The organism is Sphingobium tyrosinilyticum, from assembly GCF_042654265.1.
Taxonomy (GTDB): Bacteria; Pseudomonadota; Alphaproteobacteria; order Sphingomonadales; family Sphingomonadaceae; genus Sphingobium; species Sphingobium tyrosinilyticum.
Map to the genome: position 1 here is coordinate 1 of NZ_JBHSFZ010000048.1, position 41,624 is coordinate 41,624.

The window sequence follows — 41,624 nt, forward strand, 5'->3', positions numbered from 1 at the left end:
GAGATCGTCTCATCATCCATATTCATCTGTCCCGTCCTCCTTCCGGAGGGGGCCAGTTTTCAGTGACGCGAGGGGGTCAGTTTTGCATGTCGCCTAACAGCGGGACGTTGCGGATCGTCGCGACAATGCCGCGCGACACGGCCTGGCGAGCGCGCGGACCGCCGGCCGGGCTATGACCAGCACTATTTCCTCGCCCCTGATTATGACGGCACCACGGCGACGCAGCCGACTGGTGCAAGGAGCCCCGCACTCATCCGCCGCCTGGACCAAAATCAAGCTGCTTGCCGCTCACCCTTGGCCCGCGCGCAACACCTGCCCGCATCCGCTTTCATGCTGGCACGAGCATGCCTCTGTCCCCGGTCCGCCGCACAGACCCCATCTCACGACCGCCTAGTCCTCGCCAAGGACCGGGTCGGGAGCCACTAATCCCATAGCGTCTGCCCAGTCAGCGAGTGCGCTCGATCCGGCTTCAATGAGATCGCGCACCGCGCCAGGAGGCCAGGTCTAGGTCTCGCGACCTCACAGAACCCTCTGGATTGAACCCTCTGGATTCCCAATCTGACTGATTCCTGATTCAAGGCTTCTCTTTGCGGGGAGCGGCAGTGGCGCGTGGTGATCTGACAGACGCGTTCGCGAACTCACGGAAATTGTCAGTCATGAATGTAGCACCGAATGCGAGCGCGTGGGCGGCGATGAACATGTCGTTCCCCGATCAGCGTGCCCTGGCGCTCGAGGAGGCGCGGAGCGCGCCATAGGGGCGATCCGCATCTCTGCGCCGAGGGGCAAGACGGGAAGTCGCTCGAGAATGCCCTCCAGCTGCCTGGTGAGGCGCTCAGACCCGGCGCTCCGCACCACCGGTGACCATGATACTCGTGGCGACCCCATCGTCCGGCAAGACGGTGATGCGCGCGCCGATCACGCCGCCTGAATGCCGGACGAGAGCCGACAGGATGTGGTGTCGAGAGATACAGGATCAGAAGTCGACGGGGTCTGGCAGCATATCGCCGCTGGCGCCCAAATCGTCCTTAATCAGCTCGAGGGTAGCGAGATAAGCAGCCAGCGACAGCACCGGGCCAGGCCCGATAATGAGCCGATCACCCTCCTTGCGGATGATCGCATCCTCGCCCGGCAGCTCGAACGCACGCAGGACGCGGATTGCTTGGCTGCGGCCATTCTTGAACAATTTGACGCGGCGCTGGGGGTTCATGGTACCGCCTTGGCCTATGCTTCTAGCATAAGCCGCGGGTGGGACGAGGCCGGGTCGCTCTTTCATGCGTGTAGATAGGCCGCAGGCCAATTCCATTCTCATTCGAGCTTCCGCATCAGCCGACCGACCGCCCCCTGCTCGGCGGAGAGGTTGCGGTTGTAGGCGAGCGGCATGCGCGGGCTTTTCCAGCGCAGTGCGTCCATGATCCCGGCCAGCTCCTCGCCGCTGACGAACAGATCCTGGTTGAGCCCGACCCGCGTCGAATGGGCGCTGATCCCCTGGAGCAGGTGCGCGAGGTCCTCCGCCGTCAGATCCGGCAGCGCGCCGCGCGCAAACGCGCGGCGGATGATTGCGCGGTAGAGCGGCCCGATCGAGCCGGGATGCAGCGCCGCCGTCCCCACATCATAGTCCACCCGCGCCGGCTGTGCCGGAATGCCGTCGCTCCGGCGCCAGGCCCATCTGCCGTCCGCGTCCATCCGCCCGACCGGCTCCCCTGGGACAGCGGGGCGCGCGCGGATCCGGCGCACCTGCACGCGGCGGAACAGCGGCCCCGCCGCAATCCCCGCCGCCTCCAACCAGGCGGTGACCGCACGCACGCTGCGCGGGCTCAGGAACGCGGTTGCCCCCTCCCCTTCCGGGTCGCTTTTGGTCCGCGGGATGCCGAGCAGCCGCGCCTCGGGGTCGGTCGCCTCCTCGATATGCTCGACCTGGATCGCCACCAGCTCGGAGGCGCGCAGCCCGCTATCATAGGCGGTGGAGAGCAGCGCCCGATCGCGCAACTCGGGCAGGGTGTCGCCGCAGCTGTCGAGCAAGGCCCGGATGTTGAGCCCGCGCGGCGCGTCGGCGGCGACGTCGCGGACCGGCCCCTTGAAGCGCAGCGGCCGCGCCTGGGCTTGCGCGCTGCCCTGCGCCCGTTTGATCGCGCGCAGCGTGAGCTTGACCAGTTCGGCCTGGGTCGGATCCTTGAGGTCGAGCAGCTGGTGGATCTTGGCGATCGAGGCCTTGTAGCGGGCGAGCGAGGCGGGTTTCGCCCCCTGCCCGGCGCGCGCGTCAAGATAGTCGGCCACCACTTGCGGCGTCGCCGGCAGCGCGATCCGGCCGGTGCGCCGGCACCAGAGGTCAAACGCCTCGAGATCGGAGCGGAGCGCGCGCAGGCTGTGCGGCGAGCTGGCCGCTTCAAAGGCGGCAAACAAAGTGTCGTCGAGACGGATGCGATCGCCGGCGCGCATCTGCGTCACGGCCCAGGCGAGATCGGTCAAGGCCATCACGGTGGGAAGGCTCGTGTCGGCCCACTCCCCTGCCCTTTTCTGTCCTTGCTGATCCGTTTTGTGATCCACGACGCGCCGGGCTCCTCCGCCGGCCCCTTGTAGCCTATTTCCCCTTTTCGCGTCAAATCCGCTTCTGTGATAACTGCACTTATCACGGGTGCTTGGGAGCAGTGCTCATAGCTGACTTTCTATACGGCCATTTATGTTTAATTTTGGTCCTCGCACGCCAGCAATTAAAGCTTCCTTTGCGTCCGGATCAGCGGCATAAAGCAGACCCTATGGCCCCCTCCCCTGCCGCGCCCGACCTGCTCACCGCTTATGCCACCGCCCAGGCCGCGCTCGTTCGGATCGAGGAACGCGGCAAGCTCAGCCCGGTCCGCGGCCCCTGGCGCACGCGGACTGCGCTGGCTGAGCGCCAGGCGCTCGCCGCCGCCGATGCGGTCGACTGGTCCGTAGACAATGTGACGATCGATGCGCGCGGCCGGCTGGTACCCAGCGCCTATGACCTCACCCATTGGAAACAGGCAATCGGCGCGCCCATCACGCTCGCCACCTTGGCGCAGGATCCCGCCGCGCTGCTCGCCTGGCTCGGGGCCGATCAGCCCCGGGCGTACGACGCCTGGGCCGCGCCGCTCGAGCGCGATCCGGACGCGCGTCTCGCCGCGGTCGCGCGCTGGCAGCAAGCGTGCCGCGCCCTCCCCCCTGCCCCGCCCCTGCTCCACGCCGCGCGTCTGGCGGCGCTGTGGCGTCAGCACGCGCCGCTGGGCAAGGGCGACCGTGTCGCCAGCCTGCTGATCGGCGATCGCTGGGGCGCGGGCCGCTGGCGGGGCTCGCAGGGCGGGCTGACCGCGCTCGGGCTGCAGCATGGCGGGGCGGCCTGGACAATCGCGCAGGGCGCCGCGCTCGACCGGCTCTGGCTTGAGGCGATTGCCGCGGGCGCCGCCGCGCATTGCGAAAGCGAGACCCGCCTGCGCAGCTATGCCCAGCGCGCGGGCCCGGTGTTCGACCGCCGCCGCCGCTTGGGGCGCTTGAAGGAGGTGATCTGGTTGGCGATGGCGCGTCCGTTCGTGACCAGTGCGCAGGTCGCGCACGCGCTGGGGCTGACCTCGGCCGGCGCGATCAAGCTGCTGACGATTGCGGTCGATGAAGGGCTGCTGCTCGAACGCACGGGCCAGGCAAGCTATCGCTCCTACGCGATCCCCGTCACCGCCCCCTCCCCTCCTTCCCGCCGTGGCCGGCTGGATCCGTTTGCGCCGGATTTTTGGGCGCGCGAGGGAGAAATGGAGCCCCGCTCAGAGCCTCTCTGAGCGGCAAATGCCCCATTGGGCAAGGCACAGGTATCTGGAGCCGCTAAAAGCGCTGTACGGGCTTCTGAGGGGATTTTTGGGGTATTTCACGGTTTGTTCCCGGCGCCAGACGTCGCGACTATCATGTTCGGCTGGGACGGCGCGGAACGGGCGCTGCCCAGCCCATCTGTAATGGGAAATAGAGCCGGCTTCGTCTTTCATACACCTTGACCCTTCCCGTGGACTCTCGAGAGTCCGCTTGAGCAGCCAATGAGGTGCAGAAATCTTTATCACCCCCAATGCTGATCAAGTACGGCGCGGATCGCCTGATCGACATCTTCACGCGTCGCACCCTGCTTATTGAGAAGTGTGAGCTGAATCCCCTTCCGATTTACGCCTTCGATCCTCAGGACTGGCTTTCCTTCGCTATTGGAAATCGTTGCAGCACTCGACTTCTTCGGCGAACCTGACTTCTTGGGGGGGTCGGCCGCGAGCGACAAAGCCTTGATAACCTCAAGGACGGGCATCGCCTGACCCTCTGCCTTCTGAATCTCCGCCAAGCGCATCGCCTCGCAGATTGCGCGTGTACGGCGGTCTTCGGGCTTCAGTAGTCCTTTAAGTGCGATTGCGTTGCGAATGCCGAGATCTTGCGGATTGACGAACGCTTGTGTCAGTTCTGAAGGCAAACGGGCGAGATCGAGGTAGCGGGTGAGCCAGCTCTCCGAGACTTTCAAGCGTTCGGCCATCGTCTTTTGTCGGCCCTCGTAGTAAGCGTCCAGGGCTCGTAAATAGTCCCTTGCCCTCTCGAGATCGGACAGATCGTCTCTCGCACGGTTTTCGATGTCTGCTAGGCGGAAAGCCTCTTCATCTCCAATCTCGCGCACGTCGACAAGAAATTTGAAATCCGGGTAGTTGTGGGAACGAAGCCAGCTTATCGACCAGTGCCTGCGTGCGCCGCAGATCACTTCAAAGTCAAAGTCGGGATCTCCGCTGACTCGCCTTACAATCGCCGGCATTTCTTGGCGGCCCTGAGCCTTAATGCTCTCAATGAGGTCCGCGCAGCGTTCTTCGTTCAGAAGACCGTAGTCTCGGTTATGGCCTGCCCACATTCGACAACGTGCCGGATCGACCAGTTCATGGGTTCTGTTAACAATTGCACCAGATGCGAGGTCGGCCAAACGGTTTGACCGCCCCGTCAGAACGTTGGAGGCAATGGCCGATCGTCGCGGTTGTGCTGAATCGGTGGAGAGATCGATGCCTGCAGCGAGATCCGCCGCAAAGCCGCTATTCTTCCTACTCATATGGACCTCCCCTCACCCAAATTGCACGCGTGCAATTCATGCGCATCGCGCGAAAGCGCAAGCATGTAGTTTACCCATTTCACGCTAATGCAGCCTTCCGAAGGGCTGGCTGGTGGCTCGGCCACATTGAGCGAATGTCCACCTCGATTTCAGCGTTTACGCCATCCAGATATCCTAGGCAGCGATTACGAACCGCCGAGCTCGTCGCGGGCCCATCAAGTTCGTAAACCGTCATAAGTCGAGCTGTCGCGTTATCTATTTCAGCTGAATCCTTGAGGGGCGTGCGGACCATTGCATGCCCAAAAAGAGTCCTCATCAGGTTCAGCAGCTCCTTCTGCATCGACTTGTTCTCGTCAACTTTCGAGGCCACGAAACGCAGGAAGCGCAGCTCTGGCGCGAGACCGCGTTCAGCGAGTTGCTCAATCGTTTCGTCCAGCATGGAAAGGAAGGCAGCAGTCGAAGAGAAGTCCATTACCGTGGGAGGCACGGGGACAACTAGCGCATTGGCGGCCCGGAGAACCGATAAGGAAATGGCCCCAAGTGCCGGCGGCGGATCCATCACGATAACGTCAAAACGATCGGAGATGCTGTCGATGCCTTCCTTTAGACGATCCAACAGCGCGTCACTGCCGCGCGCCATCCGCGCAGCCAACTCATATTCCGAATTAAAGAGACGGAGATTTGCCGGAATCAATTCGAGCCCATCGAAGTGGGTCTTGCGAAGCGCATAGTCTAGCGACGTACGCTCTCCCTCTCTTAAAAAGGGATAAAGCGTTTCGCTTTCATCGAGGTCGAGATCAGGCACATAGCCGAAAAGTGTGGTTGCAGACGCCTGACTATCGCAATCGATCAAGGCCACGCGATACCCTTTTATCGCGAGGTTCTGAGCGAGGTGAACCGCGACAGTTGACTTGCCAACGCCACCCTTGAAATTCTGAACTGCAATCACACAGCAAGGATCTTCCGGCCGCCTATACGGCCTGGTCCCGAACACACCGCGCATGTCATTGAGCTGAGCTAGGGTGTAGCGCTCGCGGCGGTTATTGTCATTCCTTGCTGGCTCAGGAAGCCGGCCATCTTTCTCGGCGTCGCGAATGGCAGCGGCCGTTCGGCCCACAAGTTCAGCAGCCTTACTGATCGTGAAGGTAGGCTCACGCCGATCGTCGGCCCGGGCGCTCTTTGCCGAATCACGGAGCTTTTCGAGCACCGCAGATGTTCGGTTGGCCAGTGCGGTCACCGAGACCAACTGCTCGGCCTCTTCTATCTCAAGTCCGTTAGACATTTGCCCACCTTTCGAAACTGGGCCTAGACTACACGTACTTGCGCTTTTCGGTCAATAAACTCTTCTATTGCGAAAGCTGGGGCGGCTCGCCCAAGTTTGGGGCTTTAAAAACGTACATCCTGACTCGGTGGGGGAGCAAACAATTGCACGCGTGCAATTTCGAGCTAAGGGCGGCCCCTGCGGTTAACCCAGCCTTCGCAAAATCCCTTCCAAGCGGCCATTAATTTGGCTCCCTGAAGTTTCTCAAGCCGCGCTCCTAGGTGGTCGCGAAATCCGCTCGCAATGATATCGACATCCCAGCCGCCACCGTGCTGGCGCGCGATTGTCAGCAGGTCATCATGACCGAACCGCAGGCTACCTTGTGGAAAAGCCTTTTCCGGCTTTTTCGTCGGCGAACCTTTTGCCGGCCCAGGTATGACACCCTGTCCTTCGATCACTGTCTCAACGGTTCCATCCCGTCGAGGCTTGCGGCCTCTAGAATGCCGGTCAAGCTCGTCGACCGTTTCAATGACTTCCGGCGCACCCTTCGGCTCGAAACGGAATTCCACTTCTATGACCGCCCTCCCCTGCCGAATCTCGCGCCATTCCACGCGGAAGTGAGCAAGCTGATCGATTTCTGCCTTCGCCTTTTCCAGCACTTTGCGTCGCAGCTGCGCGAAGTCCGTATACACGTCCGGGGGAATCCCTAGCGCTGCCCGCAGCGCGGGCATATCGCCTTTCCAGGTGGCCTGGCGCCGATGGAGACGTAATGCTCCCAGTTCGTAGAGCTTCAAAGCATAGTTGGACCGAAATCCAAGGACCGCTTGCCGATTGAGAACTGCGTATGTTTCCGACGCCTGGATCAGTTTGCGCGCATCAGGCGTAAACTCCCATTCAATCCAGCCTGCTTCGCCGCCATCTTCCTCCGTTTCTTCGCGAGACCTAGAGATAAGCGAGAACAGCAGGGTCGCTTTCTTGCCTCGCCATGATCGGTCATCAACTGCAAACAGCGTCCGATGCAACTCTTGCAGCATGTCCGTGATACGTTCGTTGCCCTTGTGACCCCGACGAATGTCCGCCTTACGCATCCGGTGGGGCTTGTCTTCCCAAGCATCCCCTCCGGCAGTCAGGATCATCAATGCTAGCAATCGTGAAGCAGTTAAGCTGAGGGATTCACCCTTCACGAATTTTACTTCGATGATGCTGCCAGGCTTTGCAAACTCGTCACCGCCCTTTGCCTTCAGTGCTGCGGCAACTCGCATGGCTCGTCCAGGCGCCTGATCTGACATTCCACTATCGGTTGCTGGGACATCGCTTGGTTGGTTAGCGCTCGTGTCCATGCAATAATGCTCTCGGCGAATCTGCGGGAGGCTTGTTGCTGCCTGACCTGACCCCGCACGTCAAGTCAGGTCAGGATGGACGGGTAGGCATGCCACCACCCCCAAGAGGTCAGGATCGAAGAATGACTGTTGGTGACTGAGAACCAATAAAGCTCGCGAGTCGCACAATGTGCGAGCCGAAGCTCCCTTAAAACGTCAATTGGCCATGGGTGAGATGAACATGGATCGACTTTCGTGGTGCTCTAAGCCGATTTACCTTCTCCCCCAACAAGTCAGGTCAACCCCATGTGGTCAGGAAACAGCCCCCTTCGGGTCAGGTTAAAGCCCCCAAGAAGTCAGGAATGATCCCCCATCCGGTCAGGAAGACTGGCATAAACAACTGAAATAGCGGTAGTTTTGCAGATTGAATCTGAATCACTTGAATCAGGAATCCTCCACTGCTGCGCAGCGGCGTTTTTATATGATTCGGTCGGCAAGACGGCCGTGGAAAAAAATCCGGTAGTTCATGTCACGCAAGGCTTCGAGAACCTTCTTCAAACCTTTAATGATCTCGTCATCCTTGAACTGCGCTGCGGGGTACCGCATTTCCGTGCCATAAGGCACGCCCAATATCTGCCGACGCTGGCGCTGCTTATCGACAGCAGCCGGTGTGACTGATAGGAATTCGGCGACCTGGGCGCGATCATACATGCCGCCGGCCTGCGCTGCCAAATCGGCGCGGAACCGTGTCGTGGCGGCTTGGGCGGCCTGAACAGCGGCGAGTCGCTCGGGTGGGGCAGGGGGTATATCGCGCGCCGCAATGACAAGCGCCTGGCTAAAGATCGGACGCACCAATGATGTCGGCAAGCGTATCCGGACTCGCCGATCCAACAGCCTGTTCGATGGCTTTTGTCAGCTTCTCGAGAGCCAATTGCTTTAGGCGTCGCTAGATGGATTACGTCCCCGTTGCCCTGAAGAAGAAGCTGCCGCTCGCGTGATCTGTCCTTTCTGTCCTTGATATAGCATGTTGAGACAACCGAGCTTGATTGGCCTAGATATGACGTGGGTCACGGTCCACCCCAAGGGCCAAGCTGGGCAGTTGTCCATGCCAGCGACCTTCAAATAAACCCCAGTGCGTCATTGCCGCGCGGGATAGCACATCGCCGGTTGGCGCGTGGGCGCCAGGTCAATCAGGACTGTGACAATGCCCGGGCTTGAATGCCCAGAAGATGAGTTGCCTCGCAACGGGTTAAGCCGGTTGAGCCTCTGTTGCTCGACCAGAAAATTCCTGTTTCATGGGAATGGGCCGCAGTGTCGCCTATGAGATCAAGAGAATAACCACCCCAGGGGGTTACGGCTTCCACGGTGTGGACCCTCCGTTTTTTCTCTTGATCCCGTCAACCCCGCTGCCTGGTCACCCCCATCAGGAATTAGCCTGATCGAGTGGAGGTTAAACCAATGCAGAACATCGCTGAATTTCGCATCATCGGCCGCATCGGAAAGATTGCGGAGCTCGACAAGGTCACTAGACTCTCTGTCGCCGCGAACTACAACCGGCAAGATAATAGCGAGTGGATCACCGACACCCACTGGAATGAGGTAACGCTCTTCGGTCGGCTGATCGAACGCGCCGCCAAGGCTGAAAAGGGTGACATGGTTCACATCGCTGGTCGGGTCCGTCAAAATTCCTATGACGCTCCCGAAGGCAAGCGCTACACCGTCGAACTCATCGCCGATGGCTTCGCCATCCTGGCCAAGGCGAGCGACGCCGAACTGGCCAGCAGCTAGAAAGCGTGGGGCCGCGTGGGAGCGGCCCCATCCGACCATGGCAATTGCCTTTAAATCAGGCGGGCACCGGTTCCACGGACCGCTGCCCGCCATCTGCTTGGGCCAAGCGACCGCGCGCAGGGCCAATTGGGATATGGTGGAGGTAGGATATGAGCGGCATCGCAGAAGCGGGCCTCATATTCCTCGTCATCTTCATACTCGGATTTTTCGAGAGGCGTGACGATGGGGCAGGGCGGCGCACCTATGATCAGGATGAGGAGACCTGGTGGTCTGCCCGCCGCTCCTGGGGGGAAGACCGGCGATGAAAACGATCGCCGTGAACATCGGAAGGGCGGGGCACTTCGCCGCGCTGATGGTTTGCGACCATCTGATAGTGCCGGTGGAACTGGGACCGTTCGGGCCAGACTCCACCAAACAGCTTTTCAATTCGATCCAAATTGTCAATCAGAAGTGGCGGTGAAACCCGATCCGGGTTGCGGGGCTGGGGACTTCGACGCGCTCGCTGAGGGCAGGGGAGGGCGATGATTCTGCGCGTTATCGAGCGTGCCCCGCAATGGTTGCGCCATGATCTGGAATCGAAAGATAGCAGCGCGCGCCGGCGCGCTGAAGAAACCTTGGCAGCCATAATCGCTGATGCGCTTGACGACGGCTCTGCCGCAGAAGCTGACTGAAACGCCTGTTTGCGCGCGTACTAGGAGCATCGACAGGGCTACAGGAGCGCGCATATCTCCAATGGCGATCCAGGTGTATAATCGAGCAGCTGGGCCGGGAAGCTAGCCTTTGGGTCGCATCTCGGCTCTCTCGGCCCGGCACGATGAAAAACGGCCCGACTATCCGGGGACAGTCGGGCCAGTAGAAGTCTCTCAGCATTTAGCCGGAGCCTTCGGGTCGCCCGACTCCTATAGCGGAACTGAGCGGCGAGCCGAACAGGATTAACTATCGTTAGGTTATGGTTTCCAAAGTGTAGGGGTAAAGGCCAGCGGGTCGGTGCTTTCGTTGAGGATTGCGATGCCGATATGGGGCGGACGCTGCCGGCGCTGGACTGCGGTGCAATCCACGCCGGTCATGGCTGCCTTACCATCTGCGGGCCGGCGGCCGATGGCGCGCGCATCATCAGACAGGTCAAGCCGCTGGTGCGGCCAGTCCCGCCTACAGGCTTTTGGTAAGGCTGAGGTCGAGAAAATCGATCAGAGCGCGCCACGACAGAGTATGGGCGTCGGCGTCATAGGCCATGCGCGGGTCGCCCATAGCTTCAACATCCTTGTTGGTGAAGCTGTGCCAGGCATTGCCATAGGAGGTGAGTTGCCAGTGCGCCTGTGCTTCGATCATTTCCTCCTGGAAAGCCGTGACATCTGCAGGAGGCACGAGCGGATCTTTGGCGCCGGTGAAAACCGCGACGCGGGCCTTGATCCCGCCGGCCTGTGCCGGCCGGGCGGTGGTTAGCAGACCATGAAAGCTGGCGACAGCTGCGAGGGGCGCGCCAGAGCGCGCCAGTTCCAGAGCAGCAAAACCGCCGAAGCAGAAGCCGAGGGCCGCGCTATGGGCTGCATGTACACCTGCGGCGGAGAGAAGCGCGTCGAAGCCGGCCTTTACCCGTCCGCGCACGAGATCAGGCTGGCTGCGAAAATTATCGAGCGCGCGGCGCATCGCGTCTCCCTCAAGCGGCTGGCCGTTCCCATGCATGTCGGCCGCCAGTGCGACATAGCCCATATTCGCGAGGTTGCGGCAATGGCGCCGCACATTGCCGCCGATGCCGTCCGCTTCATGGATCACCAGCACCGCGCGGCCGTTCGCCTCGGACCGCGGGAGGAAGAGCTCACCCTCCAGCGATTGGCTCCCGTCGCAATAACGGAAGGGGTCACCACGATCCCTATCGCTCATGCTGTTCCTCCTGACTTACCCGATGTCCGGGAGTTTACCCCTCAGTCTGCGCCCGCCTTGTCAAGCACGCGTTCGATCAGCTCTGCTCTCTCCTTATCATTAACGTCGATCGAAACCAGCACGGGCGCATGCAACGCGGCATTCTCGCGCGCTCTCGGCCTGGGCACGGGTCGCGAACCGTTCCTCGATGAACTCGCTCATTGTTCCTCCGGCTTACATGAATGGCGCAGCGTCAGCTCGGGACGCGGCGTAGTGGCTGGGTCAGACAGTGAATGCCTCCACCGCAGGCTGCGAACTGAGAGATGTCCACTTGCTCAACGCTATAGTCGGCTTCGCGCAGCGTAGTCGCGACGATGGCATCGGAGGCGCTAGCAAGGATATGGCGGCTACCCAGCGAAAGAATGTTGCAGCCGAGCGACGAGGACAGCTTTGAGGGCATGGCTATGATCCTGATGCCGTGTTTGCCGAGCGCTTTGACGAAGGCCGGGTCCAGAAGCTCCAGGCAGCCGATCGCTTCATTCTTGTCTACCATGCAGAAAATCGTGTCGAGGTGCAGATGGTCGGCGTCAAAGGGGCATAGAAGCACGTCCCAACCCGCCGCCCCAAACGGTGCGGCGAACTCGGCCACGCCGGCAGCGGAGGTGCGCTCGCCAGACAGACCTAGAATAAGCAGACCCTCCCGCGCCACGCAGATGTCGCCGCCTTCAATCGTGCCCTGGGTGATGCGGCGCACCGGCACGCTCCAGCTGGCGCAGGCCCGCGAAAGCGCACTCGCCTCGCCCCAACGATGCGGCATTGCAGGGTTGAGGGCGACCATGCCCCAAGGTGTCGAGACGCCGACATCGCGGGTGAAGCACATGTCGGGCAGATCGGGAGACGGCGCGAGCATATGGCAGCGCACGCCATGCCGTTCTAGCGCCCTTGCCAGAGCTTCATGCTGGCGCGCCGCCTCATCGGTATCGGTCATAAAGCCATCGGCAAGAGCCCCGCGTGTAACCGCGCAGCAGGGCACAGGCGCCAGATGATGGGGCGGGCACAGGATCACGTCGGTCAGCGGATCGGTCTCGCTGACAGCGTGGCTTGTCATCATGGTTGTAGGCGAGCGGCCCACCAGGCCACCATCGAACGCAGCGAAATCGACTTTCATGCTCATCTCCAGAGCATGAAAACCATGGCCCGTATCGGCCGTTCCAGCTGCTATCCCAGGTTAGGAGGGTTTTGAGGCGGCAGGATGTCTGCCGCGCAACATTACCCAGGCTGTAGAGAGCTGAGGCGCCTCTTTGCGGGGCCGCGCTTTATTCGTTGCACCGTCGTCTGCCATTTTTCCGGAACGTGCCGGTCGTTACCCCTTTCGGGGATGGTTTTTGACATCTGGCGTCAATTCGGAAGGCGAAGTTGGCTGGGGCAGCATTGGCGCATCATGGCCGACGGTCTCCATGATCCGGGTGTCTGGCTGATGGGATGCGGAGCGCTGCGGCAGGCAGCGCGAAGATTCTGGCTGCGGACAGCGCGCGAGGCGCGATGACGTCTGTTGAGTCTGATCGGCCTCCGGCGCGGCGGGGGTGGGCGTCGCTGCCCTCTAGTCCCACCGCGGCGAGCCGCAAGTCGGGGCTTCGCCCCAACTCCTCCACTGCGTTGCGGCCCTGCAAGCCACCCCATTGCCCAAGCGCAATGGGGACCCCGGGGGTGCTGCCCGCCTCATGTCGGTGGGACTGCCGGACCGCTCCTGCCGCCCACCCCCGCCGTTCCGGCGGCCGGTGCGATGCGGGAAGGAGAAAGGAAATGGGGTATCAGGATAAGGGACGGACCGGCGCTACCCTCTATAGTGAGGTGACGGATCGGATCATCGCCCAGATCGAGGAGGGCACCTTGCCTTGGGTGCGGCCATGGGATGATGGCAGGGCGGCATTGGGTCTGCCCCGCAATGCCGGGACGGGAAGGCGTTACTCGGGGATCAATGTGCTGATCCTGTGGAGCCGCTTGTTCGAAGAAGGTTACGGGTCGCAGCGCTGGCTGACCTATGCCCAAGCGCAGGCCATGGGCGGCAATGTCCGCAAGGGGGAGCGGGGCACTCTGGCTTGGTCACGAGAACGTCGAGACCACCCAGATCTACATCCACGCCGACATGCGGATGAAGGAAAAGGCGCTCGCCCGCGTCGTTGCTCCGCCCACACCGTCAGGCCGGTTCCGACCCGACGACCAACTCCTCGCGTTCCTGGAAGGGCTCTGATTATGCCGAACCGCCGCGCGGCCGAAGGCCAGAAAACTACCCTCAACCAGAGGCCGCGCGGCATAACCCGGGTCGCGGCATTATGCCCCTTATGCCGATATCGGCATAAGGGGCATTGGACCGGGCATCGTTCGCGGCTGGATCGGCTCCCCGATACCGGCTTTGGCAGTCCAGCCTATGCGCGGGAGGAACTGATAGCCGAATTGGCCAGCGCCTTCCTCTGCGCGGATTTGGGCATCGTGCCGACTGTCCGTCATGCCGACTATCTGGGCGCATGGCTTGCCGTTCTGCGGGAGGACAGCAAGGCGATCTTTCGCGCCGCCAGTCAGGCCAGCAAGGCCGCCGACTATCTCCTCGTCTTCGGGCAAGGGGAAGAGCAGCAGGAGGAAGCGGCATGACCCACGATCCCCATGCCGCCGAGCGTCAGCGCTACCGCGCGGCGCTGGCCGGGCTTCCTGCTATCCCCCGTATCGTCTTTTTGCTGCATAGCCTCGACTGCCTGAACTATGAGCAGATCGCCTTCCGCATCGGGGAGGATGTAGGCGCGGTGGAGCGGCATTTTGCCACCGCGCTCAAGCATCTGGTGCGGGAGATGGACGGGCCTCCGCAATGAATCGCCATTTTGGCGACAGAGTCCCGGCCGCGCCCGTTCATCTTCATTTGGTGGACGGGCGCTCTTTGGCTAGGAGAGGTGCGATGCGCACCGACCTTGACCATCTGCCCCCCGCCAAGCAGCGCGAACTGGAGCGCGTTGTGCAGATCATCTTCGAGGAATTCGGGGACGCCAACAATCTCGCCACCGGCAAGCGCAAGGCCGGTCGCATCCACAAGATCATCCTCTATGGCAGCTATGCGCGGGGCGGATGGGTGGACGAGCCGCACACCGCCAAGGGCTACAAGTCCGACTATGATCTGCTCATCATCGTCAACCAGAAGGAGCTTACCGACCGGGTTCAATATTGGGAGAAGACCGACGAGCGGCTGATGCGCGAACTGGCCATCACCCAGACCCTCAAGACCCCGGTGAACTTCATCGTCCACACCTTGCAGGAGGTGAATGACGGGCTGGCGCATGGGCGTTATTTCTTCATGGACGTCGCCGGTGAGGGGATCGCGCTCTACCAAGCCGACGAGAGCGAACTGCACCAGCCAAAGCCAAAAACGTGCGCAAGCGCTGGCCATGGCGAAGGAATATTTTGAGGAGTGGTTTCCGACCGCGAAACACTTTCACGGATCGGCCCTACATTCCATTGAACAGGGTTGGTTGAAGAAAGCGGCGTTCGATCTTCATCAAGCCGCTGAACGGCTCTACCATACGGTCCTTCTGGTCTGCACTTTTTATACCCCACGCAATCACAATCTTGCTTTCCTTCGCACCCAGGCCGAGCGCCTCGATTTCCGCCTGTTCAACGTCTGGCCGCGCGACACGCGGGCCGAGCGGTCGATGTTCGAGAAGCTGAAGGACGCCTATGTGAAGGCGCGCTATTCCAAGCATTATACGATCAGTGAGGAAGAGCTGAGCTGGCTTGGAACCCAGGTCGAGGAGCTGGGCCGCGTCGTCCATATCGTCTGTAGCGAGAAGATCGCCGCCCTTGAGGCAGCCCTCTAGCCGGTGATGAAATTCTTGAGCGCTCGCAGGTCGCGGGTGATCCACTTCGCATCGCGGGCGAACATCTCATCATCCATGCCGGGCTGACGGAACAGCGTCAGCATCACCTCTGCCCCGTCGCCATTCTGGATGACGCGGAGGGGGACATGGATTTCCTGACCATCCCCGGTATCGACGAAATGATCCATCACCCCATAATCGTTATGGGGCGTGAACCGGATCGTGATTGATCCCTCCGGGCCATCGGCGAACCATTGGTCGCCCTCCTGTCGCAGGTCCGATTCCGAGAGGCCGGATGCCCATTTGGGGAAGACCTCCGGCCGCCAGATCGCTTCGTAAAGCACCCGCCAGTCGCGGTTGATGGAGACGCTGTAAGTGCGCGCAGGCAGCATGGCGCCGGTCCTCTTTCTGGTTCGAATGCCGACAGCGGTTAGCGCCGTTGGGCCGCGCTGTCACCGACTGGACCGAAGTGTTGCCCCCCAGAACTTGAAAGCGGACGCAGCGGCAAGCCGCTGCGAAGTGTCCGACGCACGGCCAAGGCCGAATGTAATGCACCCTACGCACGGGTGCTGTGCCAATTTATCGTCTTAGTTCAAATAGATATGGGCGAATAAGCCTATTCGGGCGATCGCGAAAATCCGAATAACCTTATTTGACCGGCGCATGGCTAATCCACGTAGGTCATTGTTCGAGAACGCAAAAATATCTCAAATAAGACTATTTGCCGGCACAAAATGTGGACTGTTCCCAGCTGCCTGAGAGGGGGCGCATTCAAGTGCGGAAATGGGAAGGAAAGTGCCCAATGCGCACTTGAGTGCGCACCCTCTGTTCATGCGGATCGGCGCGCTGCTATCGCGATCCTTCCGTGGCGGCCCCTCCTGAACAAAGGAACTGACATGCCCGTGATCACCATACAACTCGAGGAAGAGCTGCACCGCCGCCTCAAGCGCCGTGCCGCTACCGCCAATCTCTCCATCTCCGCTCTCGTCCGTCCCCTCATCGAGGATGTCGCCGTTGGTCGCGGCGGTTACATCTTCACCGGCCTGGATGAACTGATGGGCGTGGCCGTCCAGACCTATGCCTTGCTCGCAGAGATGGCGGTCGACCACTCGCCGCAACTGCTCGCGCGGGGCACGGCCAACGCCCGCCTGATGCTGCGGGACAGGGGGCTGCTCGATCCTTCCGAAGACCCGCTGGCCGACATCGGGCGGGTTGGTTCCCGGCAGGGGGAGGATGGCCAATGAGTATCTTCCGCAACGACACATTGGGGTCGATGACGCGCGGCGGTCAGACCATCGTCCACAATCTGCGGATGACGATGCAGGTCATCTCCAGCAATCTCGGGCAGGTCGAGCAGGTCGAAGCCAATGAAGGCATGTCCTATGGGGTCAACGACATGCGGGATGGTGTCAGCCTTTCGCGAACGCAGGTCACTCGGCCGCTCGTGCTGCCGACCGAGATCGTGAACCTTCCCAATCTCACGGGCTATCTGCGGTTTGGGCGTGACCTTCCGGTAATCCGGTTCACCGATCGCTATCACCCCGCAAAGGCGGATCAGCCTGCCTATGTCGACAGGATAGAACCGGCTATCAGGCTTGGGCCGATCATGTCGGAAACTATCGTTCCGGGCGATCCAGCATCTCCTGACAATGCCCAACGCCCGACCACAACCAATGGGCAGCCTGTGCCCACGGACATTCGCCTGATGGGATGGCGCAGCGGAGCTGATGCCAACGCCATCCGGCAGCAGAGCCGGCCCAGTGGTCCGTTCGGGCCTGCCGATCCCGCCTGACCCTCACGCTGTGAGTGAGTACTGGGAACGGCTGCCGCTGGGACTTTTGTGAAGGACGGCAGCTTGAACTACGAACAAGCTGTGATGCGAATGCTGCTGTCAACAATGCCCGAATCCTGATCGCCGTCAACATCGAGAAGGGCGGGGCGGGCAAGACCACCCATTGCCTGCCATCTTGCATGGCACCTTGCCGATGCCGGCCATCCTGTTCTGGTGCTCGAACTCGACCGGCAGTGTAATGCCTCAACAGCGCTGCGCGATTTTGCCTCGCTGAGATCGTGCAAACAGCTCTTCGAGAACGGTTTCCAGGCTTCGGTTGGGGAGGGACGTGCGATCTACTCTAACCGCATGACCGGCGACAATCATGATTATCTGATGGCGCTGCACACCGGCACACCCTGGCCGCATGTGCATCTAACAGTTGAAGCGGAAGGCTTGGATGGCCAGCGGTTCGATCCGCGCTGGGAAGATCTTTTCAAATTTCGCGAGGCTTTTGCCGAGGCCCTGCGCAGCCGCGGTGTCTAATGCGAAGCGACATCGCGCTGCACGAGAGGGCAGGGGAGGCGGGGACGAGCATGGCACTTGCTCAGATGCGGGCAAAGATCCGTTCAGGCGTTTCGCGCTAGCCGACCGAGACTGACATGCGACAGGCGCGCGAGGCGTTGGCTATTGCCAGCGGAAAAGCGATGTCGCCGGTCAGCGCGCGAAAGAGCGCTGGGTCACGACGAGGGAGAAATATGAGAAGGCTGCGGAAAGGTTCGAACCGTCGGGGGGATCCTCGGGAGCAAGGGCTTGCCAAGGAGCTTCGCACGTTCCTGAAAGGTCGAACGAGCATCGAAACTGTGCCGGACCGGGTGCTGAAGGATGCGATGGAGCGGGTAAAGCGCGCTCAGGAACAGGAGCGTGACAATTCATCGGAGAGGAGACGCCCCGGTCACTCGCCGCCCGATCGAAGGCGATAGCGGAACCCAGCTTAGGATTGCCGCATTGCGCCCGCGGTCATCAGGCGGCATATGCCGCCAGCGATGGATGAGAATATGACCGCGATGATTCTGCGCGTTATCGAGCGCGCCCCGCAATGGCTGCGCCATGATCTGGAATCGAAAGATGACAGCGTGCGCCGGCGCGCTGAAGAAACGCTGGCAGCCATGATCGCTGATGCTCTGGGTAACGGGACGGCTGAGAACTCGGCGGAATAGAGCAGGGAGGTTCGCTTTGGCGCCATGTGGAGGCGCAGCCCAGTATTCCCACCACTCTCGTTCGGCACATAGCGAAGCGGTTTCCGGCGTTCCAAGATCAAGCGATGTTAGGGAAGTTTACAGAAATTCCCTAACATGACATAACATCGCTATGGATGCTCGAAGGAATCCCTTTGCGCCTGGCGCTGGAACTCCCCCTCCTGAGCTTGCTGGGCGCGGTGCGCTGCTGGAGCGCAACGCGGTTGCACTGGATCGCATCCGCATGGGCCGATCGGCGCGACCAAGCATTTTGTATGGTTTGCGGGGCGTCGGGAAGACCGTGCTGCTCTCGACTATGCGGGACGCAGCCGAATCGGAAGGCATGACGATTGTCGCCATCGAGGCGCCAGAAAATCGATCGCTCCCCGGTATTCTCGTGCCTGCGCTTCGGGCCGCCCTGTTGCGCCTCGACCGACTGAAACAGGCGTCAGCGGGGGTGAAGCGGGCGCTTCAGGCGCTTGCTGGCTTTGCCAAGCTCAAGGTCAAATATGATGACCTGGAGGTGGCGTTGGATTTCGAACCCGAGCCGGGCCTCGCCGATAGCGGCGACCTTGAGGCGGATCTGGCAGACCTGATCGTGGCCGTGGGCGAAGCGGCCAAGGAACGAAAGAGCGCCGTCATTCTGGTGATCGATGAGCTACAATATGTGCCGGAGGAGCAACTGGCCGCCTTGATCAGCGCGCTGCATCGTGCCAATCAAAAACAACTTCCCGTAACGATGCTGGCAGCCGGCCTGCCGCAGCTGCTCGGACAAATGGGTCGGGCAAAATCCGATGCTGAGCGCCTGTTCGAATTTGTCGCCGTTGGGCCACTCGACGATGAGGCGGCTCGCGAGGCTATCCGCCTGCCGATCGAGCGCGAAGAGGAGTCGATCGACGATGACGCTCTCGATGAGATCATCGCGCAAACCAAAGGCTATCCCTACTTCCTCCAGGAATGGGGGAAACATGGCTGGGATGTCGCGGACGCATCGCCCATCACCGCCCAGGACATCGCGGTTGCCACCAAGGGTGCCCTTGCTGAACTGGACGCCAGTTTCTTCCGCGTGCGCTTCGACAGGCTAACGCCTGGAGAAAAGCGCTACCTTCGTGCAATGGCGAGCCTTGGCCCAGGCCCGCATCGCTCGGGTGATGTGGCAGATGCCATGGGAGTGAAGGTATCCAGCGTCGCACCGACCCGGAACAGCTTGATCGCCAAAGGAATGTTATACAGCCCCGCACATGGCGACACGGCATTTACCGTGCCGCTCTTCGACACTTACATGCGACGCGTCATGCCGGAAACTCCCCTGTGAAAACGATTGCGCGAAAGCGTGCCACCGAGTGACCCAGGGCCCGGTTTGCGAATGGCACTGGGACATTCGCGACTGTGGGGTCCGGAGCGCCACAGCGTCGAATTCGGCCGTAGGGCTGGTGCGGGCCGACGTCCGTTCACGCCGACATAGCCGCCCTTCGTTGGGTCAAAACAGCCCGTCGATACCTGCCGGTCGTTCATCAGGCCAAACCGGCTCCCCGGCGACCTCGGGAAGCCGGAATCAGTGTCAAATTTCCGTCCGTTCGGACAGTGTCAGGGCATCATCCACGTAGACCCCTAGGTAACGGACCGTGTTCTCAATGTTCGTATGACCCAGCAGGATCTGGACGGCCCGAAGATTGCCTGTGGCTTTGTAGATCAGTGCTGCCTTGGTCCGTCGCATCGAGTGCGTGCCATACTCCCGCTTGTCGAGACCAATCGTTGAAACCCACTCGTCGACAAGACGAGCATATTGCCGTGTGCTCAAATGGCCGAGATAATCGATCCTGCTTGGGAATACGAAGTCGCGAATCGTGCCGCCGCGCCGATCGAGCCATGTCTTCAGGCTCTTGCGTGCTTCCGTCATGATCTCGAACTGCACGGGTCGATCGGTCTTTTGTTGGATGACGGTCGCGCGATCCCGAAATGACCCGCGCTCATCAGGTCGCCGATCCTGATTTTGACCAGATCGCAGCCTCGCAATTTGCTGTCGATGGCGAGATCGAAAAGGGCCCGGTCGCGCAGACGTTTGTGTTCGTCGAGATAGAAACGGATCGCCCAGATATCGCGAGGCTTCAGTGGGCGCTTCGGCCCAACTTTTTTCCCTGCGTTCCAAGGGCTCCGATCATGAATGGCGGGGTCAAGGTCTGAATGTCCCATGATAGTTCTCCGATGGCCGGGATGGCCAGCGCGAGTATAGGATCCATGCTTCGTGCCTTCCGACATGTGTCGCGCGACACTTGACAATCTCGCGGCGCTGCGCTACATCCGAACGATGGAAATAGAGAGCATCAGGCACAAAGGCCTGCGCCGCTTTTTTGAGACGGGCAACGCCAAAGGCCTGGTTGGAGATGCGGGGCGACTGCGCAAGATGCTGGCTTTCATCGACGCTGCGGAAAGCTTCGAGGAGCTGTCAGTGCCTCCGAACTTCGGATTGCATGAGCTGACAGGTGACCGGAAGGGAAGCTGGTCAATGACAGTCTCGAGAAACTGGCGGATGACCTTCGGTTTGAATGAACAAGGCGCGCTAATCGATATGGATCTGGAGGATTATCATGGCGCTTAAGATGCACCCTTCGCTTGCTGTCCACGTTGGCGATTGGTTGAAAACGGAAATTGTAGAGCCCGCACAGGTCAGCGTGACGGCTTTGGCCAAGCATTTTGGCGTATCGAGGCAGGCGTTGAGCACCTTGCTGAATGGCAATGCGAACCTGTCTGCTGATATGGCTATTCGGTTTGAGAAGGCTTTCGGCATCAAGGCCGACACTCTGTTGCGGATGCAGACGACCTATGAGCTGGCCCAAGCCCGCGAGCACGAGCAGGACATAAAGGTCGAGAAGCTCGCAAAAGCTGCCTGACATCGCCGACTTCTCGGTCATTCCCGATGTGAAATCGTACGCCTGATAGCTGCCTTTCGCATCCCAGCAACGCCGGCTCATCGAGCAGATCGGTGCTTGTTCGACATTTCCTTCGATGAATTGGCCATTTCCTTAGTTCGTGCCAGGCGATATATCTCCGGCTGAGACCGGACAGCGGAGACGAGCGCTGCCCAAGGACGGCCACCTGAGGAGGCTCCGATGGCGGTGGATATTGTCGCAACAAAAAACGGGCCATATCTCGTAACCGGAGATTTGGCCCTACTTGAGCTGCGCGATGGAGCTGGAAATCTCTATGACTTTCAGGGCAAGAGCCGTGTTTTCCTTTGCCGGTGCGGTGCGTCGATCACGAAGCCATTCTGCGACGGCCAACATTCCAAGATCGGTTTCCAAGCGGCGGAGGCCGCAGTGAAATCTGGTGGTTAGCGCCAACATAACGGTCATACGTACTCGAAGGCAGTGTCCCTAAAAGCTGTCGATTGTTAGGGCGTTGGGAGGCACGTCATGAGATAAACTAATCGATCGAACCATGCTTTAGCCCCCCGTTAGCCCCTCGACAGCCTCTTCCTAGATCTTATCAACCGCGGAAGGCATCAATCGCGGTCGGCAAATCCCTGAGCTGTGGTATGACCTTTGCAGAATATTCGGGCAGGGTTTCTTTGACTAAAGCCGAAAAACGGCGGTCTGAGCGCCAAAAATCTACGTGCGGTATGTAAAATGCATGCACTAAATCCCCGCCGAAACTGCGTTCGATCGATGCCGATTTGGCTGATACACCAACAACTTGGAGAGTGTACCCCCGCACCAGAGACGAAAATATACGGCACGCTGGGACCGTGGAGCGTAGTTGCGAATTGCCTTTAAAGGCATCGAGCACCCCCGCTGTTACGCCCAGTTTCTTCGAATCCTCCGCGCAAATATTGAGCGCAATTTCCTCAAACTTCTGAATTTGTGAATCGACGATTCGACGAACCTTTGATCCAAATTCCGGATCATTCGAGAGCGGTGCAAGAGTTTTCTGAATGTTTCCAAAGGCATCAAACAGTGTCTGGCCCATGCCGCTGATCCATTCGGGCAATGAGCGATCTGACTCAAGTCGTTCGAAATATAGCTCCACGAACCTCTGCGGCTCAGCAATAGCGGAAAACAGGCTATCGCTCGCCTGCTGAGGAGTGGCTCGATCTTGTAGGCAAGCTACGATCGATTTGATTACGGCATTTTCCGGGAGGCCGTATTCGAGAGCGAACTGTGGCGAACCCTCCCTGGCGAACCGTATAATGTTCGGAAGGGTGATCAATTTTTTAGCCCTTCTGCGGGCGTTTCGATTGAATGCAGTAATCTCGCCCATCGCATTGTGAGCTCGATCTAGGACGGTTTCTCGAAAGCCCTCAAATACATCTGAGACATCAGGATACCAGCGGCGCTCGCCTCGCAGAACCGACTCATCTGGCGGGGCATCGATCAACAGCGCGTCATAAGCTGCCTTTGCAACTTCTATGGCTATGGCGCGCGGGGGATATGCCACAGCATTGGCACCGCACAGGCGTTCAATCGCTTCGGCTTTCCTAAAAGTAGTCTCGCGAAAATCCGCATCATATTGTAGCAATTCGCCAAGAAGTGGCATGGACGCAACGAAAGTGGCGGCGCCAGACAGTGCGCGATCCTCAAGCGCTGTGAACAATTTCCCTGTTGCGTCATCGCTTTTGCCGCGTAGGACATCGCCAAAACGTGAAAAGTCTTGGCTATCAAGATAAACGGTTGGTGAAGCTGTCATTATCGGCTCTGTGAACCCTCAATCCTGGCCAAGCGCGGCAACTTCAAGCCTCCCAGCGGCGATTGCGGCGATTGGGAAACCTCAGCCAAGAATCGTCGGCAATCGCCTTTGGCGGTGGAGGAACTCTCTCGACGGGGGGCAGTGAATATTCTTTGACCGGGCGGCCATTTACCACCTCCGCCAAGCTCGATTTGAAAAGTTGGACATCTCCAAAGTAGTTAGGGTAGGCACCTTTCAGATTTTCAATTTTATCCAGTTCCACCACAACAATACTGTACTGTTCGTTCTCGCTGAATCCACTGACGCCGCCCTCAAGTACGGAGCCAATATCAGACGGCCTATTTAGATATTTTACGTTCACCCGTCGGGCGTTATGATCGTAGATAATTAAGCAATATCGCGGTTTATGATTTCGGTCATGTTCGATCCGGTCGAGGTTGGAAACGGCATGACTGAGAGTGTCTAGAGTCTGAGTGGCATTCAAACTGGCGTTAAGATCAATGATTTCGCTAACCCTGCTGCCCGAAGCGACCTTAGCGTAATCGCATCCTTCGCTTGCAGCGAACTCCAGCGACATAAGTTCAAAGAGTCGAAGCCAATCTTTATCGCCCTCGCCGGCTTTCATATTTTCACCCCGATACAGACCCACGGCCTCAACAGCGGTTGCCCATGAGTGCTGCATGCGGCTTCGTATCTGCATTTCGATGAGCCTGCCTTCGTAACCCTCCTCGGATTTGTCGCGCGGTTGGAAGGCAAAGACTATATGGTGACTTCGATAACCACTATCTCGTGGTGCATCCATGTAGGCATCTTCGCGTTTCAAAATATGCGAAGATTTATTCACAATTTCGGATACCAGCTGCCGCGCCTCAACGATGCTTGGCACCACTGCGCGGCATCCGCCTAAATCCTGCAGCTGCCGCAAATTGCTACCGATACGACTTAACTTGGCGCGGATTGAAGGCATTTGCTTGAGCCGTGCGGCAGTTAGACCTTTGACTTTCAGCGCGCTCATTCGCCCATGCATCTCGGCGCGTAAGCGGTGCATCGGAAACGCGTGTGAAGCGCGCCAACTGTTCGCGATGGCGAAGATCTTGCGGATTTCCGCTTCGCTATCCGGCGACCAATCCAAGCGGCCTTTCAGAGCAGTCCCCGCCCTGACGACATCCTTCTTGGAGAACTCCAGTTGTGGGTATTCGGACACGGCATCACCACAGCAAAGGTCGGCGCGAACTCTTGATTAGCGGAAGCTATCCCAAGCCATGGGCCTCTAAGGATTCAAAGGTTGCCAGACGGTTGCAACACAGTCAATTGGCCATACGCTGAAACAAGATTGTAATCTTATCCGTGATTCGACCTTAGGAACATCGCAGAATCATAAAGAGCCTGACAGAAGCGAAGCCCGGATTCAGAGAGGGCCGCCTCGAGCCGCGCCCGGTCGATGGAAGCGACTTCCTCCAAGATGGCAGCGATGCGTGCGCGGGACGCGTCACCTACACAGGCTTGCCTGCAAATCTGATGAAAGTAAGCGGCAAGGCACACGAACACATACAACCCGTGCAGTACGCCGGACGCAGTCCTCGTCTCCTGCTTCCATGGAGAGTAGATGGCGTCATCGGAAAGGGTGAGCGGGAGCTGATGTTCCAGTGCGGTAAGATTATGATGCATGGCTTCGTGGATGACGCCCTCGGCGAGGCGCAGCGCGCCGCGGACGCCTCTCCCAGGAATGGAGACAAAGATCCATCCCGGCCACGCCGGCTCGCTATGGCTGGTATCATAGTCGGGCCCTTGGCTGGATACGATTGCGAGCCCGCGAACCCGTTGCTGCACGATGTCGTGCAGGTCCGGAACGAGGGCAATCAAGGCTTCCGCATCCGCGAGGGCAAGATCATCGGGCGCGCTGCGAGCACGAGGGGCAAGTCCGCGGGCGCTTAGGCTTTGAATGGCGCCAGGCGGCGGAGCGAGCCAGCATTTAAGGATGGATCGCGGAGGCGCCGCGACCTTTTCCGCAAGCCATGCCAGCTGCCAGGGCGCAGATGGCCTGAAAGGACCGTCGTCAGGAAGCACGGAAAGTGTAGACAAGGGTAAAGCGCTCGCCTGATCGTATCGTTGAGACGGCATGGAATGAGCGGGGTGAGATCTCGAATGCGAAGCCGCTTGCATGAACGGGTAAGTATGCACTTGCGACGTCTTCCGGCCGATGGCTGTTGAAGAGCATAAGAATGCCGCCGTTTTCGGCGCTCCAGCCATCGTTGAGCTGGATAAGGACGCGGTGCGTTTCCTCCTCTCCAATGAAGTCATTGTGGAGGCGGATGGTCTGGCCGGGAATGAGTTTGTGGGCACTTGCGTTCACCAAGTCTAGCCGGTCGGGCGCCCCAACGCGGTCTTGCAGGAATGTCCGCAGCGCGTCGATAAAGCCGGGCGCAATGAGGTCGCGCAGCTCCCGTGGAATCTCAACATCCAGCAGGCTGAACTCGTACTGTTCGTAGAAACTCTCGGTCCTGAGGCTCCACGGCGCCTCGAATGTGAGCCAGGATAAGGCAGCTGCGGCCTCGTCCGGCGAAAGAATGGCAGGGATAGATGCGTGAGGGAACGGTGCCACGGCAGCGATTGCGTCCTCGAAGTGAGGTGTCATGCAACTTCGCCTACATGCGCACGCAAGTGTTCGCGGACACGCCCAATCAAAAGTCGCTGATCCGCACAGAACACGGTTGGATTGTCGAGGCCCTTTTCGTCGCTCCAGCGGTGTGTGGGCATTCCGCCTCCGCAGACGTGCAAATCTGGACATGCCTTGCAGATGCTCGAGATGGGGCGCTGAGCCTCGTGGTACGAGCGGAACTCTGCAGTCGCGACGACATCGGACAACCGATCATTCAGGACCGACCAAGGGGTGTCGAACGTGTCTGCTCCGTCCGCCGTGCTCTTGAGAGTGTCGTTCTTGTTGATTGATCCGTCAGTATCGATGACCACGATCCCGTAGTCGGAGACGCCGATTCCCTCCTTTCGGGCCCGGCCGCCGAGCGTAAGCTTGATCATATCGTCAAGCACGCGGATCCGCGGCGGGGTCGGGTCGGCAAGATAGAGGTCCAGAATCCTGGTCATCCAGGTTCCATATTCGGTCGAAGTGAAAGAGGCCTTGCCGAATGGCAATGCTGTATGATTTCCGTCGCGATAGAGAAAATCGACGCTTGGCGTACCGGTCTCCTTGAAGAAGTGGTAGACCTCGTCCGGATCGGAACGCGGATCGACAACTGCTAGAAGCCCGGAGAACAAGGCCGCCTGCGCAGGATGATCCCTGAGGCGCTGAATGGCGGCCATAACCCGCGCAAACGATCCGCGCCCACGGAGATCGACACGAAATGCGTCGTTGACGTCCACGGGGCCATCGAGGCTGACGGACACGCCAACGCCGTATTGCGCGCAAAGATCGAGGATGTCGCTGTCCAGTAGAGTACCGTTCGTCTGGATATGAAGGCCGCAGGACGGCACCGCCGCGGCGAATGCCGCGAACAGGGTGTTGAGACGGTCGCGTCCGAGAAGCAGGGGCTCGCCCCCGTGCAGGACGATGCTAAACGGCCGACCTTGGTCTCGCAGCAATTCGCCAAGCCGAGAAACTATCGTTTGCTCGACGCCTAGGGGCAAGCGCTTGGGTTGGCGCCGCCATCCCTCGTCGCCCATGTTGAAAACATAGCAATAACTACAGTCTAGATTGCAGCGACTCGCTACCTTCAACAGGACGGTGTCGATGAACGGCGTGCGGCCCGAGACTTCAGCGGTTGTGGCGATTGTGCGTACGATCATAGCTGCGAGCCACGTTAAGGTCTTCGTTTCGGACCTCCTCGATTAGCCTCGCCAGAGTGACGCTGTCGGCGATTCTCCCGAGGAGATTGGCCGGTTGATTGGCTTTGGGCGTGGAAACTTGCATGTCGGACTCCTGGCTCAGATCGATGTCATATCCTGATTTTTAGAGCTACGCACGCAAATTTATTTCAATCGGAACTTCCGTAAAATTTTCCTATCTAGGCAGCATTATTTAAATAACGCAATTTAATTGTCTATAGAAATCCCAGAATGTAAACTAATGCATATGTATTATATTATACAAAATAGATTTTTATGGAATATCGTCACCGCCTTGCAAGCGATCATGCCTGATTGACACAATGCGCAAAACTAAAGAAAAGTCTAATTTGCAGCGCGGTCATCCCGCTTGCTGTGAGGGACACATGGGGGCGGGCCTTGATGCATTGGGATTCAGTCGGGTCTTCGAGCGATGACAATCGTCCGGGTTTGCGGGCGCGAACCATAAAGCAACTGGCTCGGGATCTCATGCTTGCGCGTGACGATCCACCGTTGGATAATGGCGAAGCAGCCCGCAGGCTAGACGTAGGCGAGATGACTGGACGTCGCGGACGGGCGATCTTCCTCTTGGGCGCAGGTTGCTCGGTCAGCGCCAAAATTCCGCTCGCAGCCAATGTCTCCCAACGCTGCGTGTGCGTGTTGGCTCGCCGCTACAACCTGACGCCGGTTGACGCTCATGATGATCCGAACGCGGCGTTGCAGGCATTAGTCAACGCGGAGATGGTGCCCGAGCGTTTCGTTTTACCGAGCAGGCGAGGTGACTGGAGTGGACTCTACACCTATTTGTTTGCGGAGCACCTCAAGAGCCCCAATCAGCAAAGAGAGATTATTTCAAGGGTCATCGGCGACCGAGAGTTCGAAATCAATTGGGCGCACGCATGTCTGGGGACACTCGTGCAGCGCAGGTATGTCCACACTGTCCTCACGACCAATTTCGATCAGTTGGCGCTTCAAGGCATCATTCGAACCGGCATCACGCCAGTGGTTTCAGATGGCCTGGAATCGCTGACTAGGATCTCGCCGAGCCCCGCCCGTCCCCAAGTCGTGCATTTGCATGGGTCTATGCATACCTACGATCTGCGCAACAGCCCCGCCGCGCTTACTGAGACAGGCGACGACCGGAACTTCCAGACGATGATGATGGGACTGCTCAAGCAGGCCACCGTTCTGGTCGTGGTGGGTTATGCTGGCGGTGAAGAAGGCGTCATGAACCTTCTCCAGTACGCTGCCCAGACGATCCCAAGAATGGTAGTTTATTGGGTTGCATACGAAAAAAGCTATTGCGACCTGTCCCCTGGCGCTCGCACTCTGCTCGAAACCGGCGAAAACAAGTTCTTCATCCCCGACCAGGATGCCGATGGATTCTTCCAAGCCTTAACGCGCGAACTTGGCGAGGGCCAACCGGGATGGGTCGCGGACCCGATTCTAGCCCTTGCCGAGCAGGCCGAGAGGCTGCGCGGCAATGGGGATCTCGAGATCGCGGACCTGATAGGCGAATATCAGAAGCGCGTATCGCACGCTGTCGACACAAGGCAAAACGTCGATGGCTCGCTCGTTGCGGCTCGCCAGCAACGCGCGAAAGGCAATTTCAAAGCAGCAATTGATCTTCTTTTGCCGATCAAGGACTCGGAAACGACGACGAGGATGCTGTACGCCCAGAGCCTTCAGGATGCATTTGACGAGAATCCCGATGAAAATGCCGGGCTGATCGATCAGGCCATAACGGAATTTGAGCATCTGCACCGGTTCGCGCCTCCGCAACAACGGGTGCGTCATGCCGAGTCGCTCATCGAAGCGCTCTTCGATAGGGTTGATACTCTCGCCGATTCCGATCCGAAGTTTGTCGCGGGTGTTGATGAAATCCTGAAAGTCATAGCCAGCGCCAGAAAGCGGCTCGTCCGAAACGATCGGACAGCAAAAGCCCTGCTGTTATTCTACGAAGCGCGTGCCTTACAGGAAAAACGATCATTCACGGACGAACCGGACCGAGGGCCTCCCACCAGGGAAGCGATCGAAAAATATCAGCAAGCGCTTAAGATTCCCGAGGCGCTCGGGGACAAAGTCGCGGAAGCGCGAGACGGTCTCGCCCAGGCGCTCGTGACCTACACCGATGAAATGCTCACAGCAAATCCGGTTCCAAGTGACGGGTTGCGCAGGCGTATGCGCCATGACATCGGCGAGGCCGTGCAAATTCATCGCGACCTTGTGGAGCACGCTTGGCACAATCAGCCCAATTCCGATCTCGCCGGCATGCTCGAAAACCTTGCCTCCGATTTCGAAATCCTCGCGAAACTCAAGAAGAAAGGGCCGTTTAAAGAGACACCACTCCTCGAGGCGGTCCGTGCCATGGAAAGGGTGGTCGCTGCATACCAGGCAGAGCGCGATAGCGATGGTATTTCCGAGGCTCAGGCGCGATTAGAAGATCTGCGCCAAAAGATGAGATAGTTCAGACGGCGTTTGGCTGAAGGCCAAAATTCAACGGTGAAGCGATTGCGTCAGCCTCGCCGTTTCGAACGGCCGCTTATTGCATTTCGCTTGGCTATTCCGGACAGTCTCCGACGTCCAACAAAGCGGACATGGCGACCAGCCCGAGGGCGGCTATGAGATGTCCGCTACCGGAAAGCGCAATTTGGCCGTTGAACGACAAAGAAGGGTCGCAGTTACAGCAGGGCCGAGAGTCCATTAGGAGGTTGGGCAGGCGTGCCACCATCTGGTACCGACAGCATCGAGCTCGTCCGTCACAAGCCTTCGGTTTCGAAGGCAGGCGAGATGGGCAAGGCTTTCGCCTGTGGCGAGACCAAGAACAGTTCGATCGATCTGGCGTTTGAACAAGGCTGGAAAAACGTCGATCGCCCGTTTCGGCGTTTCAACGAGGGTGAGTAACCGTGCGAGGGCAGCTTCATGGCCGTCGATCAACGCACCGATGCGGGCATGAAGACCATGAAACGGCTTGCCGTGGGCTGGAAGAACCAGCACGTCGTCTGGCACTTTTTGACGGATCGCCTCAAGCGTCTCCAGCCAGTGGGTGAGCGGATCTGCCTCGGGCTCCAAAGGCTGTACCGAAACATTGGATGAGATTTCTGGCAGTATCTGATCTCCCGAAATCAGCAGCTTCATCTCGGGACAATGGAGCAGGGCGTGCTCGGGCGAATGGCCTTTGCCGATCGCGATCACCCATTCACGGTCCCCGATGATGAGCCGTTGACCATCCTCCAGCGCACGGAAACTGTCGGGCAACGGATAGAGCATCTTGCCGAAATCACCGAACCGCGCCCGATAGTGATCGAGAGCATCTTCTTCCCAGCCCACGGTCTGATAGAACCGGATCGCCTCCTCGGGCGCCTCTTGCCCTGTGTAAGAGGCCAGGACACGCAGCGTCAGATATTCCAGCCGCGTCATCCAGAGCTGAGCGGGCTGTTTCTGCGTGAGCCATCCGGCCATGCCGCTATGGTCGGGATGGAGATGGGTGACGATAATGCGCCGCACCGGGCGGTCTGCCAAGGTCGACGCGAATGCTTGGCGCCACGCCGCAGCGGTTTCAGTGGTTCGCAGGCCCGTGTCGACGATGGTCCAGCCATCGCCGTCAGCCAGCGCCCAAATATTAATCGCTTCCAAGCTGCCGCCCATCGGCATCCGCAGCCAAAAGACCCCGTCCGCAATCCTTGTCGCGCTGCCATTGCCGATCGCCGGCAGCTCAACTGGAGGATATGTAAGATCTGGGTTCATCGTCACTCCTTGCTCGCCTTTTCGCACGACGATCGCGTGCTGGACAAGGCAAGACTTCATGCATTAGGCGGCGGCCTTACCCGCCGAAGGCCTATGCCGATCCGAAGCTCCACCCGATCCTCCGGTTCATTCACCGGACCTTCGTGATTCTGGATATTGTCTCGACAGCCCAGCTCATCGTCGAATAGGCAGTAGGATCGCCGCCGACCGTATTGGCCCATAGGTCTATTTTCAATGCTCAATGAGGTTTGCGGCTGCTCGAAGCGATTGAATAAATAGAGATCGCATCCGCAAATCTCGTCACGCCGCACTTTTTCATGATTCGGGTACGGTAGGTTTCTATTGTTCTAATGCTAAGATGCAGTTCTTCCGCAGTTTCTTGGTTGCTCTTGTTGGATTTCAGCGACCTTAATACATCTATTTCCGTCTTTGTCAGGCGTTGCAGGCATGCTTCGGCCCGCTCTTGCTCCTGCTGTAGTTCAATTCTTGATTGTAAAAGCGCCGCTGATTGGTCAATCACTTCCAGCAGCATCTTCTTGGAGAAGGGTTGTTCAAGGAAATCATCGGCACCCCTTTTGATCATCTGAACTACCATCTGAATGGATACCTGGTCTGCCGTAATAATCACAGGAATGTCTTTTCGCTCCTCCAGCAGCTGCTTAAGGACATCGATCCCCTTCTTGTCGGGAAGGTTCAGGTCCACGATCGCTACACCGGCGGGAAGGTAACTGAGCGCTTCGAGAAAGTCGCTTCCAGCTGCATAGGGCGTCGGCTGATACTGTTCCGAGCGGAGAGTTGCCACTAAGTTACGGCGAAGGCGCGCGTCATCCACGACGATGAACACAGAACATTTGGCGCTCATTGCGAACGATACATCCTCCCCCGCCGCCGAACGCACGATAGTCGAACTGGTTGCAAGGAAAATTTACTTCCGCTCTAAATTCTGTCCCGAGGAAGATGCTAGCCAGCTGGCCACCCCGCCGCTGCCCCTTGCACGCGGCCCATTCGAACAAAGCGAGAGCGGCTTTTAACCAGGAGCCTGATGCCTTCTCTCAGGCCGCTGGCATCTTTCATCATTCGATTTTCTGCTCAGACATGGCCAACCTCCAGATTTCCGGAGGGGCGCTAGCGTTCCAACCCTAAGCAATATGAACGGCTGACGTCGTATTTGTACGACAGCGGCGCTTGGGGCCTATTAACCACGAATCGGCAAAAGGGAGTTCTTCGATCGGTCCTTCCCTCCCCCAAGGGATGGCCACTGGAAAGGCGAGGCGCACATTTACGGTCCCCACCATGCGCCTCGCCTTTACTCCTTTTGTACAGCTGTCCTATAGCGCCAATATGTTGGAACGGTGGCTTTATATCAGTACGAGTCGGTTGCAAGCTGCGCAGGTTGACGATCAGGTGCGAGATATCGTCAACATCTCCATATCGCGTAATCGCTCTTTGGGCGTGACCGGCGCGCTTTTGTTCACGGGACAGCGCTTCTCCCAATATTTGGAAGGCTCTCCCGTCGCTATTGCTGAACTCAAGGAAAGCATCTTACGCGATTCCTGCCATGAGGATGTTCGAACGATTGCATCTGGACCTTATGATGTTCGACGATTTTTGACCTGGTCTTTAGCATATGCAGGCCCATCGCGGTTCGTCGCTTCAAAGGTGGAAGAGGCACTGAAGGACGCCATCAGCGGAAATAGGGACAACAGCGAAAGCTTGGCCGAGATGCTCGCTGGTTTCGCGGTGGAGGGACATGGCTGACCGGAAAAGCCGTTGCTACCTTATTTAACACTGCGCCCCATTCAATGCCCGAGCGAGTTGAAGAGGGCACAGCTCCGAGCCGCCATTGGACTAAAAGCTAATAGAGGCCCTGAGAGAGGTCTCTCCCTGAGAATTGTTCCGCGAACTTTGTAAGTGCTGACGGGAACCGATCACTATCAGGAAGACCGCGTCCTTTAACAGGGGGAATGGGATCCGTATCGCACAGGATGATAAGACGGCAACGCTTTGCGCACGTTCCGATGCCAGGTCAGGCAGCGAAATCGAAGCGCAAAAAAATGGGCTGGTCGAAAACGAACAGCCCGAAAGTCTTAGGAGAGGATACCTGAAAGGCGGGATCCGCTTCGCATCCCGTGACGTGCTCGAAAACTGCGAAGCGCGCCATCCTAATTGCACAAATCTCAATCGGTAGGGGACATTCAGGGACTGCGGCCATCAGAATGGCGGACGTGATGTCTAACTGCCTAAAGTCAGGCAAGTGAACCTCGCCCAAACTGTATATCCCATTGACATATCCCAAGAGTTACGTAGAGTGGAATATACGTGAGGCAGGAGGCTGTCGTGGAACAAGGTTCGGTATTTCAGAGCAATCGCAGCCAGGCCGTGCGATTGCCCAAGGCGGTCGCGCTTCCTGATGAGGTGAAGCGGGTGGATGTGGTAGCCTTGGGCCGAACCCGTATCATCACGCCTGCGGGTGAGTCCTGGGACAGCTGGTTCGACGGAGAGGGTGTGACTGCCGATTACATGTCGGAACGTGAGCAGCCGGACGATCAGGTCCGCGACGCTTTCTGATGCTCAAGTTCATGCTCGACACCAATATCTGCATTTTTACCATCAAGGACCGGCCTCATGAAGTACGAACTGCGTTCAAACGGCACCAAGGTCAAATGTGCATCAGTTCTATCACCTTGATGGAACTGATCTACGGCGCAGAGAAGTCGTCCAATCCTGAACGCAATCTCAAAGTTGTGGAGGGCTTCGCCGCGCGCCTGGAAGTGCTCAACTACGGCCAGGAAGCGGCCGCACACACTGGACAGCTTCGTGCCGAACTCGCGCGGGCTGGCACGCCAATAGGTCCATATGACCAGATGATCGCGGGTCATGCTCGGTCGGCTGGTTTGATAGTAGTCACAAACAATCGGCGCGAATTCGACCGTGTGCCCGGCCTGCGGATTGAAGACTGGGTCACGCCAAATAACGGATCCGCACTTTAAAGAGCGATCATTCGGCATGCTCACCGAGGACGCGTAATGAATTTAACATATATCTACACCAAGTGGTGTCTTTCTTGTATTTCCAGTGCGTTATGGCAAAACGCCTGTCCATTGTGTCTTACCTATAATTTAGTCGATCAAGGGAGTTGGAAGTGCAAGCTGCCGAAGGCGGCGCACTTCCGACTCGCTTGATCGTAGCCCGATTTGATGCGCGGCGTTTCAGTCCTCAGCCGAGGGTAGGGGCGCCGGAACCTGTCCGGCGACACCCCGCGAGGGCGGCGGTGTAGAGTTGGCGCCAATATTCGGCCTTGCCGCGCTCGCGTTCGGCGGTCCGGTCAGCCTTGGCCTTTTCGGCGCGAGCATCCCGCAGATCAGATTCCAGACGCTCGGTCTTGTTGCGGAAGGCAGCTTCGATGTGGCGATATTCTTCGGGTGTGCGCAAGGGCACTTTCTTACCGTCGATGATCTCGGTTTCCGACCGGGTTTCCGTGTGTTCCTCACCGATTTCATCGCAGAAGTTGTTGTAAAGATATTGTCGGCTGACCTTGGCCGCACGAGCCACCGAGACGAACGTGACTGACTGCTTGCTGTCGCGCAGCCGCATGATCGCATCCTAGACCGCGGCGCGCTTTTCCGCACTCCGCCGGCTCCTGGCATTATCGAGGGTTGCGATCCGTCGATCAGGTCCTGTGATCATGGCAACGCTTCCTCCCGAGCAGCGGCAGGTTTGTAACGCTGCTTTCCACCCTTATAGAGGCCGCACTCCTCGATGAAACGGATGATGGTGTCAGTGTTGTGCACCACGTCCGTGTTGCATTGGAGTCGGTTGCGGGTGATGTCGGCCATGCGGGACTGGCCATTTTCCTCGTATTTGCGGGCTTCCTGTTCGAGGCCCTCGATAGCGAGGTAGAGCCCGGCTCGCTCGCAGCGGAAGTGGTCGATATCATCAGCATCGCCCAGGAGAACCGGCATGTCAGGCAGGCAAGGGCGTGCTCGCACCATTCGCCAGGCTGGCCGGGCAGGGTGCAGGCGCCACCAGAGAGACGTGTCACCATCATGGTAGCGGGCTGCGCGCCTCCGAGCTGGTGGCGATCCAGGTCGAGCATATCGAGGCGGCAACCGACCCCGAGGCGCGGCTGCTCAGCATTCCGCGGACCAAAAGCGACCCGGAAGGCGAGGGGGCGACTGCGTTTTTGAGCCCGCGCAGCGTCCGCGCGATCACCGCTTGGGCAGAGGCAGCGGGGATTGAGGCGGGGCCGCTGTTCCGCCGGGTGCAGGTGCGCCGGATCCGCGCGCGCCCAGCGGTGCCAGGGGAGCCGGGCGGCACCCGCGACGCGGACGGCCACTGGCGGTGGCGGCGCGGGGAGGGGACGCCAGCCCAGCCCGCCCGGGTCGCCTATGATGTGGCGGCGATGGCGCTCCATCCCGGCTCGATCGGGCCGCTCTACCGCACGTTCATCCGACGCGTTCGCCCGCGGCGCGCTGCCGGACCTGACGGCGGACGACCTCGCGCACCTGCTCCAGGGGATCAGCGCGCATTCGACGCGGGATTGAATCAGGATCTGTTCGTCAGTGGTGAGGAGCTGGCCGGGATTATGGACGCGCTGCGCTGGAAACGCCCGCGCATGCCGCTCGCCTCTAACCGCAACCTTGCTGCCGAGCAGGGAGCGGCTGGGAGGCTGGTGGCTAAAATCGGTTCGGGGTGCCCGATGCGGCTATTTGATGATCGTCTGCGGCACGTAAAGAGATTTGATGATCATGATGTCTGGTATTGGTAACAGCAAAGGCGTTTGCGAACGGTTGATTGTCACGTGCACCCGATTGCTCGGCGGCAAACCGAGCGCTGACGCCAATCCGCATGCAGACCATAGGAACGATGGAGGTGGGTGTCGTCGCTCTGTGACGTGAATGCAGCGATTCAATCTAAAGATCTCGAGCGCTTATAGGGTAGGTCCGCGGTTCTATCAAAATCAGTTAAAACCGGTAAAAACACCTAAATGGATCCCCGCCATAACCCGTTTGCCCCCGGCGCAGGCTGGCGCGCGCCGTGCCGAAATCAAACGGATGGCGAGCGCCTTTGAGCACGACGATTTGACCAAGGCGCTCGCGCAATGAGGCGGCATGCAACGGCGACTCTGGCGAATGCGCGCTGGACCGGTCGCGCTGGGATCGTGAAGCTATAGCCATGGAGGAGCGAGGAGGACCGACCACGCAAGCGGGTGTTCGCTACCAGAACAGCGTCGCGGCACTGTTTCTCGGCGACTTGCTGCGATGGGCTATTCCCAGTCCAGTGGAGCGTGTACGCGAGGTCCGGCTCGAAGCGCCCGCCCACGTCGATGACATTGTAGCGACGTTCGCCGACCGCCATCGCGACTGGATTCAGGTCAAACTCAATCGAACCGCGCGGACAGGCCTGGGACAAGCTCTGGCGCGCCTTTGCCGCCCAGCGCGATGACCGCACCTTCGGCAGCGAAGACAGTCTGGTTCTCATCTTGGGTACAGCCTTACCGATCGCCCAGTACCTGGAGGAAACCTGCCCTGCTCCCCAATCATTCGGACCATTTTCGTCAGCATCTTCATCGGCATCGATCGCATCCTCGGCCTCAGCGTTGGTGGTCTCCGGTCCTTCAGGGCGTTCGGATCCGCATCGATTTTGGGGAGCCACTTAACTGAACGATGGCGCGATAAATTTCTCGGTCATGCTCGGCAACCGTCTGGCCTGCACAACGGATGCTGATCCTGTCAGCATAGGCGCGCAGTTGCACAGCCTCCGTGCAGCACTCGCCATGACCGAGTAAGCCCGCACATACGGCGCCCGCGACCAGCTCAACCGCATATGTGCCACCTCACCTGCATTGGCTTGGCGGCAATCTCCACGTCCTCGTGGCTCCAGTCCAACTGATAGCCCTCGCCGGGCCGGAACATGAGCGGCATGGCGCTGCGAAGAGCGAACGGAGCGACGGCCGTATCGGTTAGCGGTCCGGGCACTATAACCGAACGCTGATCACGCGTGTCGGCAAGCTGGAATGCGCGTGCCTCAGGACCGCGACGGGCGGCTCTCGACGGAACAGTTTGAACGCTACCAGCGCTCGGAGCAGGCGCTGGTGGCAACAATGGCAGAGATGTACGTTCAAGGTGTCTCGACCCGGAAGGTGAAGGGGTGATCACCGAAGAGCTGTGCGGTCAGCGCAGCTACTCCCGCAGCACTTCAATCAGGGATGAGAAGCAGGGGTTTTTCGCCATCGACGAGGAGACTCTCCGGTGCTTCCGCCGCCATGCTACCGGATCGTACGCACCATTGCCGGGCATCGAGCCCGGCATGGCCATGATCGATCGGCAGCTGTGAAGGCCTACGCTGCCAGGCGCCGCTGTACCTCCTCGATTCCGAGCTTGTGGATGCGCGAAAGAAGGGCCTCCAGATCGTCCGGCGAGAGCCTCATCAGCCCTGCCTTCTCGATCGCCTTGATCGACGCCTCTCGTTCCTTGTCGGCAAGCTGTTTCTTGCGTTCCGCAAGCTTCGCTTCCTCAGCCGCAATGGCTGCGCGTTCTTTGTCCAAGCCTTTGACCCTGGTGTATCTTTCATAGCTCGGATTGGATTGTGGACGGGGTTGTTATAGCTCTTCACCACGCTATCTCAATGCCTCTGATATCGCATCGGGATTCGCCTCGCTCGCCTCTGCACGGGGCATTGATTGACTGGAACGCAACGACGATCGCGGCGTGGTCAATCTGGCCCCGCCAGGGTCATCTTCTCGCCGCCGATTCGCCGCGGCGTAGAGGGGGTGAACCCCTCATGCCACGGCGAGATATGGCGAGGCCATATCATTCCGCCCACAGGGCGGAGCCAATCCCTGCCGGATCGGCGAACCGGCCCCTTCGGGCCGGGGAAAGCGGAGCCGGTTCCGGTTAACCGGCGCGCCACTGTCTTAGTGCCTTCCCAAGTGGTCAGGCAGCACACCGTATGCACCTGCGGTTCAACCAAAATCAGTGGAACCGCGCGCAATCCTCGTTTCGGAAGGTCAGACATTGTATGACAGGAAGTTCAACCTGTGTGGCGAATAGTTAAATCGGCCATTAGACGCGCCTGCACTGTCTGACAACTTGCAATGGGCAGGAGCATGAGCTATCGATATTCTACTTTCGTAATCCCCACCAGCCTCTCTGCTAGGAGGTAGGGTGGATGACAATCAAGCAACGGCGTTACACGGTCCGTCTTGAACAGGATCAGTGGGAGCGCCTTGAGCAGCAATCCCGTAGCCGGGGGGTGCCTACCGCCGATCTCATTCGGACGGCGGTGGACCTACTTTTGTCCGGCGATTCCCTGAAGGACATGAGCCGCCTTCGCCTCGCGCGCATAGGCGAGTTTCAGCACCTCGCCCTCGATGTTCTGATCCGTGAACAATTTCCCCAATATCGCGATCGCATCGTCGCTGAAACCGACAAGCGCGTAGAGCTTTATCATGGCGCGTAAGGACATCCGCGACAACGGCCAGAACATACCGCTCAGTCACCATTCGGCGCGCGGGAACGTCCAGCGCAATTCGGGCAATTTCACCCGTGGAAGCCAGCTCCTGAGTCACGAAATGTTGATGTGGCTGTCAGGCGCGAAACTGCCCGTCAGCTTCTGGTTCTTCGTGTTTCTTAGCTGCTGGTTTGGCATCATGTCAGTGAAGCTCGACGAGCATGGTTTTCAGCTCATCTGCATGAAGGTCTATTCCGAGCTTTGGAACTGGGTCGACCTCGATCCGATGAAGCGGGTCAACGTCACTCTGCCGAGCGGCGATATCACTCGCACCATCATGTCCGCCGTCCCCTATATTCCCGACGTGATCCGCGCCTGGGACGTTGGGATGCGTGGATTAATGGGATCGTTCCTGCTGTCGATTTTCATCACCGTTCCTGCCGCCATCTGGTTCGTCGACATATCCAAGCGCAGGGGCAAGTCGATCCTTCAGGAGCGGCATGAGCGCGGGGCGATGCTGGTGGACGTCGAATTGCTGCGGTCCGAGATCATCGAGCATAACCGCATCAAGTTTGAGGGGGATGTCGCCCATCTATGTCCCGGCATGAAGCCAAGCGAGGTTTTGCGGCTCCCATTTGCCGAGCGGAAGGGGAGGGGCATCCACCATCCCTATAGCTTGGGCGGCATCCCTTTTCCGCATCGGCTCGAGCAATCCCACGCCATGCTGACGGCACCACCGGCTCGGGGAAAACGACGGAGCTCCGAAGCCTGGTCGCGCAGATGCGCGAGCGCCAAGATAGCGCGGTCATCTTCGACCTGACCGGCGCCTATGTGGAGTCCTTCTACGATCCTGCGCGCGACACGATCCTCAATCCCATGGACCAAAGCTCTTGCGCCACAGGGGCGTGATATCGTATGCGCTCAGCGGCGCCGCCAACGTGTACACGGCCGATTGATTTGCATGTGACTGCTGGCGCTGTTAATCACTCAACCACTCCTACGCCATCCTTCCACCGGGCATCGCTGACCGGTCAGGCCGGGTAGGCAAAGCCTAGGGGGTGACAGCGCTTCGACGCGATGACGTGATTAGGGAGCCGCCTGCGGAGTTCATATTACCTGCATGCGCTTCCACCAGCACGGTGCGAGCGGCAAAAAGGCTGATCTGTTGATCATGGCATGGGACATTCCTGGGCGGCGTCACAACCAAACTTCCCGTTCTTGAGGCTGATGGACTTTTTTTCGGAGGACAGTGACTGACATGACGACCGACCGGCGGACCGATACCGGACTGGATCCGATCTTTCTCCATCGCTGGTCGCCCCGCGCATTTGATGGATCAGACATGTCTGCCGAAGACCTGCGCACGATTTTGGATGCAGGCCGTTGGGCCCCGTCATCCTATAATTATCAGCCCTGGCGCTTCCTTTATGCAACCAGGAACGACGCGGAGAACTGGCAGCGTTTCCTCGACCTTCTCATCCCCTTCAACGCTATCTGGGCCAAAGACGCGTCAGTGCTGCTGTTCATCCTGAGTGAAACGACGATGGGCGCGGCGGACAAGCCCAGCCACTCGCACAGCTTCGATGCAGGCGCCGCCTGGGCCGGCATTGCGCTCCAGGCGCATCTGCTGGGTTATCATGCGCATGGGATGGTGGGGATCGACATGGATAAAACCAGGATGGAGCTGGGCGTTCCAGATGGCTTCAAAATCGAGGCGGCGGTGGCAATCGGACGCCGGGGCGATCCTGCGACGCTGCCTGAAAAGCTGCAGCCGCGCGAGATACCGAGCGATCGCAAGCCGCTGGACGAAATTGCCTATCCGGGTAGCTTTCGCGGGCTGATCAGGGTGCTGAAAGACGGGGCGTGACAAGAGAGGGCGCGCCCGCTGTCCTTTCGTGTGGCATTTCGCCCGGATATGTCTTCGCCCCAGTTAAGCGTCCGGGCAGATGAGCTCGAGATCAGCAACGACTTGGTGGAAAACGCCCTTCACAGGGCCGATAGGCAGATTTTGCGATCGTCACCCTTTTATGCTTGCAACTTGCGTTCGGTACGAACGCCGCGGCGGGCGGGAACCGCAGGTGAAGCGACCGATGGCTTTGGATTGGCCAACCTGCGCTCTTTAAACGGGGGACGAAAGGCTCGCAGCGTTTCTATCTCATCGGGGTGGCGGGCAAGCAGCTCAATGAGGCCAACGGCAGCATCGCTCGGCGGCGTAGCGCCGCTCTCATATTTCTGAAATGCGCGTTTACCGCCACCAATGATATGGCCGGCTTCTTCCTGTGTAAGGCCGAGCTTCTTGCGGACGGCCCTCACATGTTTGGCATAGGCGTCCCGAAGCGACTTATAGGCCTCATTTGAGGCTTTCAGGTCGGCACCAGTATGGACGGAATCGCCATTGTCATCGGGATACCAGCCCGGAACATTGACGACCTGCGACATTGAACCGACCCGCACCGTCTGCTGGCGGACATCACGCCGCAGCGACTTTCCGGTCTCGGGATGAATTCGGGTTTCTGACACGTCTCAAACCTCCTTGAACGACGTAAGCATCACGTCGACCAATGTCTCGCCGGCAAACTTCAGATAAAGATACAAGCCATCGCAAGGGATTTCGTAAGTGTCGTGCCAATCGCGCGGGTTAACTGGGTTGAGCCGTTTCCGACTTCACGAAGTCACCCGGATCCAGTGCTTGTACGACATCAACGATATCCTCCAGCGAGTAACCAATAGCCCGGGCATCGCGCTCCGCCTTGCCCGTGATCTCCAGCGTTTCCGCATCCGCGAATTTCACCTTGATCGCCGCGAGGTCCTATGCGGCTTTTTCTTTACCGTCAATGGATACACCTTCAAGGTCACATTTTCAAGGTGGGTTAGCCGATATTCTCTCGGGTAGAAATCAGTCGCGATCAAGGCCTATTCGAAGAAGACGGCGGGGAGATGCTTTACCAGGCCGGCATCGTCGTCCAGTTGACAATTTCGTCGCATTTTGCTGGATATCGATTTCGCCGACGAGTGGAATGCGTGCAATATCCGGTTGGATGTAGGGAGGCATTTGCCTATTTAGCCCCGCCGCGGAGATTGTCGACCACGTCGAAACGATTGACGCCAAGCATTGCGGCGGTACCCGGCATGAGTTGCGCGAGGCCGAACGCGCGCTTGGGGGAAAGAGCGAGCGGATTGTATTGGTTCTCCTGGATGATCATGGCGTCGAAGAGGCCGATCGGAAGGCCGTGTTCGCAGGCGCTCCTGCTCATGAGCGCGAAATAGGTCTGGCGTCTGCTTTCTGCGTCGGGAGCGAGGAAGCCGGTTGGGACGGTACCGCAGCGGGTGACAGCCAAACATATAGCTTGGCAAATTGGCCGAGGGGAGGGGAGAACCACCGCGCATCCAGGCAGGGATGACGAGACCGTCCGTCACAGAGACGGCAAGCTTAGCCGGGACGGGTGGCTCTTGAGGTTCAGCAAGGCTGCTTGCCATCTGGAACTCTACCCAACGGCGGCTGAGGTCATGAACGCGGAATGCCATAGCACTGGACGCGATTTTGGGCTTGGCGGTGGCGCGGTGCGGGCTTTCAGCCTGTGCAGCCGAGCTTGGCTGCTCAGCGGCGTTTGGCGGGCTGCCCGTCAGATCAATCAGCTGCACTTGACGTGACCCCCGATTTTTCCTCCAGTTCGCGCTAGAGTCCGACCCCAAGGAAGGGACGGACGGAATGAAGCGGAAGCAGTTTTTGGAAGAGCAGATTA

Annotated in this window: 48 protein-coding genes and 7 pseudogenes; 28 read left to right on the top strand and 27 right to left on the bottom strand. The window is 59.1% G+C overall.

All coding sequences use genetic code 11. The features are described from left to right. Positions 1-973: 973 nt before the first annotated feature. On the bottom strand, positions 974-1,207 hold the full coding sequence (locus ACFO3E_RS15510) for an antitoxin (RefSeq protein WP_380805926.1): 234 nt from the start codon (positions 1,205-1,207) through the stop codon (positions 974-976). Positions 1,208-1,305: 98 nt separating this feature from the next. After that, complete coding sequence (locus ACFO3E_RS15515; protein WP_380806028.1) at positions 1,306-2,472, bottom strand: site-specific integrase; 1,167 nt, start codon at positions 2,470-2,472, stop codon at positions 1,306-1,308. 281 nt (positions 2,473-2,753) lie between these two features. On the opposite strand from ACFO3E_RS15515, the gene ACFO3E_RS15520 reads away from it, so the two are divergent. After that, positions 2,754-3,782 (top strand): hypothetical protein, encoded by a 1,029-nt coding sequence (locus tag ACFO3E_RS15520; protein WP_380805928.1) that lies wholly within the window; start codon positions 2,754-2,756, stop codon positions 3,780-3,782. Between the two features lie 269 nt (positions 3,783-4,051). Here ACFO3E_RS15520 and ACFO3E_RS15525 read toward each other — a convergent pair whose 3' ends face one another. The 4 genes from ACFO3E_RS15525 to ACFO3E_RS15540 all read right to left on the bottom strand — a co-directional run bounded on the left by ACFO3E_RS15525 (position 4,052) and on the right by ACFO3E_RS15540 (position 8,494). Further along, positions 4,052-5,062 carry a ParB/RepB/Spo0J family partition protein gene (locus ACFO3E_RS15525; RefSeq protein ID WP_380805931.1) on the bottom strand — a complete coding sequence of 337 codons (1,011 nt, stop codon included), beginning with the start codon at positions 5,060-5,062 and terminating at the stop codon, positions 4,052-4,054. A 79-nt stretch (positions 5,063-5,141) separates the two neighbouring features. Next, on the bottom strand, positions 5,142-6,344 hold the full coding sequence (locus ACFO3E_RS15530) for an AAA family ATPase (RefSeq protein ID WP_380805933.1): 1,203 nt from the start codon (positions 6,342-6,344) through the stop codon (positions 5,142-5,144). 164 nt (positions 6,345-6,508) lie between these two features. Next, complete coding sequence (locus tag ACFO3E_RS15535; protein ID WP_380805936.1) at positions 6,509-7,585, bottom strand: replication initiation protein; 1,077 nt, start codon at positions 7,583-7,585, stop codon at positions 6,509-6,511. Between the two features lie 534 nt (positions 7,586-8,119). After that, on the bottom strand, positions 8,120-8,494 hold the full coding sequence (locus tag ACFO3E_RS15540) for a hypothetical protein (RefSeq protein ID WP_380805937.1): 375 nt from the start codon (positions 8,492-8,494) through the stop codon (positions 8,120-8,122). A gap of 606 nt (positions 8,495-9,100) precedes the next feature. Between ACFO3E_RS15540 and ACFO3E_RS15545 the strand changes: the two genes are divergently transcribed. From ACFO3E_RS15545 to ACFO3E_RS15560, 4 genes are all read left to right on the top strand, one after another. Next, positions 9,101-9,430: a single-stranded DNA-binding protein gene (locus ACFO3E_RS15545; RefSeq protein ID WP_380805940.1), complete on the top strand. Its 330-nt coding sequence runs from the start codon at positions 9,101-9,103 to the stop codon at positions 9,428-9,430. Between the two features lie 149 nt (positions 9,431-9,579). Next, positions 9,580-9,735, top strand: coding sequence for a hypothetical protein (locus tag ACFO3E_RS15550; RefSeq protein WP_380805942.1), 156 nt, complete (start codon positions 9,580-9,582; stop codon positions 9,733-9,735). Continuing rightward, complete coding sequence (locus ACFO3E_RS15555) at positions 9,732-9,890, top strand: P-loop NTPase family protein (protein ID WP_380805945.1); 159 nt, start codon at positions 9,732-9,734, stop codon at positions 9,888-9,890. The genes ACFO3E_RS15550 and ACFO3E_RS15555 overlap by 4 nt, the downstream gene beginning before the upstream one ends. A 61-nt stretch (positions 9,891-9,951) precedes the next feature. After that, on the top strand, positions 9,952-10,101 hold the full coding sequence (locus ACFO3E_RS15560; RefSeq protein ID WP_380805947.1) for a DUF6771 family protein: 150 nt from the start codon (positions 9,952-9,954) through the stop codon (positions 10,099-10,101). Positions 10,102-10,579: 478 nt separating this feature from the next. Here ACFO3E_RS15560 and ACFO3E_RS15565 read toward each other — a convergent pair whose 3' ends face one another. Together ACFO3E_RS15565 and ACFO3E_RS15570 are read right to left on the bottom strand one after the other, a co-directional pair. Further along, entirely contained in the window at positions 10,580-11,311 is a 732-nt protein-coding gene (locus ACFO3E_RS15565; protein ID WP_380805949.1) for a dienelactone hydrolase family protein, read from the bottom strand. A 232-nt stretch (positions 11,312-11,543) separates the two neighbouring features. After that, positions 11,544-12,458 (bottom strand): dimethylarginine dimethylaminohydrolase family protein, encoded by a 915-nt coding sequence (locus tag ACFO3E_RS15570; RefSeq protein ID WP_380805952.1) that lies wholly within the window; start codon positions 12,456-12,458, stop codon positions 11,544-11,546. Positions 12,459-13,093: 635 nt separating this feature from the next. On the opposite strand from ACFO3E_RS15570, the gene ACFO3E_RS20875 reads away from it, so the two are divergent. The 3 genes and pseudogenes from ACFO3E_RS20875 to ACFO3E_RS15595 all read left to right on the top strand — a co-directional run bounded on the left by ACFO3E_RS20875 (position 13,094) and on the right by ACFO3E_RS15595 (position 15,150). After that, positions 13,094-13,939, top strand: a complete 846-nt coding sequence (locus ACFO3E_RS20875; RefSeq protein ID WP_465269442.1) for an ArdC family protein — start codon at positions 13,094-13,096, stop codon at positions 13,937-13,939. Continuing rightward, positions 13,936-14,154, top strand: a complete 219-nt coding sequence (locus tag ACFO3E_RS15590; protein ID WP_380805955.1) for a sigma factor-like helix-turn-helix DNA-binding protein — start codon at positions 13,936-13,938, stop codon at positions 14,152-14,154. Before ACFO3E_RS20875 ends, ACFO3E_RS15590 begins: the two co-directional genes overlap by 4 nt. An 83-nt stretch (positions 14,155-14,237) precedes the next feature. Continuing rightward, positions 14,238-15,150, top strand: a pseudogene (locus tag ACFO3E_RS15595) (HEPN domain-containing protein). Here the strand turns inward: ACFO3E_RS15595 and ACFO3E_RS15600 are convergent. Beyond that, positions 15,147-15,542 carry a polyketide cyclase gene (locus tag ACFO3E_RS15600; RefSeq protein WP_380805958.1) on the bottom strand — a complete coding sequence of 132 codons (396 nt, stop codon included), beginning with the start codon at positions 15,540-15,542 and terminating at the stop codon, positions 15,147-15,149. The pseudogene ACFO3E_RS15595 and the gene ACFO3E_RS15600 overlap by 4 nt on opposite strands. 504 nt (positions 15,543-16,046) lie before the next feature. Here ACFO3E_RS15600 and ACFO3E_RS15605 point away from each other — a divergent pair. The 5 genes and pseudogenes from ACFO3E_RS15605 (at position 16,047) to ACFO3E_RS15625 (ending at position 19,474) form a co-directional block, all read left to right on the top strand. After that, positions 16,047-16,394 carry a CopG family transcriptional regulator gene (locus ACFO3E_RS15605; RefSeq protein WP_380805960.1) on the top strand — a complete coding sequence of 116 codons (348 nt, stop codon included), beginning with the start codon at positions 16,047-16,049 and terminating at the stop codon, positions 16,392-16,394. Between the two features lie 86 nt (positions 16,395-16,480). Beyond that, positions 16,481-16,744 (top strand): annotated as a pseudogene (locus ACFO3E_RS15610) (type IV secretion system DNA-binding domain-containing protein); the annotation flags it as partial. Positions 16,745-17,155: 411 nt separating this feature from the next. Beyond that, positions 17,156-17,467 carry a relaxase/mobilization nuclease domain-containing protein gene (locus tag ACFO3E_RS15615; protein ID WP_380805963.1) on the top strand — a complete coding sequence of 104 codons (312 nt, stop codon included), beginning with the start codon at positions 17,156-17,158 and terminating at the stop codon, positions 17,465-17,467. Between the two features lie 500 nt (positions 17,468-17,967). Further along, complete coding sequence (locus ACFO3E_RS15620) at positions 17,968-18,141, top strand: DUF6771 family protein (protein ID WP_380805966.1); 174 nt, start codon at positions 17,968-17,970, stop codon at positions 18,139-18,141. 151 nt (positions 18,142-18,292) lie between these two features. After that, positions 18,293-19,474: an ATP-binding protein gene (locus tag ACFO3E_RS15625; RefSeq protein WP_380805968.1), complete on the top strand. Its 1,182-nt coding sequence runs from the start codon at positions 18,293-18,295 to the stop codon at positions 19,472-19,474. A gap of 246 nt (positions 19,475-19,720) precedes the next feature. On the opposite strand, the pseudogene ACFO3E_RS15630 reads toward ACFO3E_RS15625, so the two are convergent. Next, positions 19,721-20,352, bottom strand: a pseudogene (locus ACFO3E_RS15630) (tyrosine-type recombinase/integrase). A 115-nt stretch (positions 20,353-20,467) separates the two neighbouring features. On the opposite strand from ACFO3E_RS15630, the gene ACFO3E_RS15635 reads away from it, so the two are divergent. The 3 genes from ACFO3E_RS15635 (at position 20,468) to ACFO3E_RS15645 (ending at position 21,494) form a co-directional block, all read left to right on the top strand. Further along, complete coding sequence (locus ACFO3E_RS15635) at positions 20,468-20,758, top strand: type II toxin-antitoxin system RelE/ParE family toxin (RefSeq protein WP_380806030.1); 291 nt, start codon at positions 20,468-20,470, stop codon at positions 20,756-20,758. Next, positions 20,748-21,050, top strand: a complete 303-nt coding sequence (locus ACFO3E_RS15640; protein WP_380805971.1) for a HigA family addiction module antitoxin — start codon at positions 20,748-20,750, stop codon at positions 21,048-21,050. The genes ACFO3E_RS15635 and ACFO3E_RS15640 overlap by 11 nt, the downstream gene beginning before the upstream one ends. A gap of 219 nt (positions 21,051-21,269) precedes the next feature. Then, positions 21,270-21,494: a CDGSH iron-sulfur domain-containing protein gene (locus ACFO3E_RS15645; protein ID WP_380805974.1), complete on the top strand. Its 225-nt coding sequence runs from the start codon at positions 21,270-21,272 to the stop codon at positions 21,492-21,494. Between the two features lie 151 nt (positions 21,495-21,645). On the opposite strand, the gene ACFO3E_RS15650 is transcribed toward ACFO3E_RS15645, so the two are convergent. The 6 genes from ACFO3E_RS15650 to yhhA all read right to left on the bottom strand — a co-directional run bounded on the left by ACFO3E_RS15650 (position 21,646) and on the right by yhhA (position 26,767). Beyond that, positions 21,646-22,842 carry a hypothetical protein gene (locus tag ACFO3E_RS15650; RefSeq protein ID WP_380805975.1) on the bottom strand — a complete coding sequence of 399 codons (1,197 nt, stop codon included), beginning with the start codon at positions 22,840-22,842 and terminating at the stop codon, positions 21,646-21,648. A gap of 43 nt (positions 22,843-22,885) precedes the next feature. Beyond that, the gene (locus ACFO3E_RS15655; protein WP_380805978.1) at positions 22,886-24,046 is read right to left on the bottom strand and encodes a nucleotidyltransferase family protein; all 1,161 of its coding nucleotides are present in this window, start codon (positions 24,044-24,046) and stop codon (positions 22,886-22,888) included. Positions 24,047-24,183: 137 nt separating this feature from the next. Next, positions 24,184-24,705 carry an aKG-HExxH-type peptide beta-hydroxylase gene (locus tag ACFO3E_RS15660; protein ID WP_380805979.1) on the bottom strand — a complete coding sequence of 174 codons (522 nt, stop codon included), beginning with the start codon at positions 24,703-24,705 and terminating at the stop codon, positions 24,184-24,186. Between the two features lie 193 nt (positions 24,706-24,898). Further along, entirely contained in the window at positions 24,899-25,477 is a 579-nt protein-coding gene (yhhC, locus tag ACFO3E_RS15665) for a cyclophane-containing peptide 2OG-Fe(II) oxygenase YhhC (RefSeq protein ID WP_380805982.1), read from the bottom strand. After that, entirely contained in the window at positions 25,474-26,643 is a 1,170-nt protein-coding gene (gene yhhB, locus ACFO3E_RS15670; RefSeq protein WP_380805984.1) for a cyclophane-forming radical SAM/SPASM peptide maturase YhhB, read from the bottom strand. Before yhhB ends, yhhC begins: the two co-directional genes overlap by 4 nt. Continuing rightward, on the bottom strand, positions 26,612-26,767 hold the full coding sequence (gene yhhA / locus ACFO3E_RS15675) for a YhhA family cyclophane-containing RiPP (protein WP_380805987.1): 156 nt from the start codon (positions 26,765-26,767) through the stop codon (positions 26,612-26,614). Before yhhA ends, yhhB begins: the two co-directional genes overlap by 32 nt. Positions 26,768-27,084: 317 nt before the next feature. Here yhhA and ACFO3E_RS15680 point away from each other — a divergent pair, with 317 nt between their 5' ends. Further along, positions 27,085-29,148 (top strand): SIR2 family protein, encoded by a 2,064-nt coding sequence (locus ACFO3E_RS15680; protein ID WP_380806033.1) that lies wholly within the window; start codon positions 27,085-27,087, stop codon positions 29,146-29,148. 237 nt (positions 29,149-29,385) lie between these two features. On the opposite strand, the gene ACFO3E_RS15685 is transcribed toward ACFO3E_RS15680, so the two are convergent. Then, complete coding sequence (locus ACFO3E_RS15685) at positions 29,386-30,336, bottom strand: MBL fold metallo-hydrolase (RefSeq protein ID WP_380805990.1); 951 nt, start codon at positions 30,334-30,336, stop codon at positions 29,386-29,388. Positions 30,337-30,667: 331 nt separating this feature from the next. Further along, on the bottom strand, positions 30,668-31,291 hold the full coding sequence (locus ACFO3E_RS15690; protein WP_380805992.1) for a response regulator transcription factor: 624 nt from the start codon (positions 31,289-31,291) through the stop codon (positions 30,668-30,670). Positions 31,292-31,722: 431 nt separating this feature from the next. Between ACFO3E_RS15690 and ACFO3E_RS15695 the strand changes: the two genes are divergently transcribed. Then, the gene (locus ACFO3E_RS15695) at positions 31,723-32,187 is read left to right on the top strand and encodes a BLUF domain-containing protein (protein WP_380805995.1); all 465 of its coding nucleotides are present in this window, start codon (positions 31,723-31,725) and stop codon (positions 32,185-32,187) included. A 268-nt stretch (positions 32,188-32,455) separates the two neighbouring features. On the opposite strand, the gene ACFO3E_RS15700 is transcribed toward ACFO3E_RS15695, so the two are convergent. Then, the gene (locus ACFO3E_RS15700; protein ID WP_380805998.1) at positions 32,456-32,590 is read right to left on the bottom strand and encodes a hypothetical protein; all 135 of its coding nucleotides are present in this window, start codon (positions 32,588-32,590) and stop codon (positions 32,456-32,458) included. A gap of 158 nt (positions 32,591-32,748) precedes the next feature. Between ACFO3E_RS15700 and vapB the strand changes: the two genes are divergently transcribed. Then, positions 32,749-32,997: a type II toxin-antitoxin system VapB family antitoxin gene (vapB, locus tag ACFO3E_RS15705; protein WP_380806000.1), complete on the top strand. Its 249-nt coding sequence runs from the start codon at positions 32,749-32,751 to the stop codon at positions 32,995-32,997. Beyond that, on the top strand, positions 32,997-33,419 hold the full coding sequence (vapC, locus tag ACFO3E_RS15710) for a type II toxin-antitoxin system tRNA(fMet)-specific endonuclease VapC (RefSeq protein ID WP_380806003.1): 423 nt from the start codon (positions 32,997-32,999) through the stop codon (positions 33,417-33,419). Before vapB ends, vapC begins: the two co-directional genes overlap by 1 nt. 226 nt (positions 33,420-33,645) lie before the next feature. On the opposite strand, the gene ACFO3E_RS15715 is transcribed toward vapC, so the two are convergent. Further along, the gene (locus ACFO3E_RS15715; protein WP_380806006.1) at positions 33,646-34,023 is read right to left on the bottom strand and encodes a hypothetical protein; all 378 of its coding nucleotides are present in this window, start codon (positions 34,021-34,023) and stop codon (positions 33,646-33,648) included. Positions 34,024-34,112: 89 nt separating this feature from the next. After that, a complete protein-coding gene (locus ACFO3E_RS15720) occupies positions 34,113-34,391 on the bottom strand; it encodes a hypothetical protein (protein WP_380806009.1) in 279 nt (92 codons plus the stop codon). An 83-nt stretch (positions 34,392-34,474) separates the two neighbouring features. Between ACFO3E_RS15720 and ACFO3E_RS15725 the strand changes: the two are divergent. The 3 genes and pseudogenes from ACFO3E_RS15725 to ACFO3E_RS15735 form a co-directional block, all read left to right on the top strand. Next, positions 34,475-35,116 (top strand): annotated as a pseudogene (locus tag ACFO3E_RS15725) (site-specific integrase); the annotation flags it as partial. A gap of 211 nt (positions 35,117-35,327) precedes the next feature. Continuing rightward, complete coding sequence (locus tag ACFO3E_RS15730) at positions 35,328-35,534, top strand: hypothetical protein (RefSeq protein WP_380806012.1); 207 nt, start codon at positions 35,328-35,330, stop codon at positions 35,532-35,534. A gap of 70 nt (positions 35,535-35,604) precedes the next feature. Continuing rightward, entirely contained in the window at positions 35,605-35,874 is a 270-nt protein-coding gene (locus ACFO3E_RS15735; protein ID WP_380806014.1) for a hypothetical protein, read from the top strand. Positions 35,875-36,046: 172 nt separating this feature from the next. Here ACFO3E_RS15735 and ACFO3E_RS15740 read toward each other — a convergent pair whose 3' ends face one another. Together ACFO3E_RS15740 and ACFO3E_RS15745 are read right to left on the bottom strand one after the other, a co-directional pair. Next, positions 36,047-36,244 carry a Mu transposase domain-containing protein gene (locus ACFO3E_RS15740; RefSeq protein WP_380806035.1) on the bottom strand — a complete coding sequence of 66 codons (198 nt, stop codon included), beginning with the start codon at positions 36,242-36,244 and terminating at the stop codon, positions 36,047-36,049. After that, positions 36,214-36,353, bottom strand: a pseudogene (locus ACFO3E_RS15745) (IS21 family transposase); the annotation flags it as partial. The gene ACFO3E_RS15740 and the pseudogene ACFO3E_RS15745, both read right to left, overlap by 31 nt. Between ACFO3E_RS15745 and ACFO3E_RS15750 the strand changes: the two are divergent. After that, positions 36,345-36,607: pseudogene (locus ACFO3E_RS15750) on the top strand (transposase); the annotation flags it as partial. The pseudogenes ACFO3E_RS15745 and ACFO3E_RS15750 overlap by 9 nt on opposite strands. Then, complete coding sequence (locus tag ACFO3E_RS15755) at positions 36,580-36,765, top strand: hypothetical protein (protein WP_380806039.1); 186 nt, start codon at positions 36,580-36,582, stop codon at positions 36,763-36,765. The pseudogene ACFO3E_RS15750 and the gene ACFO3E_RS15755, both read left to right, overlap by 28 nt. Before the next feature lie 4 nt (positions 36,766-36,769). Here ACFO3E_RS15755 and ACFO3E_RS15760 read toward each other — a convergent pair whose 3' ends face one another. Continuing rightward, positions 36,770-36,976 carry a hypothetical protein gene (locus ACFO3E_RS15760; RefSeq protein WP_380806017.1) on the bottom strand — a complete coding sequence of 69 codons (207 nt, stop codon included), beginning with the start codon at positions 36,974-36,976 and terminating at the stop codon, positions 36,770-36,772. A 623-nt stretch (positions 36,977-37,599) separates the two neighbouring features. Here ACFO3E_RS15760 and ACFO3E_RS15765 point away from each other — a divergent pair. The 3 genes and pseudogenes from ACFO3E_RS15765 (at position 37,600) to ACFO3E_RS15775 (ending at position 39,748) form a co-directional block, all read left to right on the top strand. Continuing rightward, positions 37,600-37,890 (top strand): ribbon-helix-helix domain-containing protein, encoded by a 291-nt coding sequence (locus tag ACFO3E_RS15765; RefSeq protein ID WP_083536056.1) that lies wholly within the window; start codon positions 37,600-37,602, stop codon positions 37,888-37,890. Beyond that, positions 37,880-38,763, top strand: a pseudogene (locus ACFO3E_RS15770) (type IV secretion system DNA-binding domain-containing protein); the annotation flags it as partial. The gene ACFO3E_RS15765 and the pseudogene ACFO3E_RS15770, both read left to right, overlap by 11 nt. 376 nt (positions 38,764-39,139) lie before the next feature. Further along, the gene (locus ACFO3E_RS15775) at positions 39,140-39,748 is read left to right on the top strand and encodes a nitroreductase family protein (protein ID WP_380806037.1); all 609 of its coding nucleotides are present in this window, start codon (positions 39,140-39,142) and stop codon (positions 39,746-39,748) included. Positions 39,749-39,906: 158 nt separating this feature from the next. On the opposite strand, the gene ACFO3E_RS15780 is transcribed toward ACFO3E_RS15775, so the two are convergent. The 3 genes from ACFO3E_RS15780 to ACFO3E_RS15790 form a co-directional block, all read right to left on the bottom strand. After that, positions 39,907-40,401 carry a type II toxin-antitoxin system MqsA family antitoxin gene (locus tag ACFO3E_RS15780; protein WP_380806019.1) on the bottom strand — a complete coding sequence of 165 codons (495 nt, stop codon included), beginning with the start codon at positions 40,399-40,401 and terminating at the stop codon, positions 39,907-39,909. A 118-nt stretch (positions 40,402-40,519) separates the two neighbouring features. Beyond that, positions 40,520-40,672 (bottom strand): type II toxin-antitoxin system MqsR family toxin, encoded by a 153-nt coding sequence (locus tag ACFO3E_RS15785; protein WP_380806022.1) that lies wholly within the window; start codon positions 40,670-40,672, stop codon positions 40,520-40,522. Between the two features lie 265 nt (positions 40,673-40,937). Beyond that, positions 40,938-41,219 (bottom strand): transglycosylase SLT domain-containing protein, encoded by a 282-nt coding sequence (locus tag ACFO3E_RS15790; protein WP_380806025.1) that lies wholly within the window; start codon positions 41,217-41,219, stop codon positions 40,938-40,940. Positions 41,220-41,624 lie beyond the last annotated feature (405 nt).

Excerpts from the sequence above, each read along its gene's own strand:
- yhhB (WP_380805984.1), bottom strand. The coding sequence starts at position 26,643 with ATGATCGTACGCACAATCGCCACAACCGCTGAAGTCTCGGGCCGCACG.
- ACFO3E_RS15565 (WP_380805949.1), bottom strand. The coding sequence starts at position 11,311 with ATGAGCGATAGGGATCGTGGTGACCCCTTCCGTTATTGCGACGGGAGC.
- vapC (WP_380806003.1), top strand. The coding sequence starts at position 32,997 with ATGCTCAAGTTCATGCTCGACACCAATATCTGCATTTTTACCATCAAG.
- ACFO3E_RS15775 (WP_380806037.1), top strand. The coding sequence starts at position 39,140 with ATGACGACCGACCGGCGGACCGATACCGGACTGGATCCGATCTTTCTC.
- ACFO3E_RS15535 (WP_380805936.1), bottom strand. The coding sequence starts at position 7,585 with ATGCGAGTTGCCGCAGCACTGAAGGCAAAGGGCGGTGACGAGTTTGCA.
- ACFO3E_RS15690 (WP_380805992.1), bottom strand. The coding sequence starts at position 31,291 with ATGAGCGCCAAATGTTCTGTGTTCATCGTCGTGGATGACGCGCGCCTT.
- ACFO3E_RS15735 (WP_380806014.1), top strand. The coding sequence starts at position 35,605 with ATGGAGGAGCGAGGAGGACCGACCACGCAAGCGGGTGTTCGCTACCAG.
- ACFO3E_RS15560 (WP_380805947.1), top strand. The coding sequence starts at position 9,952 with ATGATTCTGCGCGTTATCGAGCGTGCCCCGCAATGGTTGCGCCATGAT.
- yhhA (WP_380805987.1), bottom strand. The coding sequence starts at position 26,767 with ATGCAAGTTTCCACGCCCAAAGCCAATCAACCGGCCAATCTCCTCGGG.
- ACFO3E_RS15765 (WP_083536056.1), top strand. The coding sequence starts at position 37,600 with ATGACAATCAAGCAACGGCGTTACACGGTCCGTCTTGAACAGGATCAG.
- ACFO3E_RS15730 (WP_380806012.1), top strand. The coding sequence starts at position 35,328 with ATGCAGCGATTCAATCTAAAGATCTCGAGCGCTTATAGGGTAGGTCCG.
- ACFO3E_RS15650 (WP_380805975.1), bottom strand. The coding sequence starts at position 22,842 with ATGACAGCTTCACCAACCGTTTATCTTGATAGCCAAGACTTTTCACGT.
- ACFO3E_RS15520 (WP_380805928.1), top strand. The coding sequence starts at position 2,754 with ATGGCCCCCTCCCCTGCCGCGCCCGACCTGCTCACCGCTTATGCCACC.
- ACFO3E_RS20875 (WP_465269442.1), top strand. The coding sequence starts at position 13,094 with ATGGGGTATCAGGATAAGGGACGGACCGGCGCTACCCTCTATAGTGAG.
- ACFO3E_RS15515 (WP_380806028.1), bottom strand. The coding sequence starts at position 2,472 with ATGGCCTTGACCGATCTCGCCTGGGCCGTGACGCAGATGCGCGCCGGC.
- ACFO3E_RS15680 (WP_380806033.1), top strand. The coding sequence starts at position 27,085 with ATGCATTGGGATTCAGTCGGGTCTTCGAGCGATGACAATCGTCCGGGT.
- yhhC (WP_380805982.1), bottom strand. The coding sequence starts at position 25,477 with ATGACACCTCACTTCGAGGACGCAATCGCTGCCGTGGCACCGTTCCCT.
- ACFO3E_RS15695 (WP_380805995.1), top strand. The coding sequence starts at position 31,723 with ATGCGCCTCGCCTTTACTCCTTTTGTACAGCTGTCCTATAGCGCCAAT.
- ACFO3E_RS15625 (WP_380805968.1), top strand. The coding sequence starts at position 18,293 with ATGGATGCTCGAAGGAATCCCTTTGCGCCTGGCGCTGGAACTCCCCCT.
- ACFO3E_RS15545 (WP_380805940.1), top strand. The coding sequence starts at position 9,101 with ATGCAGAACATCGCTGAATTTCGCATCATCGGCCGCATCGGAAAGATT.
- ACFO3E_RS15590 (WP_380805955.1), top strand. The coding sequence starts at position 13,936 with ATGACCCACGATCCCCATGCCGCCGAGCGTCAGCGCTACCGCGCGGCG.
- ACFO3E_RS15700 (WP_380805998.1), bottom strand. The coding sequence starts at position 32,590 with ATGGCGCGCTTCGCAGTTTTCGAGCACGTCACGGGATGCGAAGCGGAT.
- ACFO3E_RS15510 (WP_380805926.1), bottom strand. The coding sequence starts at position 1,207 with ATGAACCCCCAGCGCCGCGTCAAATTGTTCAAGAATGGCCGCAGCCAA.
- ACFO3E_RS15635 (WP_380806030.1), top strand. The coding sequence starts at position 20,468 with ATGGAAATAGAGAGCATCAGGCACAAAGGCCTGCGCCGCTTTTTTGAG.
- ACFO3E_RS15550 (WP_380805942.1), top strand. The coding sequence starts at position 9,580 with ATGAGCGGCATCGCAGAAGCGGGCCTCATATTCCTCGTCATCTTCATA.
- ACFO3E_RS15555 (WP_380805945.1), top strand. The coding sequence starts at position 9,732 with ATGAAAACGATCGCCGTGAACATCGGAAGGGCGGGGCACTTCGCCGCG.
- ACFO3E_RS15570 (WP_380805952.1), bottom strand. The coding sequence starts at position 12,458 with ATGAAAGTCGATTTCGCTGCGTTCGATGGTGGCCTGGTGGGCCGCTCG.
- ACFO3E_RS15715 (WP_380806006.1), bottom strand. The coding sequence starts at position 34,023 with ATGCGGCTGCGCGACAGCAAGCAGTCAGTCACGTTCGTCTCGGTGGCT.
- ACFO3E_RS15530 (WP_380805933.1), bottom strand. The coding sequence starts at position 6,344 with ATGTCTAACGGACTTGAGATAGAAGAGGCCGAGCAGTTGGTCTCGGTG.
- ACFO3E_RS15720 (WP_380806009.1), bottom strand. The coding sequence starts at position 34,391 with ATGCCGGTTCTCCTGGGCGATGCTGATGATATCGACCACTTCCGCTGC.
- ACFO3E_RS15685 (WP_380805990.1), bottom strand. The coding sequence starts at position 30,336 with ATGCCGATGGGCGGCAGCTTGGAAGCGATTAATATTTGGGCGCTGGCT.
- ACFO3E_RS15620 (WP_380805966.1), top strand. The coding sequence starts at position 17,968 with ATGGATGAGAATATGACCGCGATGATTCTGCGCGTTATCGAGCGCGCC.
- ACFO3E_RS15600 (WP_380805958.1), bottom strand. The coding sequence starts at position 15,542 with ATGCTGCCTGCGCGCACTTACAGCGTCTCCATCAACCGCGACTGGCGG.
- ACFO3E_RS15605 (WP_380805960.1), top strand. The coding sequence starts at position 16,047 with ATGCCCGTGATCACCATACAACTCGAGGAAGAGCTGCACCGCCGCCTC.
- ACFO3E_RS15525 (WP_380805931.1), bottom strand. The coding sequence starts at position 5,062 with ATGAGTAGGAAGAATAGCGGCTTTGCGGCGGATCTCGCTGCAGGCATC.
- ACFO3E_RS15640 (WP_380805971.1), top strand. The coding sequence starts at position 20,748 with ATGGCGCTTAAGATGCACCCTTCGCTTGCTGTCCACGTTGGCGATTGG.
- ACFO3E_RS15645 (WP_380805974.1), top strand. The coding sequence starts at position 21,270 with ATGGCGGTGGATATTGTCGCAACAAAAAACGGGCCATATCTCGTAACC.